We start from the raw sequence: 57671 nt of genomic DNA, 5'->3' as shown, positions 1-57671 counted from the left end.
GCTGAACATATCACTATGCTTACACACCTGACCTATCAACCTTGTAGTATTCAAGGGATCTTACTTCTTTCGAATGAGAAATCTCATCTTGGAACTGACTTCGCGCTTAGATGCTTTCAGCGCTTATTCATGCCCTACATAGCTACCCAGCTGTGCCACTGGCGTGACAACTGGTGCACCAGAGGTAGGTCCATTCCGGTCCTCTCGTACTAGGAACAGCTTTCCTCAAATTTCTTGCGCCCACGACAGATAGGGACCAAACTGTCTCACGACGTTCTGAACCCAGCTCGCGTACCGCTTTAATGGGCGAACAGCCCAACCCTTGGAAGCGACTACACCTCCAGGATGCGATGAGCCGACATCGAGGTGCCAAACCTCCCCGTCTATATGAACTATTGGGAGAGATTAGCCTGTTATCCCCGGGGTAACTTTTATCCGTTGAGCGACGGCCTTTCCACACAGCACCGCCGGATCACTAAGCCCAACTTTCGTTCCTGCTCGACTTGTATGTCTCGCAGTCAAGCACCCTTTTACCTTTGCGCTCTACATATGATTTCCATTCATATTGAGGGTACCTTTGGGCGCCTCCGTTACTTTTTAGGAGGCGACCGCCCCAGTCAAACTACCCACCAGACACTGTTCTTAGACCAGATTATGGTCTCAAGTTAGAATTTCAATATAGCAAGGGTGGTATCCCAATGGTGACTCCATGCCTACTAGCGTCTGCATATCAACGTCTCCCACCTATGCTGTACAAACTACACCAAAATTCAATATCAAGTTGTAGTAAAGCTCCACGGGGTCTTTCCGTCTAATCGCGGGTAACCTGCATCTTCACAGGTACTAAGATTTCACCGAGTCTATAGCCGAGACAGCGTCCGGATCGTTACGCCTTTCGTGCGGGTCAGAACTTACCTGACAAGGAATTTCGCTACCTTAGGACCGTTATAGTTACGGCCGCCGTTCACTGGGGCTTCAATTCAAAGCTTCGCTTACGCTAACAAATCTCTTTAACCTTCCAGCACTGGGCAGGCGTCACCCCCTATACATCGTCTTACGACTTAGCAGAGAGCTGTGTTTTTGCTAAACAGTCGCCCGGACCTCTTCACTGCGACTCATATTGCTATGAGCTCCCCTTCTCGCTAACTTACGGGGTTATTTTGCAGAGTTCCTTAGCTATAGTTATCTCGCTTGCCTTAGGATATTCTCCTTGACCACGTGTGTCCGTTCTCGGTACAGGCACCATGGTGATGTCTTTAGAAACTTTTCTTGGAAGTATGGCATCAAATGCTTCGTTACTAAGCGAACCGTTCACTCCCCATCGTACTTCAAGGTTAACGATGTGCGGATTTGCCTACACAACCCTCTTTGTACTTAGCCCAGCACTACCAATCACTGGGACATTTTAGCCTTCTCCGTCATTCCATCAGTCACCATGGTGGTACAGGAATATCAACCTGTTATCCATCGACTACGCCTTTCGGCCTCGCCTTAGGTCCTGACTAACCCTGGGTGGACGAACCTAGCCCAGGAAACCTTGGTCAATCGGCATGAAGGATTCTCACCTTCAATCATTACTCACGCCGGCATTCTCACTTCTAAACACTCCACTAGTCCTTCCGGTCTAACTTCGTCGCAGATTAGAACGCTCCCCTACCGCCCACAATATATGTAAACATATATATAGACCCATAGCTTCGGTACAATGCTTAGCCCCGGTACATTTTCCGCGCAGAATCATTCGACTAGTGAGCTGTTACGCACTCTTTAAAGGATGGCTGCTTCTAAGCCAACCTCCTAGCTGTCTGAACAATTCCACATCGTTTTCCACTTAGCATTGATTTTGGGACCTTAGCTGATGATCTGGGCTGTTTCCCTCACGTCCATGGACCTTATCACCCATAGACTGACTGCCAGATATGTAACAATGGCATTCGCAGTTTAATTGCATTCAGTACCCCGAGGTGGGGCCATCATACATTCAGAGCTTTACCTCCATTGCACTAATTCTGACGCTAGTCCTAAAACTATATCGGGGAGAACCAGCTATCTCCAGGTTCGATTGGAATTTCACCGCTAGCCACAAGTCATCCACGGTCTTTTCAACGAACGTTGGTTCGGTCCTCCATTAACTGTTACATTAACTTCAACCTGCTCATGGCTAGATCACCTGGTTTCGGGTCTACGACCACATACTAAACGCCCTATTCAGGCTCGCTTTCACTTCGGCTCCGTCTTTTCAACTTAACCTTGCATGTAATCGTAACTCGCCGGCTCATTCTACAAAAGGCACGCCGTCACCCATTAACGGGCTCCGACTTGTTGTAAGCATATGGTTTCAGAAACTATTTCACTCCCCTCTCGGGGTACTTTTCACCTTTCCCTCACGGTACTGGTTCACTATCGGTAATTGGTTAGTATTTAGCCTTACGCAGTGGTCTGCGCAAATTCCGACAAGGTTCCACGTGCCTCGCCGTACTCAGGATACTATCAAGAGATTTATACATTTCGCATACTGGGCTTTCACCATCTATGGCGTTGCTTCCCAACAACTTCTGCTATATATAAATTTTGTAACTCTTCATAGGTCGAACCTAATAGACAGTCCTATAACCCCAGTCTGACGACTGGTTTAGGCTGCTCCCTTTTCGCTCGCCGCTACTAAGGGAATCGCATTCGCTTTCTTTTCCTCTAGGTACTAAGATGTTTCAATTCTCTAGGTATCACTCTGCACAACTATGAATTCATTGTACAGTACTATCTGATTAAAGATAGTGGGTTTCCCCATTCGGACATCTCCGGATCAAAGCTTATTTCCAGCTCCCCGAAGCTTATCGCAGGTAATCGCGTCCTTCATCGTCTTCCAATTCCAAGGCATCCACCATACGCTCTTAATAATTTATTTTTAGAATATCCTATTGCAAGATAAAAATTATCTTATTTTTTTTAAAAGATGTCTATTATCCAGTTTTTAAAGAACAATTGCTCAGAGAAAACAATCCCTGAAAACTAAACAGAACAAAAGAAGTAATCCAATAAATCATCCATCTATTTTTTCTTGTTGTCTTGGTTTCTTATTAGAAACTAAACTCCATAGAAAGGAGGTGATCCATCCCCACCTTCCGGTAGGGATACCTTGTTACGACTTAACCCCAATCATCAACCCTGCCTTTGGCAGCTCCCTCCTTACGGTTAGGACACCGACTTCTGGCATTGCCAACTCTCGTGGTTTGACGGGCGGTGTGTACAAGACCCGAGAACGTATTCACCGCGACATTGCTGATTCGCGATTACTAGCGATTCCGACTTCATGAAGTCGAGTTGCAGACTTCAATCCGGACTGAGACTGACTTTTTGAGATTTGCTTGACCTCGCGGTTTAGCGACTATTTGTATCAGCCATTGTAGCACGTGTGTAGCCCAGGTCATAAGGGGCATGATGATTTGACGTCGTCCCCACCTTCCTCTAGCTTACACTAGCAGTCTCCTTAGAGTCCCCAACTTAATGCTGGCAACTAAGGACAAGGGTTGCGTTCGTTGCTGAACTTAACCAAACATCTCACGACACGAACTGACGACAACCATGCACCACCTGTATCCTTGTTAACCTCTACTATATCTCTATAGCTTCGCAAGGTATGTCAAGACCTGGTAAGGTTCTTCGCGTTGCTTCGAATTAAACCACATGCTCCACCGCTTGTGCGGGTCCCCGTCAATTCCTTTGAGTTTCACTCTTGCGAGCATACTACTCAGGCGGAGTACTTAATGCGTTAGCTACAGCACTGCCTCATGGCAACACTTAGTACTCATCGTTTACGGCGTGGACTACTAGGGTATCTAATCCTATTTGCTCCCCACGCTTTCGTGCCACAACGTCAGTAATATGCCAGTTAGCCGCCTTCGCCACTGGTGTTCCTTCATATATCTACGCATTCCACCGCTACACATGAAATTCCACTAACCTCTCCTATACTCTAGTAATGTAGTTTCCAAGGCGGTTAGGGGTTGAGCCCCTAAATTTAACCTCAGACTTGCAAAACCGTCTACGCACGCTTTACGCCCAATAAATCCGGATAACGCTTGCCACCTATGTATTACCGCGGCTGCTGGCACATAGTTAGCCGTGGCTTTCTGGTAAGGTATGGTCGATACTAAAATCATTTCCTATTCTAGCACTTCTTCCCTTACAACAGACCTTTACAATCCGAAGACCTTCATCAGTCACGCGGCATTGCTCCATCAGGCTTTCGCCCATTGTGAAAAATTCCCTACTGCTGCCTTCCGTAGAAGTTTGGGCCATGTCTCAGTCCCAATGTGGCCGTTCATCCTCTCAGATCGGCTACGCATCGTTACCTTGGTAAGCCATTACCTTACCAACTAGTTAATGCGCCGCATCCCCATCAATTAGCGAAGCAAATGCTCCTTTCATTATTTATCATTGCAAATAAATAACATATGCGGTATTAGCTGTCGTTTCCAACAGTTATTCCCCGCTAAATGGTAGGTTAGATACGTGTTACTCACCCGTTCGCCACTAAAGTATTGCTACTTTCGTTCGACTTGCATGTATTAGGCATGCCGCCAGCGTTAATCCTGAGCCAGGATCAAACTCTCAATAAAATTGTTTTTGTTAAAAGATGATGTCTGACTTATTTAATTTTTAATAAAAAATTGACGGATTAATTCTTGTTCTATTTAGTTTTCAAAGATCGTTTTTTCTAGTTTGTAACCCATTTATTTTTGGGACAATAACAATAGTACAACATGCCATAATTATTGTCAACCTAATTATCATAAAAAAGCATTATTTTTTTAAAATTAAAATTGCTGAATTATACTTGTAAGTGCAAGTAAATAAAATTGCAAAAAATTCTCATATAAAAATTTCATAATGCTAAATTTAGTTTAGAAAAAAGTAAGGATTTTTTATATGAGTTATAAACATCTTGGCATAGATGAAAGGATTTATATTGAGAATCAATTGAAATTTAAATTTAAAATTAGTGAAATAGCTAAAAATCTTAATCGAAGTATTAGTACTATTATTCGAGAAATTAATAGAAATAAAGATAATAATCATTATTTTTCATTAATTGCACAAAATAAAGCTGAAAATCGAAAACAATCACATATTAGTTTTCATAAGTTTAAAAATAAGAATTTAGTAAAATATGTACAACAAAAATTACTATTAGGTTGATCACCTGAACAAATTTATGGCAGAATTAAAAATTTTCATAAAGAGTGAGTTATTAGTTTTAAAACAATTTATACTTGAATTTATTTTGGAATGCTTGATAAAGTTACTAGTAAAATTTAAGACGAAAAGGTAAAAAACGAAAATCTAAAGAAAATCGTGGCAAGTTTAATGGTAAATCAATTAAAGAACGAGATATAAATGTTAATGATCGTATAACACTTGGTCATTGAGAAGGAGATACTATAGTATCATCAAGAGGCAAAAGCAAATCATGTTTAATAACTTTAGTTGAAAGAGTATCACGATTTACTTTAGCAATATTAGTTAAAAACAGAACTACTAAAGTTATTAATAAAAATGTCAGTTATTATTTATCAATTCTTCCTAAAAACATTGTTAAAACTATTACTTTTGATCGTGGCAAAGAATTTTCAAATTGACAACAACTTGAAAAAAATTTAGATGTAAAAATTTATTTTGCCAATCCATATTCACCTTGACAAAGAGGTACTAATGAAAATACTAATGGTTTAATTAGAGAAAAATTTCCTAAAAAATTTATTTTTTCAAAAACTAATAAAAATGAAGTTCATAAATTTATATTGTCTTTAAATCAAAGACCGAGAAAAATATTAAATTATCTTTCACCAATCGAATATTTGGATAGAAAAATAATTTAGTTGCACTTACCTTTACAATTTAGCATATATCTGATTTGGATTATATCATTTATTTAATAGTTTTTAAATAAAAAATATCTTTTTATATATAGTTAATAAAAATTAAGTTTTTTTATTTATTTAAAAAATTCAGTAAATGATTTTTTGCTATGACGTTCAAGAAATTTATTAAATTCAATTGTTTTTTCATTTTTAATTTTTTCTAAAAATATATTAACTTCTTTTCCAGTACCTAATGGAATTGTATCAGTGTCAATACCTTTTATTTTTTTAATTTCTTCTAAAAATAAATAACGACTAATAATAGTACTACAAGCGATAGCTAAATACTTACTTTCTGCATTAGTAACAAATTGAACTTTATCTTTAATAATTTTATTACGATTATCTTTCATATTTTCAATGTATTTGTAATATGTATCTTCATTAATATATTGATCAATAACTATAGTATCATATTGAATTCTATGTTGTAACATACGAACTAATGCTTGATTTTCTCCTCAGGTTTTAATAATATTGGGGCTATAACCCGCATCAATTCATTGATTATATTTACGATTGTTAATGATTACTGACTCAAAAATAATTGTTTTCATAATATCTTGTGCTAATTCAATAAATTTACTTTGTGATAAGTCTTTATAATCGCGAATGTTAAGTAAACGTAATTTTTCTAAATTACCCGAACCAATATAAGAACTAATAATAACAAGTGGACCAAAAAAATTATTAATACCAAATTCAGCATTGCCAATGACTGGTGATTGATTTTCATCAAGTTGATTTCAAATTCTACGATATTCTGCAATAATATCCTCTTTAGTACCTTTAAAAATAACTTTTTCTTGATAAATTTCAATTGTTATATTATGATATTGAAATAATTCATAACTACTATTTTTATTATCAACTTTATAGTTTTGGTAGTGTTCTTTAATTAATGATTTTTGTTTTTGATTTAAGTAAAATGTCATTAATATACCACCATCTTTTCAAAATTTATTTGATTTATTGAAATTAATATCACACTTTCTTTCATATTAATTATATAATAAAAACAAGGATTTTAGGGTTTTAACCTTTTATTTTATATAAGGAGTTAACAATGCGTAGTGTAGGTATAGATATTATTGAAGTAAATCGAATAGAAAATATTGAAGAATTTGCTAAAAGAATTTTAAGTAAGAAAGAAATTATACTTTTTAATCAATATTCTTTACAACGTCAACAGGAATTTTTGGCAGGAAGATGAGCATTAAAAGAAGCAATTTTTAAGGCATTACCACAAGAAAAGTTAACATTTAAAAATATTGATATTAGTTATAATCAATATAATCAACCAATAACTATCATTAAGAATTATCAATTACTTTTATCTTTATCACATAATGAAACTAATGCAATTGCAATTGCAATTGTTATTTAATAAAAAGAAAGTAAGGTGTTTTATTAAAATGTATATGATTGATTTAATCTCTAAAAAGAAATTAGGACAAAGTTTAAATAAAGAAGAACTAAAATTTTTAACAGAAGGTATTGTCAATGAAACAATACCAGACTATCAAATTAGTGCTTGAGCAATGGCTGTTTATTTTCAGGGAATGACTAATGATGAATTAGTAGAATATACAAAAGCCGTTATTAATAGTGGTGAAACCATGGATTTATCACAAATTACTGGTTTTAGTATTGATAAACATTCAACTGGTGGTGTTGGTGATAAAACTAGTTTAGTATTTGGTCCATTAGCTGCTGCTTGTGGATTAAAGGTTGCAAAAATTTCTGGAAGAGGATTAGGTATTACTGGTGGTACTATTGATAAACTGGAAATAATTCCAAATTTTAAATGTGATTTGGAAATATCAGATTTTATTAAAGTTGTTAATAAAGTTGGTATGAGTATTATTAGTCAAACTAGTAATTTAGTGCCTGCTGATAAAAAATTATATGCATTACGTGATGTTTCAGGAACAGTTGATTCATTGCCATTAATTGCTGCTAGTGTTATGTCTAAAAAAATAGCAATGGGTGCTGATTTAATTTTACTAGACATTAAATGTGGAAAAGGTGCCTTTGTTCAGGATATAGTAACTTCAAGAAAGTTAGCAAAATTAATGGTACATATTGGTAAAGCTTTTAATAAAAAAATTTATGCTATTATTAGTGATATGAATAAGCCTTTAGGACAAACAATTGGTAATGCATTAGAATTACAAGAAGTTATTTTAAGTTTAAAAAATAAAGGGCCAGAAGATTTGAAAATTCTTGTTAGTAATTTAGTAGCTTTAGCCTTATTGGGAGCTAAAAACGTAAAAACCTTAAAAGAGGGTATTGATAAAGTTAATGCTATGTTTACTAGTGAAAAACCACTACAAATTTTTTATGATTTTGTTAAAAGTCAAGGTGGAGATACTAAATATCTTGATAATATTGATAAATTACCACCAGCTAAATATATTATTAAAGTTAAGGCACAATTATCGGGCTATTTAGATGTTACTAATAATTATGCTTTAGGTGAATTATCAGTAATATTAGGAGCAGGAAGAACTACTAAAACTGATATCATTGATCCAGTGGCAGGAATTTATTTAAAACAAATTCATGGTCAAAAAGTTGAAAAAAATAGTGTAATTATGGAACTCCATACTAATAAAGATCAACATTTTCATCAACAATTTTTAGATTTGGCAATTTCTACATTTCAGATTACTAATAAAAAATACGATATTAAACCAATAATTTTAGAAATAATAATGTAATTTAGTTTAAAATTGTTTATAATGTTACAGTATTTTAAAAAATATTAATTAAATGAAATGATAAGGAGCGTTTTTGTGAAATCTTTATTAAAATTACTGGGCACACTTGCTTTAGCAACAACACCAGTTGTAACAGTTGTTGCTTGTGGTAGTGAAAATAATCAAATGACTCCAAAGGATATTCTTAATTTTGCTGCCTCTTTTATTACTGATAGTAGTGTGCAAATTAAGGCTGATCTTAATTTATCAGATGATACCAATATAGGAGAAATGAAAGGTAAAATTTTTAGCGAATTAGATACTTCTGTGCAAACAGCTATTGGTAACTTTTTCTCTAGTAAACTTAAAGAAAGTACCAATGAACATCCAACAAATTGATATCACCCTGATGCACATGTCAAAATTATGGACTATGTTCCAAAAAAAGATAATGATAATGATGAAAAAGACAAACCTAAGTTTGTTTTACCAACTGGTAGTGAATTAGTCAATGGTCATTTATGAGTAAAAGCGGAAATCTCTTATTTAAATTTACCATCAGTTACTAAAGATATTAAAATTACAATTAATAATGATACAAGTCATACTAGTGATCAAAAAAAATCTGATGCAATTAGAGACTTTATTAAAGAAGAAATTATTAAAGGTAATCTAAATATTAATGTTGAAAATTTACCAATAACTGGAGAAATTAAAGGAGCAGAAAAAGAAGAAATTGCTAGAACTCAGTTATCATATATTAAACAAAATTTAAATGTTGCCATTAAAGATAAAGTTCAATATTCTGGTTTAAGTTTAAGTTTTGAATTTTCAGGTGATTTTTCATATGTTCCTAAATCAACTTTATTTAAAATGACAGATCCAACGGTGACCAATAATGATGATAAATCAATTGTATTTAATGGTAATGTTAGTAATATTACTATTGATTTCTTAGTTGGTAATGATGGTAATTCTACTTTTAATACTGGTGATATTGAAAGTACTACTGCTATTAAGATTAACCAAACTTTTGTTGATGCAACAACACAAATTTCAAAAATATTTTCTGACTGAACAGTTGATACAGTAAAGGAATTACCAAAAGCTTCAGATAAGTATTCAGATTATGACAAAGATGGAAAAATAAAAGAACAAGTTATAACAAATGGTTATTTTGCTAATATTAATAAAATTTATAGTATTCTTGTTCCTAAATGAAATAATGTAATAACTATTACTAATCCTGAAAGTAGATTTAATCTTAATGCTAATGAAAAAAATGGTTATTTTAATTTAAACTTTAAATTAGAATATGATCTAAGTAAATTCTTTCCAGATATAAAGACAACTTCAAAATTTGAAATATCTGCTGAAAATATTCATATTACGTTACGTGAAGTTAAATAATAATATTTAAAAATATAATAAATTTTAAAACTTATTTTAATCATTAAAAAATTAAAAATAAGTTTTTTTTATTTATTAAAGATTAATCAAGTACTATTAAATTAAGTTATAATTAATATTAATAAGTATAAAATGATATTGAGGGAACGAGAATAATGTTACAACCAGTAATTACAATTGAATCTTTTCAAGGACCAATGGATTTGCTTTTGCATTTAATTAAAGAAAAAAATATTGATATTTTAGATTTAAATCTAAATGATGTTACTAACCAATATGTTCATTTTATTAATGAAGAATTAATTAAAAACATTGATTTAGTAAGTGAATATTTACCGATTGCTGCTTATTTATTAGAATTGCAATCAAAACAATTATTACCAAAACAAGAACTAGTAGTAGATAGTGCTTATGAAAATGAAGTTAATCGTCAAAAATTAATTGCTCGTTTATTAGAATATAAAAAATTTAAAGAAATAAGTAATTATTTTAAAGAACAGGCTGTATATAGAACCCAATTATTAACAAAAGCACCTAGTAATTTAAAAACATATTTAGTTGATGAAATTACACCAATTTTGGTAAAAAATAATGTTAATAAACTAACACAAGCAATGTTAAACTTATTTAATAGACTACAAAATGAAAATAAATTACCAGTTAATTTAGCATTAAACTTAATTTCAGCTGAAGATCGAAATAAAGAAATTAAACAGTTACTGAAAAAAAATCCCAAGCAACATTTTACTTTAGAACAATTATTTTTTACTAAAACATTAACTTTACATTATTTTATTATTACTTTTATTGCAATTTTAGATCTTGCAAATCATCAAATGTTACATATTATACAAAATAATACTTTTACTGAAATTACAGTAATTTATCGAGGTGAGAAAAATGAATAATAGCAATTGAAAAAAAAACGAAAGATTAGCAGTTTTACAAGGTTTATTATTTATTGCTGGCAATGAAGGTCTTGATTTATTAACACTTGCTGAATATTTAGAATTAACAAAAAAACCAAAAACTGTTGAAAATTTAATTGCATCTTTACAAATGAAATTAAATGATGATGATACCAGTGGTTTAAGTTTAATTAAAGTTGGTAATATTTATAAATTAACAACAAAACCTATTCATTATAATCGCTATCAATTATTAAAACAACAACCTTTAATACGTTTATCACAAGCAGCTTTAGAAACACTAGCTATTATTGCTTATAATCATCCAGTTACTAAACCACAAATTGAAGATATTCGTGGTGTAAATTGTGATTCTATTATTTTTAAACTAAAAAGTTTAAATTTAATTACCGAGATTGGTCGTAGTGAATTACCGGGAAAACCAATTTTATATGATTTAACTGATGAATTTATGGATCATTTTAATATCGAATCTTTAACTCAATTGCCAACTTTGCCTCAATTTAATAACCAAAATGATGAACAAGAAATCTACAACTTTACTAATTAATAATGATTTAGAACGCTTGCAAAAAGTTATTGCTAATTCTGGAGTATGTTCACGACGAAAAGCAGAATTACTAATTATTAATGGGCAAGTAACAGTTAATGGGCAAATTATTACAACGTTAGGTTTTAAAGTTACAAGTAGTGATGTTATTAAAGTTAATAATCAAATTATTAAGCAATCTAATCATATTTATTTAGCATTTTATAAACCACCTAATTGTTTAACAACAGTAAGTGATCCTAAAAATCGACCAACGGTAATGAATTATTTTACTAATATTAATAGTAGAATTTACCCAGTCGGTCGTTTAGATTTTGATACTTCAGGTTTGTTGTTAATGACTAATGATGGTGAATTTACTAATGCTATTATTCATCCTCGTTATAAAATAGATAAGGTATATGAAGTATTGGCAAGTGGTATTTTGTCATCAAATGCTATTAAAAAACTACAAGACGGTATTATTTTATCAACTTCATTTACAACTTCTCCTGCTATTGTTAAAATAATTTATAAAAATATAAAAAAAGAAAATACTTTACTACATCTCACTATTCATGAAGGACAAAATCAACAAGTTAAACGTATGATTAAAGCAGTAGGAAGTAGAGTAATTACTTTAAAGCGTTTACAAGTTGCTAATATTACTTTAAAAGATTTAGCAATGGGTGAATATCGTTATTTGACAGAAGAAGAAGTAACAACATTGATGAAATTGAGTCAAAAGAGTTAAAATAAAAGAATAATTTATTTTTTAGCTGAATTATACTTGTAAGTGCAAGTAAATAAAATTGCAAAAAATTCTCATATAAAAATTTCATAATGCTAAATTTAGTTTAGAAAAAAGTAAGGAGTTTTTATATGAGTTATAAACATCTTGGCATAGATGAAAGGATTTATATTGAGAATCAATTGAAATTTAAATTTAAAATTAGTGAAATAGCTAAAAATCTTAATCGAAGTATTAGTACTATTATTCGAGAAATTAATAGAAATAAAGATAATAATCATTATTTTTCATTAATTGCACAAAATAAAGCTGAAAATCGCAAACAATCACATATTAGTTTTCATAAGTTTAAAAATAAGAATTTAGTAAAATATGTACAACAAAAATTACTATTAGGTTGATCACCTGAACAAATTTATGGCAGAATTAAAAATTTTCATAAAGAGTGAGTTATTAGTTTTAAAACAATTTATAATTGAATTTATTTTGGAATGCTTGATAAAGTTACTAGTAAAAATTTAAGAAGAAAAGGTAAAAAACGAAAATCTAAAGAAAATCGTGGCAAGTTTAATGGTAAATCAATTAAAGAACGAGATATAAATGTTAATGATCGTATAACACTTGGTCATTGAGAAGGAGATACTATAGTATCATCACGAGGTAAAAGCAAATCATGTTTAATAACTTTAGTTGAAAGAGTATCACGATTTACTTTAGCAATATTAGTTAAAAACAGAACTACTAAAGTTATTAATAAAAATGTCAGTTATTATTTATCAATTCTTCCTAAAAACATTGTTAAAACTATTACTTTTGATCGTGGCAAAGAATTTTCAAATTGACAACAACTTGAAAAAAATTTAGATGTAAAAATTTATTTTGCCAATCCATATTCACCTTGACAAAGAGGTACTAATGAAAATACTAATGGTTTAATTAGAGAAAAATTTCCTAAAAAATTTATTTTTTCAAAAACTAATAAAAATGAAGTTCATAAATTTATATTGTCTTTAAATCAAAGACCGAGAAAAATATTAAATTATCTTTCACCAATCGAATATTTGGATAGAAAAATAATTTAGTTGCACTTACCTTTACAATTTAGCTTTAAATATAACAACTTTTTATATTTTCTGGGTTTGTCTTTATATCAAAAACCTTATTTATTTCAATAATATTATCAGCAAAATCTTTTGCTGTTTTTATTTCGTCTTGTAATTTTTTATTTGTAATAATATCATTTTTAAAATTTTTCAGTATTTCAATAAGATTATTTAAGTTTTGAAATTTATTTATTTCTTTAGCAATAGCGTATTTTTGTTTTTCACAGATTTTAATACCGATATCTATTCAATCTTGTAATTTTTTTATTTTTCATTTTTGATTTGAAGTTATTAATGGTGGATTTTGATAATTGTTAATTGCATGATACATGCTTGTGTTAAAAACCATTATTTTTAATCCATTATTACTTAATTCTTGGTGAAAATATTTATTTAAGTTACCTTTATTATTTAAAAGATAATTAATAGCATTATGTGTTCCGCGATCTCAATTTCTTATAATTTTTTGAAAAAAAACTCAACTTTGTATTATTGGATTTATAGGTCTTTGACTTTGAAGAATAAAATATTTAACACTTCTGAAACGAATACTTTCTGATGTAGTTAGAATTACTCCTATTAATGAGCATTTAATTTGATTTTAATTTAAGTTAGAATTTGTTAACAATAAAAAATCATTATGTATTGTTTGTCAAGAATAATTATTATGTGCCTGGAGTCCATTACTTGCTACATAACTTCCTACAAAAGGTAAAGATTGGCAAAAAATATTTTTTATATTATGATTTATTAATGTGCTGTCTTCAAAATAATAATAAGTTGTTTCAAAAGTAAATCCTTGTAGGTATAAACTTTTTGAACAAAAAAATAATTTTAACGTTTTTTGTTCAATATTTACAGTAATTGAAAAGTAATCATATTGTGCTTTTTGATTTATATAATAAAAATCTGAGTTAGCATTTGAACCATATGTATTTGGCATTTTTAATAAAATAGTTTCTATATATAGTTCTTTAATAATATGATTTAATTTTTTAAAAAATATTATAGGATTATCATTTAAAACTTCTAAAATTGTTATTGTATGAAAAATACTTGAGTTGATTATTTCTTCTTCATCAAATTTTTCTTTTTTTTTCAATCTTTTTTTTCAAAATTTGATTTTTTTGGCATATTTAATTTTCCTTTCAAAATAAAAACCCATTTACTTTTTATGAAAGTAAATGGATTAAAAACTAATATTTAGTTATATACAGTATAGAAAATAAAAAAAATTTGTCAACTTTAGAATCTTTTATATTATTTCAAAATAGGTCAAATTTCAAAAAAAGTAATAATAAAAACTTTAATAGTGTTAAAAGCATTTTTTATGTTTTTTAGATAATCATTTATTATTATTTATAGTTTATTTTAAAAATTAAAATAAATGAATTTTTTTGAAAGGAAAAAAAATGAAAGAAGAACATTTAAAAGAGATAAATGAAAAAATATTAGATGCTGAATTATACTTGCACTTACAAGTATAATTCAGCTAATAAAAAAGGTATTGTTAATCAAGGTGAAAAATGAAATATTGGTTGTTTTACTGAAACAAATATTTGACATGTTTTAAAAGAAATGATTGTTAATAGAACATATAGTATTTTTATTTATATAAAAATGGTTATTTTTAAATGTAATCAAATAAATTTAAAAACATAATTTTACTTATTTTAAAATAAAAAATTAAAAAAACTTATTAAATTAAAAGTTAATAAGAATTTTTGTTATATATTTATGTTAATTAAATTATTAAAATGTTTTTATAATTTATAAAATTGAGTATTTTAATTGTAATATTTTTAAATTAGTAGTAAGATAAATTTACAATTTCATAAAAATCCAAATTATTTCTTGTCTAAATTTATAATAAGACTACAACGATTTAATTTATTCCGGATTTTTGACAAACGCCAACAATTTTTTTTGTAAAGAAAAACTTAGAAAATGATAATAAAATATCAAATTTTGTTATTAAAAAAATTAATAAAGATGTACAAAATATTTCGATTTCAACTCCTTCATTAAAAGTACATACATTAAAAATGTAAAATATATAACAAGCTATTTTTTAATAAAATCATTTAAAAATCTAGAATTTAATTTTTTTTAAATTATGATATAATCACTTTAAAATAATTATTAATTTTTTACAATATTTAAATGAGGTATATATATGAAAAAACCATTATCATTTATGGGTGCATTATTATTATCAAGTGCAGTCACTGCTAGTACAACGGCATGTAATAATCTAACTATATTCAAAAAAGATTTAAAAAAAGATTTAACACAAACAGATTTAAAAATTGTACCAGAGGAACATCGAGGAACAATACCTACAGATTATGAATTAAAATCACAACTATTTATTTTAAATCATGAACTTCATACTGATAATATTAAAATTATTAATAAAACCACTAATTATGCTTTTGTTGTTGGTGATGGTATTTTTTATAATCAAGATAAAATTAAAATTACTTATCAAATCCAAACTATTGATATTAGAACAATAATTGTTGATGGAGCATCCATTGGTAATTTTAGTACTAGTGGTCAAAAAACTACTGTGGAAGCTGTTTACAGTCGTATTCAAGAAAAATATTCTAATTTAGAAATGGATCGCCTTAAAATTGACGTTATTTCTAATAAAGAAGCAACTATTACAGGTATTACGGGTGATGATATTATTCCTCTTTATACTGGTAAGGTAACAGTTACATTTAGTACTAATGATAGTGTTGATTTAAGTACTATTATTAATAAAAAAGATTTAACGGTTAAGACTAGTGGTCATGATATACCATCAAATAATGATGTAATGAGAGCATTACGTGTTACTTACCAAGAAAAGTTAGATACTTATTTTATTGCAATAGAAATTACTTCTACTAATAGTGCCACTATTACTAGTACAAATCAAAAAAAATATACTGGTAAAGTAATACTAAGTTTAAATCTTGATATTAGAATTGCTCTTAAAGACGTTATTAATAAGGGATTAGATAAAATTGCTATTATAGGAAAAGTAATAACTTTAGAAGATGTTAATAGTGCATTGAAAAAACAATATTCAAGCTTAAATATGAATGCTATTCAAGTAACGTTGCAAAATAATAGTGTTACTATTAAATCTATTAATCAATATGTATACACTGGTCCTAATGTAGTAATTGATAATTTACTTATTGATTTCAATAGTGTTTTAAATAATAAATTACCAACTTTTAATATTCCTGGACAAAACAAACCAAGTAAAGGACAATTAATTTCAGCACTTAAAACCGCTAACTATAATCTTGATGTAAGCAAAATTATAGTTGATAAAATTACTGATAATAGTGCAGTTATTAATGGTGATGGTAAATTTTATAGCAATGATAGTATTGTTGTTACTTATGATTGTGATAAAACAGAACTTTTAAGTGATGTTTTTAAAAATTTAAATTTAGGAACAATTAAAACTAATGGATTATCAAAACCAAATATTGAAGAAATTAAAACTGCGATTAGTAAAAGTAATCCAAATGTAAAGTTAGATGCAATTAAATTTAGTGAAGATGATATTACTAATCAACAAGTAACTATTAGTGGTGATGAAACTATTTATAAAGGGAAGATAGTTGCTGATTTTACTATTGATAGTAGTATTATTAATAATGATCAACTAAATTATAATTATAGTGAAACTAATAGTGTTGGTTCATTAAAAAGTACTTGAACCAGCCCCGATATTACTCTATTATCTAATTGAACAAATTATGCACCAGATTGAGATAGTTTTTCTAATAAGTTTAGTAAATTAAGTTTTGGTGATAATTCGTATTTTAGTCTTTATTGTAATACTTATACTGATCAAAAATTAAAAGGTTCGCAATTAAGTATTAATACTAATGATATTAATAATGATAGAAACAAAAATATATTTGAGCTTAGTTATTATTATGATGGTGGATTTTGAGGAGCCTTTCTTGAATTACATGGTTATATTCATATTTGACATGATGAAGAAAATGTTTATGTAAGCATTAATTGAAGCATTGATATAGTTAAATGTTTCCGTGATCGAGTATGGAATATTAACTTGCAAGGTGTAACCTTTAGTTAGAATTTAACAGATTATATTTATATAGTTTTACTGTTAATCATATAATTTTGAAATATTAATTTTTATTAAAAAGATAAATGAGAGATAATACTCTCATTTTTAATATCTTTTTATATAAATTAAGTAAATAACTAAAAAAGGATATACAAAGTAAGTTTAAAAATTAAAATTAAAAATTATTAATTTATAATTATTATAAACTTAATATAGTTTTTATTTTAAAATAAATGAGTTTAGATTGAAAGGAAAAAAATGATGAATAGAGGGTAAGAAATAAATATATTAAATGTAGAGATAAGTTTAATTGAACAAAAAATGGCTATTATTAAAAGTAATTTAGAAACTTGTATCAAAAATATAAGTGATAATCAAAGACAAGTATCTAATTATTTAGAACAACTTAAAAGAGAAGAATTAGAACATAAAAATTTATTGTCTTAACCATGTTTAGAAAAAAGTATAATGATAGTAATAAATCCAATACAAGTTATAGTAAATTAACATAATTGAAGTAATTATATAAGTTTTATATTTAATTTATTTAATAAAAAGTTATCATTTCTGATAACTTTTTTATATGTTTATTTATATTATTGAAAATTTCATTTAAGTAATCTTGTTGAAAGTTGGTTTTAAAAATTTTGAAAGTGTTGAAAATCAAATTTAATTTATTCTGTAGGAGCTATTCCACAATCAATTCTATGGATACTTACATTACCAAAATGGATTTCTAAAAAAACTTTTGAATTTGGAAAATTTCCTGTTACTGGTGTTCAAGTGTTACTATCACTAAAAAATTGTGTAGAAATTTTTGTATTTAGTATTTTAACTAGTTCATCAAATTGCTTTTGTTTATCATTAGTTTTAAATTAAAATTTAAAACTAGTAATCGGATTACCTTGTCTAAAACCTTCTTCTGTTGTTAATTTTAAAGTACTTTTATTAAATATAATATTAGTAATAATTATATTATTAATACCTAATTGATTATTTTTGCTTGTATTGATAGTATAAGATGTAATAAGTTTATCAATTTTGTCATCTTTGTTTACAATATCAATTTGACAATTACCGTCACTAACTTGAAAGTCATTTTCATTATTTTCTGTAATTTTACCTGGATTACTATTTCTAACTTTTGCAATTAAATTACTAATTTCATTAACATCATAACTTGAATAATCCTGATTTTCATTACCAGATGTATATCCTAATTCTTGTAAAATGCTGCAGCATGCTCATTTCTTGCTTTATATTTTTTTGAAGTAGAACCTGTAATTAATAATTTATTTTTAAAGAGATTATCGGGTGTAATTAATGAATCATCGGCAATAATTAAATATTTTTCGTTATTACTATCATAACTTAATTTTTGTTGGATTAAACTTATTGAGTTATCTGAATTATATCATCCTAATAATTTTGCATATCTAGAATTTAAATCAGGCACTTTTATTGAATCATATTCACAAGCAATAATTGAGCTTGTGCTAATAGAAGTTAAAGTAATTGCACTCATCATTTTTAATGTTATTTTTATACTTCTCATATTTGTACCCCCATAAATAGTATTAATTACTTTTAATGATTTATAACTATCATTTAGAGTAATATTCTAGTATAAATTATATATTAATTTTATAAATTGAGTTTTATGAGTAAAAGTAGTTTAGTAAATAACACCGATAATATATCATATATTATTGAACAAAAGCATAAGCAATAAAGTAACCAATGAACATTAGATCAAGAATATAAGTGCTGAATTATACTTGTAAGTGCAAGTAAATAAAATCGCAAAAAATTATCATATAAAAATTTCATAATGCTAAATTTAGTTTAGAAAAAAGTAAGGAGTTTTTATATGAGTTATAAACATCTTGACATAGATGAAAGGATTTATATTGAGAATCAATTGAAATTTAAATTTAAAATTAGTGAAATAGCTAAAAATCTTAATCGAAGTATTAGTACTATTATTCGAGAAATTAATAGAAATAAAGATAATAATCATTATTTTTCATTAATTGCACAAAATAAAGCTGAAAATCGAAAACAATCACATATTAGTTTTCATAAGTTTAAAAATAAGAATTTAGTAAAATATGTACAACAAAAATTACTATTAGGTTGATCACCTGAACAAATTTATGGCAGAATTAAAAATTTTCATAAACAATGAGTTATTAGTTTTAAAACAATTTATACTTGAATTTATTTTGGAATGCTTGATAAAGTTACTAGTAAAAATTTAAGAAGAAAAGGTAAAAAACGAAAATCTAAAGAAAATCGTGGCAAGTTTAATGGTAAATCAATTAAAGAACGAGATATAAATGTTAATGATCGTATAACACTTGGTCATTGAGAAGGAGATACTATAGTATCATCAAGAGGCAAAAGCAAATCATGTTTAATAACTTTAGTTGAAAGAGTATCACGATTTACTTTAGCAATATTAGTTAAAAACAGAACTACTAAAGTTATTAATAAAAATGTCAGTTATTATTTATCAATTCTTCCTAAAAACATTGTTAAAACTATTACTTTTGATCGTGGCAAAGAATTTTCAAATTGACAACAACTTGAAAAAAATTTAGATGTAAAAATTTATTTTGCCAATCCATATTCACCTTGACAAAGAGGTACTAATGAAAATAATAATGGTTTAATTAGAGAAAAATTTCCTAAAAAATTTATTTTTTCAAAAACTAATAAAAATGAAGTTCATAAATTTATATTGTCTTTAAATCAAAGACCGAGAAAAATATTAAATTATCTTTCACCAATCGAATATTTGGATAGAAAAATAATTTAGTTGCACTTACCTTTACAATTTAGCATTTTTTGAATTATGGAAATTTGTTGTAAAAAAGACAAAATTTGATAACATATAATTATTATTGAGTTTATATCACCCATTACTTTAAATTAAAGTAAATGGTTTTTTGTTTAAAAAAAGGAGAAAAAAGAATGGCTGATAAAACAAATTTGCAAACATTTCATCAAATCATTAAACAACAAAGAATAAATGATATTTTAAATAAGTCAGAAATTGCTATAAAAGCAAGACATGGGGGCTTAACAATAAGATTTGAAAAAAATAAAAAAAATATAAATAATACTGAATTTACTAGTTCTTTTAATTCAAGTCAAATATCACAAACTAAAATAATTGAAAATGGATCACAAAAGTATAGATATAATTCTGTAACAATTTTAGATCTTGATAAACAAATAGCAAAGAAAATAATAATTGAAGAAGCAAGAGCACACAGAATATTAAATTTACAAAAAGAAAATAATGATGAAACTTTAAAAATTGAATTTGAATTAAAAAAAGCAAAGGAAAATTTAGAAAAAATTAAAAATGCAATAGTTAGTGGTCAATTATTTGGTAAAAAAACGTTAAAGAAAAGAAAAAGAGAATTAGCCAAATATGAACATGAAATTAAAGAAAAAACAACTAGGTTAAGGAAATTAAAACAAAGAAAAGAACAATTAAATGAATATCAAAAGATAAATAGCAATATCCAAAATGAATTAAAAAATGATATTAAACAATTTTTAAATAATGATGAAAAGAACAAAACCAAAATATTAACAAAAAATAGAAAAAAAATAAAAAAACTAAAAATTAAACTTAATAAAATTAACATTCTACAAAAAGAATTAAAATATGAAAATAAAATATTAAAATTAGAAAACGAAATTAAACAAGAAAAAATTGAAAATGGTAAAAAAGTTAAACAAATATATGAAGAAATTTTGACAATAAATAATAATTGTTATTATATAACAACTTTTATACATAATAATCAATCAATTTCAGAAAAAATAATGTTTTTTCACAACTTTGATAATGATAATATACAAATATTAACGCAAACAAAACAATATAAAAATTTAAGTCAATACCAAAATGATCTTTTATTAATAAATAATAATAATAATTTTGATAGAATACCAATCAAAGAGTTTATAAAAGAACAAACAGAATGTAAAGAAAAACCATCTATAGCGGAATTCACAATTTGGGGTGTTATTTCAGTACTTTCTGTTGGTGTTCCAATATTGATTTCTTGTTTACCCTTTGTAAGGAGGGAAATTGCAACAGAATTAAAAGACAAACTTATAGTTGGTTTAATTTCAATTACGCTTGGCTTATTTATTAAAACTGCTGCAACAACAGTTTCAACTGCAATAAAAAAAGTTGATTCATGAATTTATAATAAAATGTTTAAAAATCAAGAAAAAATTGAAAAAGATAAAAAAGAATTTAAAACAATAATTAGAGACTTGACAAGTGATAAAGTAGAAACTCAATTAGAAAGACAATTTAATATTTTAAAACAAGAATTAGATAATAGGAAAAAGCAAAAAATAAATAAACTATTAAGTAATAAAATAACATGAGAAAATCCAGATAAAGCAAAATCAACAGTTACTAATCCTGTTGCTAAAAATTTTGATTTAAGTGTTATAGTTAATTCTTCTGATATACAACCCCCAATTAGTCCAGTAACAAAACAACGAAGTTATTCAATATAAAATATTGTTTTAAAAATAATTTTAATAGTTTTGTTAAAAAGAGTAAAATTATATATTTTTTATATTTACATTTATAAAAAATATATAATTTTACTGAGTATTTAAAGGGTAGAAAAAATATTCAAAAAATAATAAAGGAAGTAAAAAAATATGCCATGAGAACCATATGAAAAATGAAGTACAAAAGATAAAGATTCACTTGCAAAAAAATTAGATGAAGTAAATAATAGTTTTGGAAAAGAAAAAGAAAGAGAAAGACGAGGAAAAGTTGCTGCTACATTCGAAGAAAGTAATAAAAATAAGAACATAATAAATGATAAACCTTTAGTAAACATAGATAATAATGCTACTACTAAAGTTGCAAAATGTATTATTTTATAAATAATTAAAAACTACTTAATTAATTAAGTAGTTTTTAATTTAGTTTCATGATAAAAGAAAAAAGAAATTTTATATTTTAGAAATTAAAGATGATAGTTAAAACTTGTTAATTTGAGTTTTACCTTATGTTATAATCAAATTAGAGGTGGACTATGGAATGCTACTTTACTAACCATAAAACTAATAATATTTTAATATTAGATGAAGAAGATAGTAAACATCTAATTAAAGTATTACGTCATAAAATTAATGATGAAATAGTTATTATTCATCAAGAACAAAAATATTTAACAAAAATTATTGAAATTACATCAGTTATTAAATGCGAAATTATAAAAACAGTGCCAAATAGTAATTCAGAATTAAGATGTAAAATCACATTAGTAATATCGTTATTAAAAGAACAAAAATTTGATTTAGTCATTCAAAAAGCAGTAGAATTGGGAGTTTATCAAATTGTGCCATTGCAGTTAAAACGATGTGTTAGTATTTTAACGAGAACAAAAGCAGAACAGAAAGTTTTACGTTGACAAAATATTGCAAAAGCTGCTGCCAAACAATCAAATCGCAATTTAATTCCGATTGTTACACCCGTTGTTTTTGATTTAAAAAAATTAGAACGATATCGGTCTCATCTTAATTTGGTTGCATATGAAAATTCATCAGAAACTAGTTGGATTAGTCAAATAAATAATAAATTATCATCAATAACAATTATAGTTGGACCCGAAGGAGGAATCACTAAAGAAGAAATTGCAACTTTAACACAACTTAATTTTAGTAATATTAGTTTAGGAAAATTAATTTTACGTGCCGAAACTGCACCTTTATTTTTAATGTCAATCATTAATTATGAAACAAGTTTAAAAAGTTAAAGGAGTACAAGATGATTAGAATTGGTATTATTGGAACTGGAAAAATTGTTCAAAGATTTATAAAGCAAGCGTTAACTAATAAAAAAGTTAAAATAACTTGTATATATTCAAGAAGTTTAGATAAAGCAGAAACATGAGCAAAAAAATATAATATTGCCCATAGTACTGATGATTTAAATAAAATGATAGAACATATTGACGCTATTTATATTGCTTCACCAAATGGTTTGCATTACGAACAAAGTAAATTATTTTTAAATAATAATATTCATGTTTTAGTAGAAAAAACTATTACTTTTACAGTTGAAGAAGTTAAAGACCTAATTTCTTTAGCAAGAAGTAAAAAAATAATTTTATTAGAAGCTTATGTTACTGTTCATTTACCTATTTTTTCTAAATTAAAAAAATTAGTTCATGAAATAAATCCAGAAGTAGTTAACCTTAATTTTCATCGTATTTCTTCAAGAATGCCATCAGTTGAAAAAAGAATATATGATTCTGTTTTTGATAAAGATTTTGGTAAAGGTGCAACTTATGATAGTTTAGTATATCCATTACAATTAGTATTGTGTTTATTAGGTAAAGTAAAAACAGTTAAAGCGATGGCAATTAAATTACCTAATGGTGTTAATTTAAGTAATCATGTTATTTTGAAGCATGAAAATGGAACTATTACTACTATTACTTGTAGTAAAGGAGTAACATCTTATGCACAAAGTGAATTTATAGGTCATAATAGTAGTCTTGTTTTATCACAAGTTCATCCATTAAGTGGAATTAAGGTTTATACTAAAAACGGAATAAAAGAAATCGCAGATAATACTAATGAAGAAAGTTTAATGACATATTAATTAAATGATTTTGTAAAAATGATTAAAAATAAAGATTATTTAAGTCGAGATTATTGATTAAATCATAGTTTAATGAATCTTGAAGTTATTGAAGCAATTATTAAAAGTGAAAATGAATTAGGAGTTGAAGTTTATGAAAAGTAATATTAATTTAAATGAATATATTGATCATACATTATTAAAACCAGAAGCAACATTATCAATGATTGATACATTATGTAAAGAAGCTAAAACTTATTATTTTAAAGCAGTTTGTATTAATCCATTTTATGTTAATCGTGCTGTTACTTTATTAAAAAATAGTAATGTTAAAGTATGTACAGTGGTTGGTTTTCCATTGGGTGCCAATAATAAACAAACTAAAGTAGCAGAAACAATTAATGCGATTAAAGATGGTGCTCAAGAAATTGATGTTGTTATTAATATTGGTGCATTAAAGGATAATGATCAAAAACTTGTATTGCAAGATCTACAAGCAGTTCGTAATGCATGTCCACAAAATATTATTTTAAAAGTAATAATTGAGTGTAGTTTATTAACAACAGAACAAAAAATTATTGCTTGTCAGTTAGTAACTAAAGTAAAAGCAGATTTTATTAAAACTTCAACTGGTTTTGCTAATGGTGGTGCAACGGTTGCTGATATTAAATTAATGAAAGCAAATATTGGTCCTCATGTTGCAATTAAAGCTTCTGGTGGTATTAAAAATCAAGATGATGCAATGGCGATGATTAATGCTGGTGCTACTAGAATTGGTACTAGTAATGGTGTTGCTATTATTTCAGGACAAGAAACTAAGGGTGGTTATTAATTAATGTAAATCAACAATTATATATTAAATATAAAAGAAAGAACAAAATATCTAAAATAGAAAATGAGAAAACAATAATCATTAACTTCATTTATTTATTATCTTTAAATAATTAAAATCAATTTATGAAAACTAATAATTTTGATAAAAATTGATATTTAAGGATTGTTTTTAAAGAAGTTTTTTCTTTAATAGACAAAATTATTTTTGAAAAATGCTTATATTATTTTTTAAAATGATTGATTTTGATAGGAAAATTATTGAAAATAATACTGTTTAAAAATATTTAACATTGAATTTACTAAGCAAAGATAATTAATCATCAATTACAAAAAGTAATCAGAAATAAAAAAGTCTTTCTTAATGATATGGCAGTTTTTCAAAATATTTTACTTAATAATTAAAATATAACAAAAATTGAACAATTCATTTCAATTTTGAATAGGAATTGTTCAATTTATAATAAATTTAAAGATAGAATTAATCTGAATTAGTACTTTGCAAAACAAATATGTACAGGTTTCTAAAAAACCTCTTTCATTCTTTTATTTAGAGATCTTTGCTTTGATAGTGTACTGTAAAATCTCATTTATTTCAATCGCCATCTCTATTTGTTTTGACTACTAAACCTTGTGATCCATCTGTTGGTAATTTTGTTCAAAAATTTCTTATTTCTGGAAAGTTTTTATAAAGAATGTTAAAACCTGTTTCTATATCTGTAAGTCAAATATTTGATTTAGTATTATCAATTCGTGGAAACCTTCTTAGTTCTTCAAAAAGACGATTTTCTGTAGAAACATTTGAAACATAAATATCTATCAAATTTTTAAATGTAAAATAATCAATTCAAATTTTTATATAATTTGCTTTCGTCATCATATACTCTACTTCAAATGCTAAACAATTGGGAATCTCATCTTTTCATTTTGATGAATATTGCTTTTCATTTTGATTGAAAGTATTTTGTTCGTTTTTATTTTGTTGTGACATAATTGTTTTTACTCCTTGTTAATTTTTAATTTATAAAATTTAATTCAGATTTACTTAGATAAAGTTATCTTATTTAAATTAATATTATAATTTAATATATTTTTAAAAAAATCATATAGGGAGATTGTCAAAAATCCGGAATAAATTAAATCGTTGTAGTCTTATTATAAATTTAGACAAGAAATAATTTGGATTTTTATGAAATTGTAAATTTATCTTACTACTAATTTAAAAATATTACAATTAAAATACTCAATTTTATAAATTATAAAAACATTTTAATAATTTAATTAACATAAATATATAACAAAAATTCTTATTAACTTTTAATTTAATAAGAATTTTTAATTTTTTATTTTAAAATAAGTAAAATTATGTTTTTAAATTTATTTGATTACATTTAAAAATAACCATTTTTATATAAATAAAAATACTATATGTTCTATTAACAATCATTTCTTTTAAAACATGTCAAATATTTGTTTCAGTAAAACAACCAATATTTCATTTTGCACCTTGATTAACAATACCTTTTTTATTATTTTTAAAATATTGTTTTTTTTAACTTTTTATGATTATCTAATTCTTTATATAAATAATCAATTAATTGTTCATATTGACCATTATTAATGAAATCTTTGCAATTATTATATTCACTTCAATATTTTCCTTTATTTCCCGCCCATTATACCAAGATATAATGTTCTAATTAAATGGAATTTATCTAAAACAAACTCAGCACCAAGATAATCTGCTACATCTTTAATTCATCCAGCACTATCTCCACAAATAATTATTTTTGCTTGTTCAACATTTTCATAAAATTTTTGACAATGTTCTTTAACAAATTCAGCAGTTTTTTTAACTCCAATTGCTGTTCTTGTTGGTCTAATAATTGCTTTTACTCTTTTATTTTGTACTTTATGATTAATATTATCTGTATATGTTGTTATTAATCTCATAGAGTGTTTTATACCTTTACGTTTAAAATCTCAAAACTTTCGATGTCCATCATCAATTGCTACAAAAATAGGTTGATTTTTTTCTAATTTTACTTTTACTGGATTTGCTTCAATTACTTCTAAATTTTTAAAAACTCTATGAACAGTACTAACACTAATACCTGCTTTTTTACGCTAAATTGTAAAGGTAAGTGCAACTAAATTATTTTTCTATCCAAATATTCGATTGGTGAAAGATAATTTAATATTTTTCTCGGTCTTTGATTTAAAGACAATATAAATTTATGAACTTCATTTTTATTAGTTTTTGAAAAAATAAATTTTTTAGGAAATTTTTCTCTAATTAAACCATTAGTATTTTCATTAGTACCTCTTTGTCAAGGTGAATATGGATTGGCAAAATAAATTTTTACATCTAAATTTTTTTCAAGTTGTTGTCAATTTGAAAATTCTTTGCCAAGATCAAAAGTACTAGTTTTAACAATGTTTTTAGGAAGAATTGATAAATAATAACTGACATTTTTATTAATAACTTTAGTAGTTCTGTTTTTAACTAATATTGCTAAAGTAAATCGTGATACTCTTTCAACTAAAGTTATTAAACATGATTTGCTTTTACCTCGTGATGATACTATAGTATCTCCTTCTCAATGACCAAGTGTTATACGATCATTAACATTTATATCTCGTTCTTTAATTGATTTACCATTAAACTTGCCACGATTTTCTTTAGATTTTCGTTTTTTACCTTTTCTTCTTAAATTTTTACTAGTAACTTTATCAAGCATTCCAAAATAAATTCAAGTATAAATTGTTTTAAAACTAATAACTCACTCTTTATGAAAATTTTTAATTCTGCCATAAATTTGTTCAGGTGATCAACCTAATAGTAATTTTTGTTGTACATATTTTACTAAATTCTTATTTTTAAACTTATGAAAACTAATATGTGATTGTTTTCGATTTTCAGCTTTATTTTGTGCAATTAATGAAAAATAATGATTATTATCTTTATTTCTATTAATTTCTCGAATAATAGTACTAATACTTCGATTAAGATTTTTAGCTATTTCACTAATTTTAAATTTAAATTTCAATTGATTCTCAATATAAATCCTTTCATCTATGCCAAGATGTTTATAACTCATATAAAAACTCCTTACTTTTTTCTAAACTAAATTTAGCATTATGAAATTTTTATATGAGAATTTTTTGCAATTTTATTTACTTGCACTTACAAGTATAATTCAGCGCTAATATAAAAACTCCTTACTTTTTTCTAAACTAAATTTAACATTATGAAATTTTTATATGAGAATTTTTTGCAATTTTATTTACTTGCACTTACAAGTATAATTCAGCTTTTATAACAATAAATAAAATATTTGATTTATTAGTATTTTATTTCCAAAAATTTGAAAAACTTATCAAAAAAAATAGATTTTTCTGATAAATCAATATATAATTTATGAGATACGAAAGTAAGGAGGCAACAGACTATGGCAGTACCAGCAAGAAGAACGTCAAAAATGCGTAAAAATACACGTCGTGCCCATGATAGTTTATCTGCAACAACTACAACTAACTGTTTAAATTGTGGAGCAATTACTAAACCACATCATGCCTGTATGAAATGCAAGGCATACAAAGGTGTAATTATTACTAATCCATTACAAGCAGAAAAAACATCATCAACAGAAAAAAAATAAAATATGAATATATCTTATCTTAGATTATCTTCCTCTTATTTATTTAAAATAATATTTTAAATATTAGAGGTTTTTTTACTTTACAAAATTATTTTATAATAGTTAATAATTTATTAAAATAGACACTATTTATTATTATGAAGTGTAGAGTATGAAAAATAAGGGCTATTATGATTTATTATTAAAGATTAGTGATGATATTACCAATAATTTCCAAACATCACATATTAATGATGAAAAAGAATTAATTAAAGACATTGATCATTATTTAGTTAAACGATAAATTGTAAAGGTAAGTGCAACTAAATTATTTTTCTATCCAAATATTCGATTGGTGAAAGATAATTTAATATTTTTCTCGGTCTTTGGTTTAAAGACAATATAAATTTATGAACTTCATTTTTATTAGTTTTTGAAAAAATAAATTTTTTAGGAAATTTTTCTCTAATTAAACCATTAGTATTTTCATTAGTACCTCTTTGTCAAGGTGAATATGGATTGGCAAAATAAATTTTTACATCTAAATTTTTTTCAAGTTGTTGTCAATTTGAAAATTCTTTGCCACGATCAAAAGTAATAGTTTTAACAATGTTTTTAGGAAGAATTGATAAATAATAACTGACATTTTTATTAATAACTTTAGTAGTTCTGTTTTTAACTAATATTGCTAAAGTAAATCGTGATACTCTTTCAACTAAAGTTATTAAACATGATTTGCTTTTGCCTCTTGATGATACTATAGTATCTCCTTCTCAATGACCAAGTGTTATACGATCATTAACATTTATATCTCGTTCTTTAATTGATTTACCATTAAACTTGCCACGATTTTCTTTAGATTTTCGTTTTTTACCTTTTCTTCTTAAATTTTTACTAGTAACTTTATCAAGCATTCCAAAATAAATTCAAGTATAAATTGTTTTAAAACTAATAACTCATTGTTTATGAAAATTTTTAATTCTGCCATAAATTTGTTCAGGTGATCAACCTAATAGTAATTTTTGTTGTACATATTTTACTAAATTCTTATTTTTAAACTTATGAAAACTAATATGTGATTGTTTTCTATTTTCAGCTTTATTTTGTGCAATTAATGAAAAATAATGATTATTATCTTTATTTCTATTAATTTCTCGAATAATAGTACTAATACTTCGATTAAGATTTTTAGCTATTTCACTAATTTTAAATTTAAATTTAAATTGATTCTCAATATAAATCCTTTCATCTATGCCAAGATGTTTATAACTCATATAAAAACTCCTTACTTTTTTCTAAACTAAATTTAGCATTATGAAATTTTTATATGAGAATTTTTTGCAATTTTATTTACTTGCACTTACAAGTATAATTCAGCATTATAATAATTAGAAATTAATGATTCATCTTTCAAAATTCTTTTTTTCTCCTTTCAAAATAAAAAACCCATTTACTTTAAAATAAAGTAATGAGTTAAAAACTATATTTAGTTTTCAAATAAAGTATACATATTTGACTATTAATTTGGTAAATTTAAATATTTAAATTTACCAAACATTCTTTAGTGAACTTTATTTTATTCATCAGATTTTAATAATTCAATTAAATTCATTTTATTTAATTCATGATTATTGATAATAAATGTTGATATATATATACCACCAATTATGGTAAAACTTACTGGTAATATTCATCATGTTATTGTAAATGGTAAAGCCACACCAACAAAACTAGTAAGAATAGAAATTAAACCATAAATTGCAAGGAAACCTAGGGCAAATCCTACAACATAACCAAGTAATGCTCAAGGTGTAAAAATACCTAAAGTAAAAGAATTAATTTCTCAATTAGTATATCCTTCTGCTTTCATATGAGCCATAAAACGACGAAATTGATCGGTAAATAAATCAGTAATCATAATAACAATTAATATTGAACAAATAATCGTTGTCACAATAAATAAAGCACTAGCACTGAAAGCAATATCTGACATTTTAGTAAGCACTGCTTGTTGTCTTGATAATAAATAATTTTTTTTGACCATTGGTATATTTTGATTACCACTTAAACTAGTGGTTGCATAAATAGTATAATCATCTAAATTTGATTTAAAACTCATTCTTCCAATTAAATCAAAAACATTAGCATTAGCACTTAACTTACCATTAAATCATTGAAATACATCCGTTCCTGAATAATAAGGATTATCATCAATATAACTATAACCCATAATTTCATTAGCTCATTTTTGATCAACATAGGCTTTAGGAGTATCATAAGAATCTTGAATTCCCACAACTTGATATGTATGAAGTGGATTATCATTACCCGTAATATTTTTTCATCATGTTGGCATGTTATTTTTAATATCTGCTTGTAAACTATCAGCATTAATATTATTTTCTTTAGTTAAAATATTATTATTAACCATTCCCATAAATCATTCTGCTGGACGGTTTAATAAAATACTTAATGGATCTTTAGGATCAAATCCATTATATGGCTTTACCAAATCATATGAAAAAGGTCTAATTCATTCACCTGTTGAATCGGAAATACGTGATAAATCAAAATCAATAGTTTTAGCATTATCAGCTGTTGGAATTTTACCCTTTATAGCATGATGATCAATATCAGAAGGCAATTTTAATCAAATATCATTAACATTATTTCAAGTACTAGGTTCATTATTTATAATTGGTTGTCCTTTTTCATCATACATACCATTATACCTAGTGCCGTGGATATCACTATATTCTTTACTATTATCAGATAATTTTATTTTTTGATCACCACGATAATTTCATTTTGTTCCACTTTTTGATCAAATGCCACCATTTGTAGTATAAGAATCTGTTGGTGGTGTTTCACCATAATATCAATTTTCTTTTGATAAAGGAATACTTTTACCATAAATATTTTTATAACATAGAGTATTAACTTGTGGTACACCACTAAATTGTGAACCAACATCTAATCCAAATTTAGATTGAAAAGCACGATTGATAACCATTGGAATAGCATTAGCATTAGCATTATATTTTAAAGCTTTAACTTCATCATTTTTTAATACCAACATCGCAGTATTGGGATTAATACCAATAACATCCATTAGTTCTTTTTTAGCAATTTTTGTACTTTCATCAACACCAACTTTAAACTGTGTTACTAATTCTTCATCTGGTCCATTAATATCACCATTATTAGTAGTTTTTGGATTAAAAGCAATAGTATTATGACCAATACTAAAATAATCATAAGGATCTTCTTTAATATTAGGTCTTGGCAAACTATCAATACTCTGACGAACAAAGCCTGGTAATACTTGCTTTAAAATTTCTTTAATTGCCTCTGGACCAGGTGGCACTCCAGGACTGGGAACTTGCAAAATATTAGGTAATTGGCCACTTGCAAAATTAACAATATTATATGAAAATATTTTTGATGGTGTATTATCTTCTTTACTTAAATCAGTTATTAACTGATTACTAAAATCTTTGCCACCTAATCAACTATATGATCAAACTAAATCATTAAGATCTAATGTCCCTGTTGATTGTTCTTGATAATAAGAGGACATTTTTTTTATAAACTCTGCTCTTTCAGATTCAGGAAAAGATGAATCAAAAGTAAAAATATCAGCAAAATTATTAGTTAATTTTTCTTTTTTAAACAATAATGGATTATATCATCCAACACGTGCCTTTTTCTCATCATAAACAATTTTATCTTCAGGTCAAGGCATAGCACCATAAGTTGGATAATATTTCTCACCGCTTGGTCGATTAAAAAAATCTCATGAATATAATCCATATTTACTCATTGGCATATTCGGCATTGGTGTTTGATACTCATAATAATTTTTATATTTTTGAGTTTTGAAATAATTAACTTTTAAACTATTAATAGTGGCAGGAACTAGTGTTGTTGCTACAATTGAAAGTGAAGCTAAAGTAATAACTACTGAAGTAACTAAAATTTTTTTTCAACTAGTTTTTGATAACGATAATAAAAAGCGAAGACGAAAATTATTTTGTAAAAACTTGCTAGTTCTACTTTTAGGAACACCTAAAGCTAAATCACTATCTTTTTTAATTAAAAATAAAGGATCACGTTTTAAAAGACGAAAGGCAGTTAATAAAGTAACAATTGAAATAAAACCAATAATTAAAACAATTGAAATAAATAATGGAACAACATCAAAGTTAAAAACATTATATGGTAAAACAAATAAAGTATTAAAAATCTCAGTTAAATATACCTGAATTACAAGACCAACAATTCAGCCAATTGGAATTGAAATTAATAGTGTTAATAATGGATATGCCAAATAAGAAATCGTAATTTGTCATGTTTTATAACCTATTGATTTTAAAATACCCATTGAAACTTGTCCATGTTGGATTGCTTTTTTAACAATTAAAGTAGTAATAAAAATAACAACCGTTAGTAAAAATAATACTCCTGCTATTGCTGCAAATAAAAATCCAATTATTGCTGAATTAAATATCTTTTCTTTACTATTATAAAGCGAAAACTGACTATTACTACTTGTAACTACAGGATTTTGATTAATAAGGTATGTAGAAGACGATTGTGGTATTGGAACTGTATTACCATATTTCTCAACTAAATACTTATTATAATCATATTGATTTAAATCACTAACACCATTATCACTAAATATTGTTTTTTGAAAAAAATCATTAAATAAATCAACATCAAATTCATGAATACTATTTTTAGGAACATTATTTCATTTTGTAAAATACATTAAAGTATTATCAGTTTTATCTGCTGTCTTATATCAATTTCCATCATTTCATGCTGAAGGTGTAACATAAGCAATAAATTCAGTTCTTGTATTGGGAATTGGATCTAAGTCACTAATCGTTGGATAAATATCATAAGCATCACCACCAATACCACTAACAATAAAGTCAGTACCATTAATATTAATATGATCGCCTGGTTTATACGCTTTATTACTTTTATTTTTTCTTGCATATTGTGGCGTAATAACTATTTCATTTTTACTTGTTGGTGCAACACCTTCAAATACTTTTAGATTAGTATGATTTAAAGCATTAGGTAAACCAATATCAATAATTTTAGTATTAATTTGAGTATTATTAATTACTCCAGCACTGGCAGTAAATTGATTACGAACATATAAATCACGCATTTGTAATGCTGCAACCGCACGAATTAAATATGAAGAAAAAGCGTCTCTTTCAGTGCCATCACTAATCATATTATAGTTAAAAGGTGAATGATAACCAATAGAAGTATTAGTAAAATTAGTATAAATGTTACTATCTGATTCTGTTGCAGAAAAATTACGATAAATTATCATTCATTGACCATTCATACCATAATCATTATCTAATCTTGGATCAGGTTCAGTTTCCTTAACTACTTTAATAAAAAGTTCATTTCTTTCTGTTTGATCTTGTAAATTAACACTATCAGGAATAGTAGCATCATTAGAAGAAGATCTAAAATTTATTTTATTTTCTAAAATTCAAGTGGTAACTTTATCATTATCAGTCTCCTTTAATATCGGATCTGTTGAATGTTTTGTAATCCATTCCTTAATAAAAGTATTAATAGATTGAAGAATATTGGGTGCTGTTTTTTTTAAAAAAACATCACGATATAAATCATCTGCTGCTGTTTTAAAATGGTTTTTTAAATTCTCATTAGCAGCATTTTTTGAATTTAATAATAATTGACCATAGATGCTTGCTTTAACATTATTATTATTCAAATTAAAAATTAAAGGATTATCTGGGTTTGTTCATCTTATATCATTAAACCCAGTAATATTACCTATATTATCACGAGTATAATCAATAGTTAAGTTATCTTTAGTGATTGGTAGGATTTCTTGATCTGTCCCTATTTTTGTATCATCAAAATAAAGAGCTTTAATACTTTTACTATTAGTTCCATCTTGAACATAAAATCGACCTAACTTTAAACTAAAAGCTTGATTAGCAATTTGTTTAATACCTTGCGACACTGATGAATAAGGTAAAACAGCATCAAACTTAAGATCATTTAATCCTAATTGATTGCTTCCTTCAATCATTCTAACGTACGAAATTCAACTTCCAGTAACCAACGAAGTTGCAAAAGCAGTAAGTAATAATAAAATAACTAATTGTAATTTACTTTTTCATGTAGCAACTAAAGTCTGCTTTAATAGTAACGCATTCTTAAATAAACTTTTTTTTGTTTTTTTATTAGTAGACACCATTTTTTTATTATTCGCTTTTTCGCGTTTATTTAACCTTGCCATTACAGTTCTCCCTAATTCCTGAAATTAAAATTTTACATTTAATTTTAATTATTAAGTTCACATATGGATTAATAATATCACACTTATACAAAATTAATATATAGGATAATTTTAAAATAAATAATAGATAGTTTTTATAATGTTTAATTTTTCTCTGTTTGATATATTACCATATTTAAATTGTTTATTTAAATAAATTTTAAAATTAAAATAACTAATGATACAATTTGTAAGAAATGAATTTAATTATTTTCAGAGTTCAATGTATTAAATTTTAGTAAAATAAAATTGACAAAAATAACACTTTATTTAAGGAGAACTGCTATGAAAAAAGTATTTACCAAGTTAGGAATTATCTTAATAGCAAGTGCCACTATTTTACCTCTATCAGCTTGTACCTTTAATTTTTATGTTAACCGTGTAACTAATAGTATCGCTAAAAGTTTTGCTGACCAAACTTCTGCTTTAATTAAAAGTATGGTTATGTCAAAAGAGTTAGATGCTGATACTAGTAGTACTAATGATGATATTATGGGAAAAATTAAAAATAATAGTATTAATAATTTAACTAAAAATACTAGTTTAGATAATTGAGGTGATTTACAAACACGTTGAGGGGAAAATGGAAAAATTGATGTAAATAATTTTGATCATGATAATTTTTTTAAAGCTTCTGGAACAGGTGAATTAATTAAAACCATCAATAGTAAAAAACAAGTTAATGATGTTTTTTCATCACTTGATTATATTAGAACTATATCAATTATGGCTAACCCACAATTAGAAAATATAGTTGTAGGTGCTGGTATGGACTCCATTTCTAGTTTTTTAAAATCATTACAAGGTGACTTAAGCACTTTACCAGCTGGATTACAATTAGTTGCTAATTTAATTAATAACTATGGTCCTAATTTTTTAAATCCGCTAACTAGAATATTTGGTAATTTAGTCAATGGCAGTTGATCTGATCAACAAACTTCTACACCCGCTGATGAAGAAACATTAATTAAATTTATGAATAATTGAAAAGATGATAGTGGTCAACCTTATAGCGCTTGAAATAATGGAGAAAGATGAAAAATAAGTCCAACTTTAGGTCAACTTCCTGGTCACAAAGTAAGTGATTGAAAGTCAAAACAAGATTATGATTTATATCATGGTGGCACTTTAATTAATTACTTGTTTTGAAAAATGAGTGAAGACAATAAAATTTTTGGTAAAAATGGTAAAAGTCCACGATATTTAGGTGGCGTTCTTTCAGAACATATAACACTTGATGGAAGTTGACTGGATACAGGTAACATAAAAGTTCATTTTGATGATAAAGGTTTTTTTGCTGATATAGAAAGATACCTTCCCTATCTTTTAACTAACCCACTTTATATCTTAACAATTATTGAAGCAATTATTCCTGTTATTAAAAAATGAATATTAGATATGCCAGATATTACTGAAGGTGTTAAAAACTTAACAATTGGTAATGGTTATCCATCAAAGCCAAGTGCTGGTAGCTATAATTTACTTGATATTATTAATACTATAAAATCTTTAATTAGCCAACCAGAAAAATTAAAACAAATACTTCTAACCGTATTTGGTAAAACTACAGCAGAAACTCGTGGTTTTGATACATTTCTTTATGATCTTAAACTTAATTTAACAATACCAAAACCAACTTCTTTACCGGTAAATTTAACTTTAGGAGGACTGATTGGTGATGAAATGTATAAACCTGATGACTTAATTGATACCATTATTAAAGCAATTAATACAGATAGTGTTAAAAATACTATTGATAGCATTACTGATCTAATTACCAAAATTTCAGAACAATATCCAGGTAATGAAGGTATTAATATTGATTTACAAGATTTAGAGAATTTTTTATTTAATAATACTACTGGTCTCTTAATAATTTTTAAAAATGATACTATTGTTACTCTAAAAAACATAATTAATAAAAGTGATGTAACAGCAACCGATGTCGAAGAATTATATAAATCATTAGGTGGGCACATTAATAAAGATGATCCAGAATATCCAACTTTTACTCAAGGTTCAATACTGGATATTTTACAAAAAACTATGCTTGAACCACACAGTCAACTAAATAATATTTTAAATTTATTACTTGGTACTACTGATGAAAGTCATAAATTAGGAATTAAAAATATTATTACTGCTAATAATAATCAATGAATTAAAGATAACTATGAAGTTTATTTTGATGCTGATAACACAACCGGCATTAATAAAAAAATAGGTAATACTTCTAATATTACTATGACTAAAACTACCATCAATAATATTGAAACAATTAATTTAAAATATGATTTTACATATAAAATTAAAAACACTACATATCATTTTATTATCACTGCTATTGATATTGAAAATTTAATTGATTTTCAAGGTATACGTACTTTTAAATTTAAAAGTATTACTTTAGTAAAATAAAAAACTAATTTTAATAATATTATTTACTAGATATTTAATAAAAAATAATAGTTATCATAATAATAATTATTTTTAACTATAAAATATATGACTATATACTATACAATTTTAATTTTAATGCTATACTTAATTAAGTGCTTATTAATCTCATTATATCAGATATTATTATCAGATTTATCAATTAGGCGCCAGAAAGAAGAGGCATTGTTAATGGAAAACAATCAAACAATCGAAGCATTATTAGAAGAAATTAAAGTTTTAAAAGAAACAGTAATTACTATTAATGCAAGTTTAACAACACTTGTAAAAATCACAGAAGAACGTGAAAAACGTTTTGCTGAACGTGGAGCAAGAACACAAGGGGATAGAAATTCTTCTGATCGTGGAAACTTTAGACCACGTTCTGACCGTGGTGATTCTAGTTGAGGAAACAGTGGTGGATTTAGCAGACGAGACCGTGACGACCGTAATCGTAAAGGATAATTTAAACAAATAAAAAAACTTATAACTAAATCTTAGTTATAAGTTTTTTTATTTGTTTAAATGTATAAATTAAATATTAAAAATAACTATTTTAATTTCACTAATTTGTTAATTTTTCAAAATCTAAAACACCATCAACTCAACTATTATTAAAATTAGTATCATGAGTTGTCAATAATACAGTGCCTTCAAATTCTTGCAATGCTTTTAATAAAGACTCTTTAGCTAAAACATCAATATGATTAGTTGGTTCATCTAAAATTAATAAGTTGTAAGGTTTTAATGCCAATGCTGCTAATCTAACCTTAGTTTGTTCACCACCAGAAAGTAAGTTCATTGGTTTCATTACTAAATTACTACGCAAGCCAAAACTTGCTAAAATTCTTCTAATCTAAACATCATTTAATTTAATATCTAACTCTTTTAAATAATTAAATGGGGTAGTACTAGTCATTACTTCAGTCTGATGAAAATATGCTACTTGCATTCGATCATCTAAATTAATATTTCCAGCAAGTGCTGGAATATTACCAGCTAATGTTTGCAAGAAAGTAGTTTTACCAATTCCATTATACCCTTTAACAACTCACTTACTACCAGTCTTAATAACAAAAGTAAGTGGCTTAATTAATGGTTTATGATAACCTATTTCAAGGTTTTTAGCTTGCACAGCAATTGAACTCGTTATTTTATAATACTTAAAATAAAACTTTGGAGGAGACTGGATTTGCTGTTTTTCTAAAACATTAATTTTAGATAATTGTTTTCTTATTGATTCAGCACTTTTAGCAGTTGAAGCACGTGCTGCATTTTTACTAATATAAGTTTCTAATTTTTCAATTAATTTCTTTTGATTTGAATATGCTGATTCATATTGATGATGATGTAAACTTTTTTGTTCTAAAAAACTTTCAAAATTACCAACATAACGAGTAATCATATAATTATCAATATCGAAAATAATATTACATGTTGTATTAATAAAATTACGATCATGTGACACCAATAAAAATGAACTAGGGTAATTTTGTAAAAACTTAGCTAATCAATTAATTTGTTCAATATCCAAAAAATTAGTTGGTTCATCAAGTAATAAAAAATCATCTTCATTTAATAATAATTTTGCTAATAACACTTTTGCTCTTTGACCACCACTTAAACTACCTAAAGTTTGTTCTAAAAGCTGTAAATTAATACCCAATCCATCAACTAAACGACCAATTTTTTTACTAATAGTATCAAATCCTTGGTGTGTCAATTCATCTTGAATTTTCATTGCTTTCGTTAATAACTCTTCACTATAATTATTAGCCATTTCTGCATATAAGTTTTCCATTTGTTGTTCACGTTCAAAAAGTTTTTGATAACTTTCACGTAAATGTTGTAAAACTGTTAATTCTAAATTAACCTCTTGATGTTGATCCAAATACCCAATTTTAATTTTAGGATGAATATTTAAATTAATATGATCTGCAGATACTGTTCCATTAATAATATTTAATAATGTTGTTTTACCAACACCATTCATACCAATTAATGCCACATGTTCACCTTTATTAATTTGTAAAGTGGCGTTTTTATATAAAACTTTTCAACCATTAGCATGTGTTAAATTTTCAATTGTGACAATACTCATCTTATACCTCATTAATATTTTTTTAATTACTTAGTAATAATAACATGAATATTAGCCATAAAATAAGAGAAAAGAGAAAATAGTATTAATTTTATAGATTAAAATTTTATTATTATCAACAAAATTGTTAACTTATTAATTATGTTGAAATAAAGTAAAATGTTTATTTCAAGTATTAGCTGAAATTGGAATATTATTAATACTCTTTGCATCAAATTTTTCTTGAGTTTGATGAGACAATTTTCTATTTTTAATTATATTAATATTTTGTTCAAAACTTGGTCTAATTTCATCAAAAGGTATGTTTTTTTGAGAACTTAAATAGTTTTTTAAAACTCTATAATTGATATTATGAAAATCTATTTCTTTTAAGTCCTCCATTTCTAGTTTTTTTGCTTTTTTTAATTCCACCAAGTTTCACATTTTTTTTAATAAAGGTTTAATTCCATATTCTTTTAGTATCTGAACACCTAATACTGCTACAATTGCTAAAACTACACATCAACCTATAGGCAAAGCAGTAAGTGTTGCTATTCCTAAAGCCGCAGGAGTTCATCAACAAAGCGCCATTGCAAAAGAAATTTTAAGTGCAAGAACAGAAATAATTCCTGAAACAACACCAAAAATAAAAGTTTCAAAGGCAAAAATAAAAAATTTTCCAACTCACCTACCTAATCGTTTACCTAAAGTATTTTTACTTTCTTTAATCTTTTCATCATTATTATTGACACCATTAATATTTTCTTTATTTTTAAAATCGCTGAATTATACTTGTAAGTGCAAGTATAATTCAGCGTCTAAGTTCACTAATTAAGCGACTTTGAAGTGTTCCAAATAAGCGTTCGATTCTACCCTTAGCTTGTGGAATGGAAGTTCTAATAATTTCAACACCTAAATCATTACAAGACTTTTGGAATTGAGTATAAGTATCATTTTCCGTGTTTATTTTGCCAGCATCGATTTGTTTTTTATATCCAAAAACTGTTCTATTATCAGTATAAAATGTTTTTGGTATGCCATATTTAGTTAAAATTTGATAAAAAACATTATAATAACCATCTAATGTTTCTTGATGATCAAATCATAGTCCGACAATATTACCTGTAGCATCATCAATTGCAGCATGTAAAAAAGCTTTTGGTTTATCCTTACAAAATCAATGATGATTACTTGCATCCATTTGAATTAATTCACCAAAATTTGTTCTTCGGTTTCTTGTAGGATGCAAGTTATTTTTCTTATTTTTATGTATTTTTGGTGAAGTAATTTTTTCTTTAATTAATATAGTATAAAGTGTACTATATGAAATTTTAATTTTTTCTTCATTGTTTAATTTCTCATGGAAATGTTGAAAATTAAAATTATAATATTTGGTTTTATATAAATTTATAATCTTAATTTTGATTTTAAAATTTGTTGTTTTATTAGAAATTTTATTTCGGGATTTATGAATAAAACCAACTTTACCTTCTCTATTGAAAATTTGAATTAATTGGTTAATTCTTCTAATAGTTAGGTTAAGTTTATTCTTAGCTTGATGTTTAGATAATTTATTAAAAATAATGTCATTTATAATATTAAACTTATATTTTTCTTTCATAGTCATGCTTCTTTCCATATTTATCACCAAGTATATTTAACTTTACTTTTGGGAAATTTTTGCTCGATAACTAATAGGAAATTATCACTAAATAATGACATAATAACAAATTTCCTTGCAATTTAAATATTATTTGTTATTATTCTTATAAGGATTTAGATAGCCTAGGTCCTTTAAAATTAAGGTAATATGTCAAAACATTATTCAATTATAATATTTTTAAATATAAAAAATTTAAAATTAATCTAAAACCTCTAATTTAAACTCTATAACCCCAATAACCTTAAGTTTTATTTATAAATAACCCCCTTTTTTTTTATAAATGACATATTACCTTAGCAATAATTCTTGTGTAGACAAGAGCTGAAAAGCTCTTGTTTTTTATATATGCTGAATTATACTTGTAAGTGCAAGTAAATAAAATTGCAAAAAATTCTCATATAAAAATTTCATAATGCTAAATTTAGTTTAGAAAAAAGTAAGGAGTTTTTATATGAGTTATAAACATCTTGGCATAGATGAAAGGATTTATATTGATAATCAATTGAAATTTAAATTTAAAATTAGTGAAATAGCTAAAAATCTTAATCGAAGTATTAGTACTATTATTCGAGAAATTAATAGAAATAAAGATAATAATCATTATTTTTCATTAATTGCACAAAATAAAGCTGAAAATCGAAAACAATCACATATTAGTTTTCATAAGTTTAAAAATAAGAATTTAGTAAAATATGTACAACAAAAATTACTATTAGGTTGATCACCTGAACAAATTTATGGCAGAATTAAAAATTTTCATAAAGAGTGAGTTATTAGTTTTAAAACAATTTATACTTGAATTTATTTTGGAATGCTTGATAAAGTTACTAGTAAAAATTTAAGAAGAAAAGGTAAAAAACGAAAATCTAAAGAAAATCGTGGCAAGTTTAATGGTAAATCAATTAAAGAACGAGATATAAATGTTAATGATCGTATAACACTTGGTCATTGAGAAGGAGATACTATAGTATCATCAAGAGGCAAAAGCAAATCATGTTTAATAACTTTAGTTGAAAGAGTATCACGATTTTCTTTAGCAATATTAGTTAAAAACAGAACTACTAAAGTTATTAATAAAAATGTCAGTTATTATTTATCAATTCTTCCAAAAAACATTGTTAAAACTATTACTTTTTATCGTGGCAAAGAATTTTCAAATTGACAACAACTTGAAAAAAATTTAGATGTAAAAATTTATTTTGCCAATCCATATTCACCTTGACAAAGAGGTACTAATGAAAATACTAATGGTTTAATTAGAGAAAAATTTCCTAAAAAATTTATTTTTTCAAAAACTAATAAAAATGAAGTTCATAAATTTATATTGTCTTTAAATCAAAGACCGAGAAAAATATTAAATTATCTTTCACCAATCGAATATTTGGATAGAAAAATAATTTAGTTGCACTTACCTTTACAATTTAGCAAATTAAAAATTGAATGTTATAATAAAAGTTAAGGATCTATTTATAAATATCCTTAATATTTAAATACTTAAGTTACAGAACTCTAATCACTATAAATATAATAATTCTCTTAAAATTAACCCTAAAACCTTATATTTATAATGTTTTCTACACAATTAAATCTGTAACTTAATTATTGTTCGATAGCAAGAAAAAAATCTTGTTTTTTTTATATGCTAATTTTTTAATTTTATATGAAGTTATACTTACTTATTGTTATAATAGTTTTATGAAATTAGGTGAATAAATGAAAAAAGCATTAATTATTGATGGTAACAATTTATTATTTAAAGCATATTATGCTACTGCATACCAAGGAGTTAATCTACATTCGCTACAGGGTATTCCAACTAATGCCGTCTATGCTTTTATTAGAATGTTGATTAAGTACTTAAAATCTAACAACTATGCTAGTGTTTTTGTTGCATTTGATGCTGGTCGTAAAACATTTCGTCATGAAACTTTAGCAACATATAAAGGAAAAAGAAGTGAAACTCCGGTTGAGTTAATTGAACAATTTAATTTAGTTAAAATATTTTTAGACTTAGCACAAATTCCTTGGGGACAAATAAATAATTATGAAGCTGATGATATTATTGGCAGCATTGTTAAAAATAAAGTTGCTAGTAATTATCAAATTGATATTATGAGTAGTGATAAAGATTTATTACAACTATTAGATAACAATATTAAAATTCTTAATCCACAAAAAGGGATGAGTGATTTAAAGGTTATTACTATTTCTACATTTCAATCAGAATATGAATTATTACCTTATCAAGTTACCGATTTAAAGGGATTAATGGGTGATAGTTCTGATAATTTACCTGGCATTAAAGGAATTGGTCAAAAAACTGCTATTAGTTTATTAAAAGAATATGACACATTAGAAAACATTATTGAAAATGTAGAACAATTAAAACCAAATGTTAGTAAACTAATTAAACTTAACTTTAATAATGGTATTATTTGTAAACAACTAGCAAAACTTAATTTAAATACACCAATTACTGGTAATTTAGAAACGTTTAATTATAATGTTGAAAATTTAAATAATGAAAAGTTACAAGACTTTTACAAACAATATAATATGAACTCTTTATTAACACAAGACAATAATCCTAAAACTAATAAAAACAGTACATCTCACGTTCAAATTATAAATAAGTGAAATCAAGAATGAAATTGTGATTCAAATTACTTATGATTAGAAATTTTTGGTGATAATTATAATCGTGATAATATTATTGGTTTTGGTATTAAAAATGAAAAAGGAACATTTTATATTAATAAAATTAATGCAATTAATTGTCCTAATTTTCAACATTTCTTACAAAATAAAAAACTACAAAAAATAACTTGAGATTTAAAAAAGGTTATTATCGCAGGACTACGTTTAAAATTGATAATAAATAATATTATTTTTGACCATATGTTAGCTGCTTACCTTCTTTATGCTAATGAAAAAATATTACCAGAAAACATTGCTGTTATGCTCAATGTCAATGTTAAAGATAATTTAAGCGCTGATGATTTCTATGGCAAAGGTATTAAAAAAAATATTCCCAATGATGAAAAAGAAATAGCTATTTTTTTAAAAAAAAAATTAAATTTTTTAACAGATTCTCATCTCATTCTTATAAAAAAATTAAAAGATACTAATAACTGAAATTTATATCAAGAGATTGAACTACCTGCTGCTTTTGTATTAGTAAATATGGAGTGTAATGGTGTTAACATTGATCAAAAAAAATTAAAACTACTAACTGATAAAACTTTACTAAAAATCCAAGATTTAGAATTACAAATTAAAAAAGAAAGTAATAGTAATTTAAATCCAAATTCACCAAAACAAATTAGTGAATACTTATTTAAAGAATTAAAATTACCTAATTATAAAAAAGGTAGTACTGCTTTTGAAGTTTTAATTAGTTTAAAAAATCAACATCAAATCATCGATATTCTTTTAGAATATCGTAAATTACAAAAATTATATTCCACTTACTTACTTGGTTTACAAAAATATATTTTTGATGATGGTAAAATTCATAGCATTTATAATCAAGTACAAACCAGTACTGGCAGGTTATCTTCATTAGATCCTAATATGCAAAATATTAGTATTCGCGATAAAGAACAAAGAGAAGTTCGCAAAATCTTTATTCCAAGCAAACCACATACTAAAATACTATCCTGTGATTATTCACAAATTGAATTAAGAATATTAGCTCATATTAGTGAAGATGAAAATTTAATTAAAGCTTTTAAACAAAAGCATGATATTCATCGCGAAACTGCAAGTAAAATATCAAATATACCTTTAGCAGAAGTTACTAACGAACAAAGACAAAATGCAAAAGCTATTAATTTTGGCATTGTTTATGGCATTTCTAGTTTTGGTTTATCACAACAAATAGGAATTAAAGTTGAAGATGCTAAAATATTTATTAATAAATATTTTTCAGTTTTTCCAAAAATTAAAAGTTATATTAATAATATAATTGATTTTTGTGAAAAAAATGGATATGTTCAAACAATTTTTAATCGTAGAAGAGAAGTAATGGAAATTACAAATAAAAATAAGGTGATTCAAAATTTTGGTAAACGAATAGCAATGAACATGCCAATTCAAGGTAGTGCTGCTGATATTTTAAAATTAGCAATGAATAAAATTTATGAAGAAATAAAAAAACAAAATATTGATGCAATATTAATTGCACAAATTCATGATGAATTAATTTTTGAAGTTGAAGATAATAAAGTTAATGATGTTATTACTAAAATTACTAAAATTATGTCTAATGTTACTAAATTAAAAGTTCCCTTATTAATTAATACTAGTATTGGTGATAACTGATTTGAATTAAAATAAATTTTTAAAAATTTATTAATATTTAAAACAAATTAGTTTATTATATTTTATTGGAAGGAAAATAAAAATGCCAGAATTACCCGAAGTTGAAACTGTTCGCAAAACTTTACAACCACTTTTAACTAATCATAAAATTATTGGTGTTAGAATTATTTTAAATAAAATTATCAAAACACCAAGTATTGAACAATTCACAAAACAAATTATTGGACAAACAATTAATGATGTTCAAAGAGTTGGTAAATTATTAATATTTATATTAGATGATTATGTATTATTAAGTCATTTACGAATGGAAGGAAAATATTATTTTCAACAAAATAATCAATCAATAAATTGAAAACATGTCTTATTAATATTAGAATTAGACAATAAATACGAATTAAGATATCATGACACAAGACAGTTTGGAACCTTTCATTTGCAAACTAAAAATGAATATCAAAACATAAAACCTTATATTAATATTGGTCCAGAACCTTTTAATAAAAATGTTACTGCTGAATATTTAAAAAATAAATGAAAAAATAAAAGTCAAAGTATTAAAGCAACATTATTAGAACAAAACGTTATGAGTGGTTTAGGAAATATTTATGCAGATGAAGTATTATTTTATGCTAGTATTCATCCGCAAAGTATTACTAAAAATTTAACACTTAAACAATTACAAGAAATCATTAATAAAGCAAGATTTGTGCTTGATAAATCAATAAAACTTGGTGGATCAACAATTAGTAGTTATACTTCAAGCCTTGGTGTAACAGGTTACTATCAACAAGAATTACAAGTTCATACTAGAGCAAAAATGACTTGTTTTAAATGCCATACTATTATTAAAAAAATAAAAATAAACCTTCGTGGAACTTACTTTTGTAATCACTGTCAAATTAAATATTAACTGTGGAAAACTCAAAAGTATATATTAATAAAGAATATTTTTAATAAAAAAAGTGGAATAAATGTGGATAAGTATGTGTTTTAATCATTTCACTTTATTTATATTCTTTATGTGCATATAATTATCATACCATGAAAGAAATGGATAGTAAAAAGAAAGTTAGGGAATGAATATGAACAGAACAATAAATGATATTGATATTTTTAAGTTGAACCAATCAGAATATATTAGTAACGAAGATTACCAAATTTTATTTATGTTATATCAACCAATAATTGGTATTGAAGCAATAAATTTATATTTAACTTTAGTTCAAGAAAAGTTATTAACAAAACGTATTAATCTTGATTTCAATCATGGACGAATTAAATCTTTATTAAAAATAACTTCCACTCAATTACTTGTTGCTTTCCAACAACTTGAATCTGTTAACCTTATTAATACTTACTACTATTCTTTAAAATCTACTTACATTTATCAATTGTGTTCTCCCTTATCTGCTGATGATTTTTTTGCTAATACCCATTTAAACTCAGAACTACTTAAACAATTAGGAACTTTAAATTACGAAAGACAAAAATTTTATTTTTTAAAAAATGATATTGAAATTACAGAAAATTATGTTAATATTACTCAACAGGAAAATACTATCCCTCAATCTTTAAAATTAAAAACAGCACTTAATAATATTTATGCTAAACAAGAGCAAACATCAATTTCTAGACCAATTTATTCATTTCAAAATAAAAATAAAATTAATACTATGAAAGTTAATTTAAATTCTAATGGTAATACAATTATATCTAAAGATAATTCTGATGTTATTAATACCACATTAAATTTAATGCAACAAAAATTACCTGAAGAATATTTAAAAAATTTAACTGGTAAAATACCAACTGATAAATTAAAAACAACATTAGAAATATTAACTAATAACTTTCAATTAAATAATGCTGTAATTAACTGCTTAATTGAATATGTTTGATTTAAAAATAATAAACGTTTAGAACCAAACTATATTATTAAAATTGCTGAAACCTTTCAAGAAAATCAAATTAATAGTATTGATGATGCTTTATCTCATTTAAAACTTGCTTATGCTCGTAGCAAAAAAAATCCACAGCAACAATTTCAACAAGAATCATTATGATCTACTACAGAACAATCAACAACAAATAATTTCAATAAAAAATTAATTAAAAAATATAAGGTTGATAATATTAAAAAAGATATAAAATTAACTCAAGAAGAAATAAAGAATATTTTAAAGGAATTTGATGCCCATTAATTTAATTATTAAAAGACACTATTATTAAGTAAGGAAATGATTATCATGAAACTTAAAGCGACAACTATCTTAAAAGAAAACATTAACAATGCTGAACTTCATGACTTTATTAAAAAAAACAACTTAACTAACAGCAAACTAGAACCATATGTTGATTTATTAAAAACTTATATTGATAGCTACAATTTATGTAAAAAACGAGAGAATCTTAGCAAATGTCTACAAAATGTTAAAGGATATCGTTATAAACTAGTAATGTTACCTAATCAAAAAATAAGTTTAGTACTAACGGATTGTCTTCATTCTATTAATAGATCTGTCCAACAACAAGTACATAATAATTTTTTAATTAAATACTATGATGATAAACTTTTATCACTTTCATGAAGTAAAAATTTTAATGCCTCAACTAATGCAAGAAAAGAAATCATCCAGTATTTACATCAATCTTTAAAACACAAAAGTTATCAAGGTTTATACTTATATGGTGACACAGGTAGTGGCAAAACTTTTATTTTTATCTTATTTGCAAATAAATTAATTCAAAAAAATCAAACTGTTTGTTTTATTGTATGACCTGAATTTGTTATGGACATTAAAAAAAGTTTTAAAAATGATACTGATACTAATCAGCAAATTGAACAATTAAAATCATGTGACTTATTATTTATTGATGATTTAGGCGGTGAAACTGTTAGCGCTTGAGAGCGTGATGAATTATTATTTAGTATTCTTAATGCACGAATTTTACCATTAAAAACTACATTTATTAATTCTAACTATAGTATTAGTGAACTATATCAACATTATTATTTAAAAAATAGTAAATCAGAAGAAATTAAAGTTAAACGTTTATTAGAACGTATTCAAACTTTAACTATACCAATTGAATTAACTATTGAAGAATCACAAACTACCATTGAAAATAATAATAATATTGACAATATTAATAATGAAATAGAATATATACCAATATAAATTTCATAAAAAAATAAAATAATGAAAACTATAATTAAAATAAAGGAAATAATTTACTAATAAAATAAATGTTTTATAAATAAATCCATATTTTATGACAAATATTAACAATATTTGTTTATAATATACCTAGTCATTAATCAATATAAAAAAAAACACATAAAAGGAGTGACTTAATAATGGCAATTAAAATTGCAATTAATGGATTTGGGCGCATTGGCCGCCTTGCCTTTCGTCAATTATTTGACAAAAAAGAAATTGATATTGTTGCTATCAATGATTTAGGAAATGTAGAAGCTCTAGCATATCTATTACAATATGATTCAGCACATAGAACTTGAAAACATGGAAAAATCAAAGCAGACAAATCAAAAAATACTATTAATGTTGATGGTAAAATAATTAAAGTTTGTCAAGAAAAAGACCCAAAAGTATTACCATGAAAAGCCAATGATGTTGATATCGTAATTGAAGCAACTGGACGTTTTACAACAAAAGAATTAGCACAAGCACATATTGATGCTGGAGCTAAAAAAGTTGTGATTTCAGCACCCGCTAAAGGAGACTTAAAAACTATTGTTTATAATGTTAACCATGATATTATAAAAAGTACTGATAATATTATTTCTGGTGCTTCATGTACTACTAATTGTCTTGCTCCTGTTGTTCATACTCTAGAATCAGAATTTGGAATTATTAAGGGATGAATGACAACAGTTCATGCTGCAACTAATGACCAACGTTTACTAGACTTAGAACATTCAGATTTTAGAAGAGGACGTAGTGCTATGTCTAATATTGTTCCTGCAGCTACAGGTGCTGCTGCAGCTATTGGTTTAGTTATCCCTTCTGTTAAAGGAAAACTAGATGGTTCAGCAATGCGTGTTCCAATTATTACTGGTTCAATTGTTGATTTAACAATTGAATTAAATAAAAATGTTACTGTTGAACAAGTTAATGCAGCAATGAAAAAACATAGTAGCGAATCATTTGCTTATAATGAAGATCCAATTGTTTCAACTGATATTATTGGTTCAAGTTTTGGTTCAATTTTTGATGCAACATTAACAAAAGTTATTGAAGTTGAAGGCAAACAAATTGTTAAAGTTTTTGCTTGATATGATAATGAAATGTCATATGTATCGCAATTAGTAAGAACAGTAATACACTTAGCAAAGCTAAAATAATTTTTAAATAGTTTAATTAAAATATTAAACTACAAAAATGCATCTTACCAATTACAAGATGCATTTTTATTAATAGCTTTAAAAATATATTAAAATTATAATATGAAAAAAGGAGATGAAAATTATATGAATAAAAAAACATTAAAGGATCTTGATTTTAAAAATAAAAAAGTTATTGTTCGTTTTGACTTCAATGTACCATTAGAAAATGGTAAAATTACCGATGATACAAGAATAAAAGCAAGCATCGAAACTATTAAGTATTTACAAAATCAAGATGCAAAAATAATCATGTTATCACATCTTGGAAGAATTAAATCTGAAGCTGATAAAGAGAATAATACTTTAGCGCCCGTTGCAAAAAGACTAAGTGAAATCTTAAAAGAAAATGTAATATTCATTAATGAAACTCGTGGTACAAATCTTGAAACAGCTATTAATAATCTTAAAAACAAAGAATTACTTTTAATAGAAAATACTCGTTTTGAAGATTTAAATGGTAATAAAGAATCTACTAATAATCCCGAATTAGGTAAATATTGAGCACATTTAGGTGATGTATTTGTTAATGATGCTTTTGGTACTGCACACCGTGCTCATGCATCTAACGTGGGTATTGCTACTAATATCAAAAATAGTTGTGTTGGTTTATTAATTGAAAAAGAATTAACAATGCTTAATAAAATCACAGTTAATCCAGAACATCCTTTTATAGCAGTACTTGGTGGTGCTAAAGTATCAGATAAAATTGATGTTATCAAACAATTATTAACAAAAGCTGATAAAGTTCTTGTTGGTGGCGGTATGGCTTATACTTTTATGAAAGCATTGAATTATAAAATTGGTGATTCATTATTAGAAAAAGATAAAATTGATATTGCTAAAGAAATTATTGAATTAGGAAAAGGAAAATTAATACTACCTATTGACTTTGTAATTGCTCCGGAATTTAAAGATATCAAAGGTAAAATTACTAATAATGAAAACATTGATGATGGATATGAAGGAATGGATATTGGTCTAAAAACAATTAAATTATTTGAAAATACTTTAATTAATGCTAAAACTGTTTTTTGAAATGGACCATTAGGAGTTTTTGAAATGAGTAACTTTGTTAATGGAACAAAAAATATTTGTAAAACTATTTCACAATTAAAAGGTGCATTTACACTAATTGGTGGTGGTGATAGTGCAGCAGCAGCAGTTAAATTTGGATATGAAAATAAATTTAGCCATATTTCAACTGGTGGAGGTGCTTCATTAGAATATCTAGAAGGTAAGGATTTACCTGGTATTAATGCTATAGAAAATAAATAGTGAAAATATATGATTACTCAAGATCAAACAACAAGTGTTTTTATTCTTATTAGTTTATTTTTAATTACGATGGTTTTAATATTTCAATTATTCCAATTTATTTTTTGATTAATTATTATTTTAAAAACTAAAAAAAATGATACTAAATTAAAACCTAGCTATCAACAAGCATTATCCAATGAAAATATTAATTGTCAAATATTTAAAAGTAAATTTACTTTTAATATCTTAACTATAATTTTAAAAAAAATATTTTAAAATGCTGAATTATACTTGTAAGTGCAAGTAAATAAAATCGCAAAAAATTATCATATAAAAATTTCATAATGCTAAATTTAGTTTAGAAAAAAGTAAGGAGTTTTTATATGAGTTATAAACATCTTGACATAGATGAAAGGATTTATATTGAGAATCAATTGAAATTTAAATTTAAAATTAGTGAAATAGCTAAAAATCTTAATCGAAGTATTAGTACTATTATTCGAGAAATTAATAGAAATAAAGATAATAATCATTATTTTTCATTAATTGCACAAAATAAAGCTGAAAATCGAAAACAATCACATATTAGTTTTCATAAGTTTAAAAATAAGAATTTAGTAAAATATGTACAACAAAAATTACTATTAGGTTGATCACCTGAACAAATTTATGGCAGAATTAAAAATTTTCATAAACAATGAGTTATTAGTTTTAAAACAATTTATACTTGAATTTATTTTGGAATGCTTGATAAAGTTACTAGTAAAAATTTAAGAAGAAAAGGTAAAAAACGAAAATCTAAAGAAAATCGTGGCAAGTTTAATGGTAAATCAATTAAAGAACGAGATATAAATGTTAATGATCGTATAACACTTGGTCATTGAGAAGGAGATACTATAGTATCATCAAGAGGCAAAAGCAAATCATGTTTAATAACTTTAGTTGAAAGAGTATCACGATTTACTTTAGCAATATTAGTTAAAAACAGAACTACTAAAGTTATTAATAAAAATGTCAGTTATTATTTATCAATTCTTCCTAAAAACATTGTTAAAACTATTACTTTTGATCGTGGCAAAGAATTTTCAAATTGACAACAACTTGAAAAAAATTTAGATGTAAAAATTTATTTTGCCAATCCATATTCACCTTGACAAAGAGATACTAATGAAAATACTAATGGTTTAATTAGAGAAAAATTTCCTAAAAAATTTATTTTTTCAAAAACTAATAAAAATGAAGTTCATAAATTTATATTGTCTTTAAATCAAAGACCGAGAAAAATATTAAATTATCTTTCACCAATCGAATATTTGGATAGAAAAATAATTTAGTTGCACTTACCTTTACAATTTAGCATCATTATAAAGTTTTTTTATGTTTTATTATCGATTTTTGGTGGAGGAAATAATGTATAAAATTGGTATTAATCAAAATGAAAAATCAAATTATAAGCAAAAACCTAATGTTAAGCAAGAAAAAAAACATTGGTTTAAAATTTTTTCTTTGTTATTTGTTGTTGTTGTTTTAATTATTACTACTATGATTTTAATAATTGCAAATAATCAATGAAATAGTGCCATAAATACTAATAATTCCAACAACTGAAATCCTAATCAAGATAAAAATTGAGAAGATTATTATAAGAATAATTGTCCAACAAATAAAAAATATAATTTGATAGATTACAAGGATAAATTAAATAATATTAGTTTAATATCTACTGATAAAAAACTAAAAATTTTTTATCTTAGTGATTTATTAAAAAAGATTGATAATGTGTTACAAACAAATAAAATAGATATTCCTAATAATTTTTTTCTACATTTACCAGTAAATCCAGCTATTAATATTAAAATTAATGATGAAAATGCACTTAAAAATAATTTTTCAATAAAAATACCATCTTATAAAGAAAAAATAAAACAATTTAAAATTGAAATGAGTGTTAATCAATTTGGTAGTAATTATGGTTTGCTTCCTTGTGACTTAAATTTCAATTTTAGTGTTGAAAATGATGTTATTCCAGAAAAATTTAATATTTTTGATTTAGACAATAGAATTACAATTCCATCACAAACAATAGTAATGTCAGATGCTACAAAAGGAAATAAAAATGAAATAGAATCTCAAGTCAATAAAATTATTGAAGAGAAATTTTTAGAAGAAATTAATAAAGAAAAATCATTATCAGATAAAGTAACAAAAAGTGATTTTGTTATTAATTATGATTCAATAAAAAATTTTGATAATTATATGATAAAAAAGAAAATAACAGTTGTTATTTGTGCTAAAAATAGTAGTGAAATTATTAAAGGTCAATTAAATATTAATTTTAATGTTCAAGGTAGTTGAACAAAAAAATCATTATCTGTTATTAAAACAGTATTGGAAAATGATGAAAGTGTAATTAATCAATTAATAACTATTAAAGATAATACTAATGTTAGCAAAGTGGATATTCATAATCATATTGCTTTCCTTGTTAGTAAAAAAATAAATGAGTTTGGTAAGCAAAAATGACATCAAGATTTTAACGATCAAGATTATATTATTACTAGTAATGCGATTACTGGAAATTATCAAAAACCAAAATCTATAATAGTAACAATTGTTGGTAAAAATCAATTGCAAGATACTATCGAGTTTTCAATAAATATTCAATTTCAAAATAAAGAACCAAATGAAAAAACCTTTAAAAATAACAATTTTAATGTTAAAGATTTAAATTCTATTGATTTATATCCAAATGTTCTTCCTAGTGGTGTAATATATCCAATTACTTTTAAAGATAATTCTATTTCACTTATTTCACTATTATTTCAAGAAGCTATTAATGATATGAATAATTTTTCTCCTACTAATGACATTAATTTAGAAATGAATATAGGAATTAATATTGATGGCGATAACTATCAAATTCATTTTCAAGAGACAATTAATTTTGATATCATAAAAAAGATAAATAATATTGAACTTGTTAGTGTTTCTGAACAAAATGATAAATATCAGCACTTAAAAAACATTGGTATCATTATTAAATATGATGATGATAAAGAATATAAAATGCTTCATTCCTTGGATGTTAATATTAAAAATAATAATTTAACCTTTATTAATTTTAGTTCTATTGTTAAAATAACTTCACGACGTTAAATTAAAAACAAAGGTGATGAGTATGGATAAGCCACTAGCAACAATATTAAGACCAACTACTATTAATGATATAATTGGTCAAAGTCATTTGATAAATGATAAAAATGGAATTATTAATCGAATATTAAATCAGAAGTTTTTAACATCATTAATATTTTATGGTAATCCAGGAACAGGCAAAACCACTATTGCTCAAGCACTAGCTAATGATTTAAAATGTGAATTTGGAGTATTTAATGCTGCCATTGATAAAAAAGAAAATTTAGAAAAATTAATTAAAATAGCACAAAATACTAAACCTTATATAATTATAATTGAAGAAATACAACGCATTAATCGTGATCGTCAAGATTTATTATTACAATATTTAGAACATGGCAATTTTATTTTAATGGCTTGTACTACTGAAAATCCTTATTTTGTAATTAATCCAGCTTTACGAAGTAGATGTCTATTATTAGAATTAAAGCCAATTAGTAATGAAGAAATGTTATTAGGCTTAAAAAAAATAATTACTAATAATTCATTTTTTAATTTTAATATTAGTGATGAAATTTTGGAAAAAATCTGTAATTTAGCAACCGGTGATTTACGAATAGCAATTAATATTTTAGAAATATTAATAAAATTATATCCTAATGAAATCATAACTATTGATATTATTAATGCTATTATGCCTAAAGCAAGTAATTGAAATGCTAAAGAGGGAAATGAACATCATGATTTAAAGTCAGCATTACAAAAATCAATTAGAGGCAGTGATGTTAATGCTGCTTTGCATTATTTAGCAAGGTTATTAGCAACTGGTGATTATGAAGCTTTATTAAGAAGAATGTTGATTATTGTTTACGAAGATATTGGACTTGCTAATCCTGCTTTAGCAATTAGAGTAAAAACTGCTATTGATACTTTTCGTCAAATTGGTATGCCCGAAGGTATAATTCCACTTGGTTTAGTAGTTATTGAAATGGCACTTAGTGAGAAATCAAATAGTGCTAATTTGGCAGTACAAAAAGCATATAGTGATGTTTTACAAGGAAAAGTATATCCAATTCCTGATTATTTGAAGCATAATTGATCTAAAACATTAAAAAAATCAGTAGGTAAAGGTAAATTATATAAATTTCCACATGATTATGCTAATGATTATGTACAACAACAGTATTTACCAACAAAGTTAAAAGATATGAAATATTATCAACCAAAACTCCATAACATTTATGAAAAAAAATTAAATGAAATTTATAATAGATTTACTAAAAAATAAAATTCTGAGGTGCAAAATAGAATGTTAAAAAATAAACATTTATGGTTGGGACTTAGTTTAACATTAGCAACAACTAATATTGTTGCTAACACTAGTATTACTAATAATTTAACAAGTATTAATAAATTAAAACAAGAAAATAAAAATAAAACTGAAATTACTGAAGTGGTTACTAATACTACGTATGGTAATTTAAGTAATAGTACTATTTTAAATAGTCAAGATAAAGATGGAATATATCATCTTTTTGATATTAAAAGTATTATTGATAATCCAAATTTAGAACCTTATGTAAAAGAAATTTATATTGATAATTTTAAATTAACTTATAACCCTGAAAAGATAAATAAAGATGTTATTAATGAGTTTGATAAAGAAATTGCTGCTATTAATTATAAAGAGGAACAATTAACAAGTACTAATGATTTGCAAATTTTTCAAAAACAAAACTTGAGCAAAATATCAACAACAGCTTATATTTCAAATAAAAAGTCTAAAAGTAATTTTACTTTTATTCAATTTGGTGGTGCTAATACTCATATATCATTAACCGGAACAAAAGGTATTGTTGATGTAATTAAGAACTATGATAATTTAAGTGAAACATTGGGATTATATTATATTGCTCAGTCTCATTTAAAAAATAGTAGGGGAATTTGTCTTGACTTTGTTAAACAATTTATTACTAAAAGTAGTTTAAAAAATAATGAAAGCATTGCAGAAAAAATTGCTGAAAATATTTTCAATAATATGATTGATAGTCCAAATTTAGAATCTGTTATTAATAATTTTTCAATTGAAAATAATAGTAAAAAAATAAGTATTAGATATTTAGTTGACAGTACTGGTAACATTATTAGCGTTGGATATTTACAATATGATAGCAAAAATTTGGATACTAATAATAATTTAACATTAAGTCATAGTTTTCCAAAAGATGGAGGAAAACTAATAGATTATAATTCAGAAATAACTACGCTTTTAAAATGAAGTGATTATGCTGATTCATGAAATAATTTTATATTTTTATATCCAACAATTTTTGCTAATTCGACAGACAGCATAACTTATAGTGTTATGAATAATACAACAACAATTAAAAGTAATGAACTAAACTTTAATACCAAAAAAATTCAAGACAAAGATAATCAATTACCAGTTTGACGAGTAGTAAATCAGCCACCTGCAGGTCATAAATCACAAGGATTAGTTATTTATATATTTATGTGACATGATGAAAACACTATATATCAACAACTTAGAAGTAGTTCTATATCTCGTGCTTTTGATATTGGGCCATCTTTCTCAATAAATATTAGTAGATGAACAATTAGTAACATTATTAATGAATAATTATGTATCATTTTATCAATAAAATTAAAAATTTAATTTAAAACTACTTTAACTATGAAAGGAATAAATAAAATGAAAATAAATAAAGAAGAAACATGAACAGAAGTACAATGAGCGTTGAATAATCTTCATGGTCCAATTAGAGCAGGAGCATTAAGTGCACAAAATTGAAGTAATACGACAACAGGAGTTCTACTAACAATAGCAGGACTTAAGTCTGTTACTAGGGATAGTAATATTGAAAAACGTTACCAATTAATTAAAAGTGGAGTAGCTGATATGTTATATGCTGCATTTGGTGGTTGAGTTATTTGACAAGCATATAATTTAAATGAAACTGGTGGTAGTACAACTACCGAACCAAATTTACCTACTTTTCCTACTTTACCACCAAATGATGAAAGACTTTATTCTGAAATTGCTGAACAATTAACAGAAGATGCTGTAAGTAATGAATTAACTCCAGAAATGATTTCTATTGCATTAAATAAATTATTTACTGGTACAAATGGATTAGTTAAAGTGCTTAGTTGAATATCAGGTTTTGATTTATATAAAATTCAAAAAGTAACAAAAACTATTGAATACTTAAAATCACTTACTACTTTTGCAACTGCAGGCATTAACTTTACAAATGGTAATATTGTGGGAGGAAATTTAATGTCAATTTCAGCAATGATGGATGTTAGTCACACATATTTTTCTACAATGAGTAAATCTAATACTTCAAATAGTAAAGAGGAAATTATTATTAAAATTATTAATGAAAGAAAAGAACACATTACGAAAAGTTTTTCTTTATATAAAGGTATTTTAAGTA

The 57671-nt window shown here is 25.4% G+C and carries 47 protein-coding genes and 2 rRNA genes (2 of these 49 cut by a window edge); 34 read left to right on the top strand and 15 right to left on the bottom strand.

Going from position 1 to position 57671, the window contains the following annotated elements:
- Positions 1 to 2905: ribosomal RNA gene (locus ACICQF_RS01550) — 23S ribosomal RNA — on the bottom strand (it extends 33 nt beyond the left edge of the window).
- Between the two features lie 192 nt (positions 2906 to 3097).
- Positions 3098 to 4619 (bottom strand): 16S ribosomal RNA (locus ACICQF_RS01545).
- The 16S and 23S rRNA genes sit together here, the layout of an rRNA operon.
- A 310-nt stretch (positions 4620 to 4929) precedes the next feature.
- Between ACICQF_RS01545 and ACICQF_RS01540 the strand changes: the two genes are divergently transcribed.
- Both ACICQF_RS01540 and ACICQF_RS01535 read left to right on the top strand, forming a co-directional pair.
- On the top strand, positions 4930 to 5319 hold the full coding sequence (locus tag ACICQF_RS01540; protein ID WP_395473431.1) for a transposase: 390 nt from the start codon (positions 4930 to 4932) through the stop codon (positions 5317 to 5319).
- Complete coding sequence (locus ACICQF_RS01535) at positions 5316 to 5879, top strand: IS30 family transposase (protein ID WP_395473687.1); 564 nt, start codon at positions 5316 to 5318, stop codon at positions 5877 to 5879. Before ACICQF_RS01540 ends, ACICQF_RS01535 begins: the two co-directional genes overlap by 4 nt.
- Before the next feature lie 116 nt (positions 5880 to 5995).
- On the opposite strand, the gene ACICQF_RS01530 is transcribed toward ACICQF_RS01535, so the two are convergent.
- Positions 5996 to 6856, bottom strand: a complete 861-nt coding sequence (locus ACICQF_RS01530; RefSeq protein ID WP_395473430.1) for a hypothetical protein — start codon at positions 6854 to 6856, stop codon at positions 5996 to 5998.
- A 131-nt stretch (positions 6857 to 6987) separates the two neighbouring features.
- On the opposite strand from ACICQF_RS01530, the gene acpS reads away from it, so the two are divergent.
- From acpS to ACICQF_RS01495, 7 genes are all read left to right on the top strand, one after another.
- Entirely contained in the window at positions 6988 to 7308 is a 321-nt protein-coding gene (gene acpS / locus ACICQF_RS01525) for a holo-ACP synthase (protein ID WP_174479919.1), read from the top strand.
- A 28-nt stretch (positions 7309 to 7336) separates the two neighbouring features.
- Positions 7337 to 8644 carry a thymidine phosphorylase gene (locus tag ACICQF_RS01520; protein ID WP_395473429.1) on the top strand — a complete coding sequence of 436 codons (1308 nt, stop codon included), beginning with the start codon at positions 7337 to 7339 and terminating at the stop codon, positions 8642 to 8644.
- 75 nt (positions 8645 to 8719) lie between these two features.
- The gene (locus ACICQF_RS01515; protein WP_395473428.1) at positions 8720 to 10033 is read left to right on the top strand and encodes a hypothetical protein; all 1314 of its coding nucleotides are present in this window, start codon (positions 8720 to 8722) and stop codon (positions 10031 to 10033) included.
- A gap of 155 nt (positions 10034 to 10188) precedes the next feature.
- Positions 10189 to 10941, top strand: a complete 753-nt coding sequence (locus tag ACICQF_RS01510; protein WP_395473427.1) for a segregation/condensation protein A — start codon at positions 10189 to 10191, stop codon at positions 10939 to 10941.
- A complete protein-coding gene (gene scpB, locus ACICQF_RS01505) occupies positions 10934 to 11512 on the top strand; it encodes an SMC-Scp complex subunit ScpB (protein WP_395473426.1) in 579 nt (192 codons plus the stop codon). The genes ACICQF_RS01510 and scpB overlap by 8 nt, the downstream gene beginning before the upstream one ends.
- Positions 11508 to 12245, top strand: a complete 738-nt coding sequence (locus tag ACICQF_RS01500) for a pseudouridine synthase (RefSeq protein WP_338959663.1) — start codon at positions 11508 to 11510, stop codon at positions 12243 to 12245. Before scpB ends, ACICQF_RS01500 begins: the two co-directional genes overlap by 5 nt.
- Before the next feature lie 128 nt (positions 12246 to 12373).
- The gene (locus ACICQF_RS01495; RefSeq protein WP_395473425.1) at positions 12374 to 13324 is read left to right on the top strand and encodes an IS30 family transposase; all 951 of its coding nucleotides are present in this window, start codon (positions 12374 to 12376) and stop codon (positions 13322 to 13324) included.
- 25 nt (positions 13325 to 13349) lie between these two features.
- Here ACICQF_RS01495 and ACICQF_RS01490 read toward each other — a convergent pair whose 3' ends face one another.
- Positions 13350 to 13694, bottom strand: a complete 345-nt coding sequence (locus tag ACICQF_RS01490) for a hypothetical protein (protein WP_395473424.1) — start codon at positions 13692 to 13694, stop codon at positions 13350 to 13352.
- Between the two features lie 252 nt (positions 13695 to 13946).
- Positions 13947 to 14447 carry a hypothetical protein gene (locus ACICQF_RS01485; RefSeq protein ID WP_395473423.1) on the bottom strand — a complete coding sequence of 167 codons (501 nt, stop codon included), beginning with the start codon at positions 14445 to 14447 and terminating at the stop codon, positions 13947 to 13949.
- Between the two features lie 1074 nt (positions 14448 to 15521).
- Between ACICQF_RS01485 and ACICQF_RS01480 the strand changes: the two genes are divergently transcribed.
- Together ACICQF_RS01480 and ACICQF_RS01475 are read left to right on the top strand one after the other, a co-directional pair.
- Entirely contained in the window at positions 15522 to 17456 is a 1935-nt protein-coding gene (locus ACICQF_RS01480; RefSeq protein ID WP_395473422.1) for a hypothetical protein, read from the top strand.
- 315 nt (positions 17457 to 17771) lie between these two features.
- The gene (locus tag ACICQF_RS01475) at positions 17772 to 17897 is read left to right on the top strand and encodes a hypothetical protein (RefSeq protein WP_338959655.1); all 126 of its coding nucleotides are present in this window, start codon (positions 17772 to 17774) and stop codon (positions 17895 to 17897) included.
- Between the two features lie 769 nt (positions 17898 to 18666).
- Here ACICQF_RS01475 and ACICQF_RS01470 read toward each other — a convergent pair.
- Positions 18667 to 19005, bottom strand: coding sequence for a hypothetical protein (locus tag ACICQF_RS01470; RefSeq protein ID WP_395473421.1), 339 nt, complete (start codon positions 19003 to 19005; stop codon positions 18667 to 18669).
- A gap of 315 nt (positions 19006 to 19320) precedes the next feature.
- On the opposite strand from ACICQF_RS01470, the gene ACICQF_RS01465 reads away from it, so the two are divergent.
- The 7 genes from ACICQF_RS01465 to deoC all read left to right on the top strand — a co-directional run bounded on the left by ACICQF_RS01465 (position 19321) and on the right by deoC (position 24922).
- On the top strand, positions 19321 to 20271 hold the full coding sequence (locus tag ACICQF_RS01465) for an IS30 family transposase (protein WP_395472950.1): 951 nt from the start codon (positions 19321 to 19323) through the stop codon (positions 20269 to 20271).
- A 155-nt stretch (positions 20272 to 20426) separates the two neighbouring features.
- A complete protein-coding gene (locus ACICQF_RS01460) occupies positions 20427 to 22004 on the top strand; it encodes a hypothetical protein (protein WP_395473420.1) in 1578 nt (525 codons plus the stop codon).
- Between the two features lie 150 nt (positions 22005 to 22154).
- The gene (locus tag ACICQF_RS01455) at positions 22155 to 22385 is read left to right on the top strand and encodes a hypothetical protein (RefSeq protein WP_338959629.1); all 231 of its coding nucleotides are present in this window, start codon (positions 22155 to 22157) and stop codon (positions 22383 to 22385) included.
- A 152-nt stretch (positions 22386 to 22537) separates the two neighbouring features.
- A complete protein-coding gene (locus ACICQF_RS01450) occupies positions 22538 to 23260 on the top strand; it encodes an RsmE family RNA methyltransferase (protein ID WP_395473419.1) in 723 nt (240 codons plus the stop codon).
- Positions 23261 to 23271: 11 nt separating this feature from the next.
- Positions 23272 to 24111, top strand: coding sequence for a Gfo/Idh/MocA family protein (locus ACICQF_RS01445; protein ID WP_395473418.1), 840 nt, complete (start codon positions 23272 to 23274; stop codon positions 24109 to 24111).
- Positions 24112 to 24129: 18 nt separating this feature from the next.
- The gene (locus tag ACICQF_RS01440) at positions 24130 to 24255 is read left to right on the top strand and encodes a hypothetical protein (protein WP_395473417.1); all 126 of its coding nucleotides are present in this window, start codon (positions 24130 to 24132) and stop codon (positions 24253 to 24255) included.
- Positions 24245 to 24922: a deoxyribose-phosphate aldolase gene (deoC, locus tag ACICQF_RS01435; RefSeq protein ID WP_395473416.1), complete on the top strand. Its 678-nt coding sequence runs from the start codon at positions 24245 to 24247 to the stop codon at positions 24920 to 24922. The genes ACICQF_RS01440 and deoC overlap by 11 nt, the downstream gene beginning before the upstream one ends.
- A 549-nt stretch (positions 24923 to 25471) precedes the next feature.
- Here deoC and ACICQF_RS01430 read toward each other — a convergent pair.
- The 3 genes from ACICQF_RS01430 to ACICQF_RS01420 form a co-directional block, all read right to left on the bottom strand.
- Complete coding sequence (locus ACICQF_RS01430; protein WP_395473415.1) at positions 25472 to 25912, bottom strand: hypothetical protein; 441 nt, start codon at positions 25910 to 25912, stop codon at positions 25472 to 25474.
- Between the two features lie 671 nt (positions 25913 to 26583).
- Positions 26584 to 26874, bottom strand: coding sequence for a UPF0236 family transposase-like protein (locus ACICQF_RS01425; protein ID WP_395473414.1), 291 nt, complete (start codon positions 26872 to 26874; stop codon positions 26584 to 26586).
- Between the two features lie 197 nt (positions 26875 to 27071).
- Complete coding sequence (locus ACICQF_RS01420; RefSeq protein ID WP_395473413.1) at positions 27072 to 28022, bottom strand: IS30 family transposase; 951 nt, start codon at positions 28020 to 28022, stop codon at positions 27072 to 27074.
- Between the two features lie 351 nt (positions 28023 to 28373).
- Here ACICQF_RS01420 and rpmF point away from each other — a divergent pair, with 351 nt between their 5' ends.
- Positions 28374 to 28583 carry a 50S ribosomal protein L32 gene (gene rpmF, locus ACICQF_RS01415; RefSeq protein ID WP_395473412.1) on the top strand — a complete coding sequence of 70 codons (210 nt, stop codon included), beginning with the start codon at positions 28374 to 28376 and terminating at the stop codon, positions 28581 to 28583.
- A gap of 151 nt (positions 28584 to 28734) precedes the next feature.
- Positions 28735 to 28866, top strand: coding sequence for a hypothetical protein (locus tag ACICQF_RS01410; RefSeq protein WP_395473411.1), 132 nt, complete (start codon positions 28735 to 28737; stop codon positions 28864 to 28866).
- A 19-nt stretch (positions 28867 to 28885) separates the two neighbouring features.
- On the opposite strand, the gene ACICQF_RS01405 is transcribed toward ACICQF_RS01410, so the two are convergent.
- Positions 28886 to 29836 carry an IS30 family transposase gene (locus ACICQF_RS01405; protein ID WP_395473410.1) on the bottom strand — a complete coding sequence of 317 codons (951 nt, stop codon included), beginning with the start codon at positions 29834 to 29836 and terminating at the stop codon, positions 28886 to 28888.
- A 302-nt stretch (positions 29837 to 30138) separates the two neighbouring features.
- Positions 30139 to 34866 carry an FtsX-like permease family protein gene (locus ACICQF_RS01400; protein WP_395473409.1) on the bottom strand — a complete coding sequence of 1576 codons (4728 nt, stop codon included), beginning with the start codon at positions 34864 to 34866 and terminating at the stop codon, positions 30139 to 30141.
- Between the two features lie 324 nt (positions 34867 to 35190).
- Between ACICQF_RS01400 and ACICQF_RS01395 the strand changes: the two genes are divergently transcribed.
- Together ACICQF_RS01395 and ACICQF_RS01390 are read left to right on the top strand one after the other, a co-directional pair.
- Positions 35191 to 37323: a hypothetical protein gene (locus ACICQF_RS01395; protein WP_395473408.1), complete on the top strand. Its 2133-nt coding sequence runs from the start codon at positions 35191 to 35193 to the stop codon at positions 37321 to 37323.
- Positions 37324 to 37533: 210 nt separating this feature from the next.
- Entirely contained in the window at positions 37534 to 37806 is a 273-nt protein-coding gene (locus tag ACICQF_RS01390; RefSeq protein ID WP_174480642.1) for a hypothetical protein, read from the top strand.
- Between the two features lie 100 nt (positions 37807 to 37906).
- Here ACICQF_RS01390 and ACICQF_RS01385 read toward each other — a convergent pair whose 3' ends face one another.
- The 4 genes from ACICQF_RS01385 to ACICQF_RS01370 all read right to left on the bottom strand — a co-directional run bounded on the left by ACICQF_RS01385 (position 37907) and on the right by ACICQF_RS01370 (position 41060).
- A complete protein-coding gene (locus tag ACICQF_RS01385; protein ID WP_395473407.1) occupies positions 37907 to 38170 on the bottom strand; it encodes an ATP-binding cassette domain-containing protein in 264 nt (87 codons plus the stop codon).
- Positions 38171 to 38197: 27 nt separating this feature from the next.
- Complete coding sequence (locus ACICQF_RS01380; protein ID WP_395473406.1) at positions 38198 to 39442, bottom strand: ABC-F family ATP-binding cassette domain-containing protein; 1245 nt, start codon at positions 39440 to 39442, stop codon at positions 38198 to 38200.
- 135 nt (positions 39443 to 39577) lie between these two features.
- Positions 39578 to 40012: a hypothetical protein gene (locus ACICQF_RS01375; protein WP_395473405.1), complete on the bottom strand. Its 435-nt coding sequence runs from the start codon at positions 40010 to 40012 to the stop codon at positions 39578 to 39580.
- 181 nt (positions 40013 to 40193) lie between these two features.
- Positions 40194 to 41060: an ISNCY family transposase gene (locus tag ACICQF_RS01370; protein WP_395473404.1), complete on the bottom strand. Its 867-nt coding sequence runs from the start codon at positions 41058 to 41060 to the stop codon at positions 40194 to 40196.
- Between the two features lie 475 nt (positions 41061 to 41535).
- Between ACICQF_RS01370 and ACICQF_RS01365 the strand changes: the two genes are divergently transcribed.
- The 12 genes from ACICQF_RS01365 to ACICQF_RS01310 all read left to right on the top strand — a co-directional run.
- On the top strand, positions 41536 to 42486 hold the full coding sequence (locus ACICQF_RS01365; RefSeq protein ID WP_395473403.1) for an IS30 family transposase: 951 nt from the start codon (positions 41536 to 41538) through the stop codon (positions 42484 to 42486).
- Positions 42487 to 42797: 311 nt separating this feature from the next.
- A complete protein-coding gene (gene polA / locus ACICQF_RS01360) occupies positions 42798 to 45422 on the top strand; it encodes a DNA polymerase I (protein ID WP_395473402.1) in 2625 nt (874 codons plus the stop codon).
- Positions 45423 to 45489: 67 nt separating this feature from the next.
- Entirely contained in the window at positions 45490 to 46320 is an 831-nt protein-coding gene (gene mutM / locus ACICQF_RS01355) for a DNA-formamidopyrimidine glycosylase (protein WP_395473401.1), read from the top strand.
- 172 nt (positions 46321 to 46492) lie between these two features.
- Complete coding sequence (locus tag ACICQF_RS01350; RefSeq protein ID WP_395473400.1) at positions 46493 to 47611, top strand: DnaD domain protein; 1119 nt, start codon at positions 46493 to 46495, stop codon at positions 47609 to 47611.
- A gap of 45 nt (positions 47612 to 47656) precedes the next feature.
- Positions 47657 to 48589, top strand: coding sequence for an ATP-binding protein (locus ACICQF_RS01345; protein ID WP_338957786.1), 933 nt, complete (start codon positions 47657 to 47659; stop codon positions 48587 to 48589).
- A 179-nt stretch (positions 48590 to 48768) separates the two neighbouring features.
- Positions 48769 to 49776, top strand: a complete 1008-nt coding sequence (gene gap, locus ACICQF_RS01340; RefSeq protein ID WP_395473399.1) for a type I glyceraldehyde-3-phosphate dehydrogenase — start codon at positions 48769 to 48771, stop codon at positions 49774 to 49776.
- Positions 49777 to 49902: 126 nt separating this feature from the next.
- Positions 49903 to 51093, top strand: coding sequence for a phosphoglycerate kinase (locus tag ACICQF_RS01335; RefSeq protein ID WP_395473398.1), 1191 nt, complete (start codon positions 49903 to 49905; stop codon positions 51091 to 51093).
- A 365-nt stretch (positions 51094 to 51458) separates the two neighbouring features.
- Positions 51459 to 52409 carry an IS30 family transposase gene (locus ACICQF_RS01330; protein ID WP_395473397.1) on the top strand — a complete coding sequence of 317 codons (951 nt, stop codon included), beginning with the start codon at positions 51459 to 51461 and terminating at the stop codon, positions 52407 to 52409.
- A 76-nt stretch (positions 52410 to 52485) separates the two neighbouring features.
- On the top strand, positions 52486 to 54231 hold the full coding sequence (locus ACICQF_RS01325) for a hypothetical protein (RefSeq protein ID WP_395473396.1): 1746 nt from the start codon (positions 52486 to 52488) through the stop codon (positions 54229 to 54231).
- A 22-nt stretch (positions 54232 to 54253) separates the two neighbouring features.
- Positions 54254 to 55498 (top strand): replication-associated recombination protein A, encoded by a 1245-nt coding sequence (locus ACICQF_RS01320; protein WP_395473395.1) that lies wholly within the window; start codon positions 54254 to 54256, stop codon positions 55496 to 55498.
- A gap of 21 nt (positions 55499 to 55519) precedes the next feature.
- Positions 55520 to 56851, top strand: a complete 1332-nt coding sequence (locus tag ACICQF_RS01315) for a hypothetical protein (protein WP_395473394.1) — start codon at positions 55520 to 55522, stop codon at positions 56849 to 56851.
- A gap of 72 nt (positions 56852 to 56923) precedes the next feature.
- Positions 56924 to 57671, top strand: the 5' portion of a protein-coding gene (locus ACICQF_RS01310; protein ID WP_395473393.1) for a hypothetical protein. Its footprint extends 350 nt past the window's final position; 748 of the gene's 1098 nt are visible here — the first part of the coding sequence; its start codon is at positions 56924 to 56926; the stop codon falls past the right edge of the window.

The sequence above is a fragment of the Spiroplasma endosymbiont of Nomada rufipes genome, from assembly GCF_964277355.1.
Taxonomy (GTDB): domain Bacteria; phylum Bacillota_I; class Bacilli_A; order Mycoplasmatales; family VBWQ01; genus Spiroplasma_E.
The sequence above is the reverse complement of the archived record's forward strand: the minus strand, read 5'-3'. Positions and strand labels throughout refer to the sequence as shown.